This is a genomic window from Streptomyces sp. MI02-7b (assembly GCF_033793585.1).
Classification (GTDB): domain Bacteria; phylum Actinomycetota; class Actinomycetes; order Streptomycetales; family Streptomycetaceae; genus Actinacidiphila.
The window spans coordinates 169,231-211,863 of the sequence record NZ_JARAWX010000015.1 but is presented as its reverse complement, the minus strand read 5'-3'; the positions used below and the strand labels follow the sequence as shown (position 1 = coordinate 211,863).

40 protein-coding genes and 1 pseudogene are annotated in these 42,633 nt (G+C 72.1%); 18 read left to right on the top strand and 23 right to left on the bottom strand.

The features are described 5' to 3' along the window. Positions 1–95: 95 nt before the first annotated feature. The 3 genes from PV364_RS24850 to PV364_RS24840 form a co-directional block, all read right to left on the bottom strand. Positions 96–638: an EF-hand domain-containing protein gene (locus tag PV364_RS24850; RefSeq protein ID WP_319662479.1), complete on the bottom strand. Its 543-nt coding sequence runs from the start codon at positions 636–638 to the stop codon at positions 96–98. Between the two features lie 200 nt (positions 639–838). Further along, positions 839–1,408, bottom strand: coding sequence for a GNAT family N-acetyltransferase (locus PV364_RS24845; RefSeq protein ID WP_319662477.1), 570 nt, complete (start codon positions 1,406–1,408; stop codon positions 839–841). Positions 1,409–1,417: 9 nt separating this feature from the next. After that, positions 1,418–2,023, bottom strand: coding sequence for a DUF3293 domain-containing protein (locus PV364_RS24840; protein WP_319662475.1), 606 nt, complete (start codon positions 2,021–2,023; stop codon positions 1,418–1,420). Positions 2,024–2,519: 496 nt separating this feature from the next. On the opposite strand from PV364_RS24840, the gene PV364_RS24835 reads away from it, so the two are divergent. After that, the gene (locus PV364_RS24835) at positions 2,520–5,957 is read left to right on the top strand and encodes a CARDB domain-containing protein (protein ID WP_319662474.1); all 3,438 of its coding nucleotides are present in this window, start codon (positions 2,520–2,522) and stop codon (positions 5,955–5,957) included. 115 nt (positions 5,958–6,072) lie between these two features. After that, positions 6,073–6,423: a hypothetical protein gene (locus PV364_RS24830; protein WP_319662472.1), complete on the top strand. Its 351-nt coding sequence runs from the start codon at positions 6,073–6,075 to the stop codon at positions 6,421–6,423. A 91-nt stretch (positions 6,424–6,514) separates the two neighbouring features. On the opposite strand, the gene PV364_RS24825 is transcribed toward PV364_RS24830, so the two are convergent. The 4 genes from PV364_RS24825 to PV364_RS24810 all read right to left on the bottom strand — a co-directional run bounded on the left by PV364_RS24825 (position 6,515) and on the right by PV364_RS24810 (position 11,895). Beyond that, positions 6,515–7,714, bottom strand: a complete 1,200-nt coding sequence (locus PV364_RS24825; protein WP_319662470.1) for an acyl-CoA dehydrogenase family protein — start codon at positions 7,712–7,714, stop codon at positions 6,515–6,517. A gap of 133 nt (positions 7,715–7,847) precedes the next feature. After that, a complete protein-coding gene (locus PV364_RS24820; protein WP_319662468.1) occupies positions 7,848–9,266 on the bottom strand; it encodes a cellulose binding domain-containing protein in 1,419 nt (472 codons plus the stop codon). Positions 9,267–9,471: 205 nt separating this feature from the next. After that, positions 9,472–10,851: a glycosyltransferase family 2 protein gene (locus PV364_RS24815; protein WP_319662466.1), complete on the bottom strand. Its 1,380-nt coding sequence runs from the start codon at positions 10,849–10,851 to the stop codon at positions 9,472–9,474. 249 nt (positions 10,852–11,100) lie between these two features. Continuing rightward, positions 11,101–11,895: an alpha/beta hydrolase gene (locus PV364_RS24810; protein WP_319662465.1), complete on the bottom strand. Its 795-nt coding sequence runs from the start codon at positions 11,893–11,895 to the stop codon at positions 11,101–11,103. Positions 11,896–12,510: 615 nt separating this feature from the next. Here PV364_RS24810 and PV364_RS24805 point away from each other — a divergent pair. Next, positions 12,511–12,843 (top strand): hypothetical protein, encoded by a 333-nt coding sequence (locus PV364_RS24805; RefSeq protein ID WP_415924598.1) that lies wholly within the window; start codon positions 12,511–12,513, stop codon positions 12,841–12,843. 316 nt (positions 12,844–13,159) lie between these two features. Here the strand turns inward: PV364_RS24805 and PV364_RS24800 are convergent, their stop codons facing one another. Beyond that, positions 13,160–13,831, bottom strand: a complete 672-nt coding sequence (locus PV364_RS24800; RefSeq protein ID WP_319662463.1) for an HAD family hydrolase — start codon at positions 13,829–13,831, stop codon at positions 13,160–13,162. 604 nt (positions 13,832–14,435) lie between these two features. Here PV364_RS24800 and PV364_RS24795 point away from each other — a divergent pair. The 3 genes from PV364_RS24795 to PV364_RS24785 all read left to right on the top strand — a co-directional run bounded on the left by PV364_RS24795 (position 14,436) and on the right by PV364_RS24785 (position 17,066). Beyond that, positions 14,436–15,272 carry a Rieske 2Fe-2S domain-containing protein gene (locus tag PV364_RS24795; RefSeq protein WP_319662496.1) on the top strand — a complete coding sequence of 279 codons (837 nt, stop codon included), beginning with the start codon at positions 14,436–14,438 and terminating at the stop codon, positions 15,270–15,272. A gap of 138 nt (positions 15,273–15,410) precedes the next feature. Beyond that, complete coding sequence (locus tag PV364_RS24790; RefSeq protein WP_319662461.1) at positions 15,411–16,061, top strand: DsbA family oxidoreductase; 651 nt, start codon at positions 15,411–15,413, stop codon at positions 16,059–16,061. A gap of 648 nt (positions 16,062–16,709) precedes the next feature. Further along, positions 16,710–17,066: a DoxX family protein gene (locus PV364_RS24785; protein ID WP_319662495.1), complete on the top strand. Its 357-nt coding sequence runs from the start codon at positions 16,710–16,712 to the stop codon at positions 17,064–17,066. Between the two features lie 19 nt (positions 17,067–17,085). Here PV364_RS24785 and PV364_RS24780 read toward each other — a convergent pair whose 3' ends face one another. From PV364_RS24780 to PV364_RS24745, 8 genes are all read right to left on the bottom strand, one after another. After that, positions 17,086–18,165: a HAMP domain-containing sensor histidine kinase gene (locus tag PV364_RS24780; protein ID WP_319662459.1), complete on the bottom strand. Its 1,080-nt coding sequence runs from the start codon at positions 18,163–18,165 to the stop codon at positions 17,086–17,088. Then, a complete protein-coding gene (locus PV364_RS24775) occupies positions 18,158–18,853 on the bottom strand; it encodes a response regulator transcription factor (protein ID WP_319662458.1) in 696 nt (231 codons plus the stop codon). Before PV364_RS24775 ends, PV364_RS24780 begins: the two co-directional genes overlap by 8 nt. 80 nt (positions 18,854–18,933) lie before the next feature. Beyond that, complete coding sequence (locus PV364_RS24770) at positions 18,934–19,638, bottom strand: VanZ family protein (protein WP_319662457.1); 705 nt, start codon at positions 19,636–19,638, stop codon at positions 18,934–18,936. Between the two features lie 119 nt (positions 19,639–19,757). Then, positions 19,758–20,045: a DUF1905 domain-containing protein gene (locus tag PV364_RS24765; protein WP_319662456.1), complete on the bottom strand. Its 288-nt coding sequence runs from the start codon at positions 20,043–20,045 to the stop codon at positions 19,758–19,760. A gap of 99 nt (positions 20,046–20,144) precedes the next feature. Further along, positions 20,145–21,113, bottom strand: coding sequence for an esterase-like activity of phytase family protein (locus PV364_RS24760; RefSeq protein WP_319662455.1), 969 nt, complete (start codon positions 21,111–21,113; stop codon positions 20,145–20,147). Positions 21,114–21,302: 189 nt separating this feature from the next. Beyond that, positions 21,303–21,869 (bottom strand): hypothetical protein, encoded by a 567-nt coding sequence (locus PV364_RS24755; RefSeq protein WP_319662454.1) that lies wholly within the window; start codon positions 21,867–21,869, stop codon positions 21,303–21,305. Between the two features lie 72 nt (positions 21,870–21,941). Further along, positions 21,942–22,223 (bottom strand): hypothetical protein, encoded by a 282-nt coding sequence (locus PV364_RS24750; protein WP_319662453.1) that lies wholly within the window; start codon positions 22,221–22,223, stop codon positions 21,942–21,944. A 230-nt stretch (positions 22,224–22,453) separates the two neighbouring features. Beyond that, positions 22,454–22,789 (bottom strand): hypothetical protein, encoded by a 336-nt coding sequence (locus PV364_RS24745; protein ID WP_319662452.1) that lies wholly within the window; start codon positions 22,787–22,789, stop codon positions 22,454–22,456. Between the two features lie 184 nt (positions 22,790–22,973). Here PV364_RS24745 and PV364_RS24740 point away from each other — a divergent pair, with 184 nt between their 5' ends. The 7 genes from PV364_RS24740 (at position 22,974) to PV364_RS24710 (ending at position 31,994) form a co-directional block, all read left to right on the top strand. Then, positions 22,974–23,477: a hypothetical protein gene (locus tag PV364_RS24740; protein WP_415924597.1), complete on the top strand. Its 504-nt coding sequence runs from the start codon at positions 22,974–22,976 to the stop codon at positions 23,475–23,477. After that, positions 23,447–24,868, top strand: a complete 1,422-nt coding sequence (locus PV364_RS24735) for a hypothetical protein (RefSeq protein ID WP_319662450.1) — start codon at positions 23,447–23,449, stop codon at positions 24,866–24,868. The genes PV364_RS24740 and PV364_RS24735 overlap by 31 nt, the downstream gene beginning before the upstream one ends. Then, positions 24,865–26,298, top strand: coding sequence for a VWA domain-containing protein (locus tag PV364_RS24730; RefSeq protein WP_319662449.1), 1,434 nt, complete (start codon positions 24,865–24,867; stop codon positions 26,296–26,298). Before PV364_RS24735 ends, PV364_RS24730 begins: the two co-directional genes overlap by 4 nt. Before the next feature lie 18 nt (positions 26,299–26,316). After that, entirely contained in the window at positions 26,317–27,429 is a 1,113-nt protein-coding gene (locus PV364_RS24725; RefSeq protein WP_319662448.1) for an AAA family ATPase, read from the top strand. Beyond that, positions 27,426–30,218, top strand: coding sequence for a DUF5682 family protein (locus tag PV364_RS24720; RefSeq protein WP_319662446.1), 2,793 nt, complete (start codon positions 27,426–27,428; stop codon positions 30,216–30,218). Before PV364_RS24725 ends, PV364_RS24720 begins: the two co-directional genes overlap by 4 nt. Before the next feature lie 127 nt (positions 30,219–30,345). Then, complete coding sequence (locus tag PV364_RS24715) at positions 30,346–31,452, top strand: DNA alkylation repair protein (protein WP_319662445.1); 1,107 nt, start codon at positions 30,346–30,348, stop codon at positions 31,450–31,452. 131 nt (positions 31,453–31,583) lie between these two features. Further along, a complete protein-coding gene (locus PV364_RS24710) occupies positions 31,584–31,994 on the top strand; it encodes a DUF732 domain-containing protein (protein ID WP_319662444.1) in 411 nt (136 codons plus the stop codon). A 10-nt stretch (positions 31,995–32,004) separates the two neighbouring features. Here the strand turns inward: PV364_RS24710 and PV364_RS24705 are convergent, their stop codons facing one another. The 3 genes from PV364_RS24705 to PV364_RS24695 are packed head-to-tail and all read right to left on the bottom strand — an operon-like array spanning position 32,005 to position 34,824. Beyond that, the gene (locus tag PV364_RS24705) at positions 32,005–32,718 is read right to left on the bottom strand and encodes an NADPH-dependent F420 reductase (protein ID WP_319662443.1); all 714 of its coding nucleotides are present in this window, start codon (positions 32,716–32,718) and stop codon (positions 32,005–32,007) included. A gap of 32 nt (positions 32,719–32,750) precedes the next feature. Next, complete coding sequence (locus PV364_RS24700) at positions 32,751–33,782, bottom strand: LLM class flavin-dependent oxidoreductase (protein WP_319662442.1); 1,032 nt, start codon at positions 33,780–33,782, stop codon at positions 32,751–32,753. Then, positions 33,775–34,824, bottom strand: a complete 1,050-nt coding sequence (locus tag PV364_RS24695) for an LLM class flavin-dependent oxidoreductase (RefSeq protein WP_319662441.1) — start codon at positions 34,822–34,824, stop codon at positions 33,775–33,777. The genes PV364_RS24700 and PV364_RS24695 overlap by 8 nt, the downstream gene beginning before the upstream one ends. 106 nt (positions 34,825–34,930) lie before the next feature. On the opposite strand from PV364_RS24695, the gene PV364_RS24690 reads away from it, so the two are divergent. The 3 genes and pseudogenes from PV364_RS24690 to PV364_RS24680 all read left to right on the top strand — a co-directional run bounded on the left by PV364_RS24690 (position 34,931) and on the right by PV364_RS24680 (position 36,515). Further along, the gene (locus PV364_RS24690; protein WP_319662440.1) at positions 34,931–35,401 is read left to right on the top strand and encodes a MarR family winged helix-turn-helix transcriptional regulator; all 471 of its coding nucleotides are present in this window, start codon (positions 34,931–34,933) and stop codon (positions 35,399–35,401) included. A gap of 146 nt (positions 35,402–35,547) precedes the next feature. After that, positions 35,548–35,625: pseudogene (locus tag PV364_RS24685) on the top strand (hypothetical protein); the annotation flags it as partial. 83 nt (positions 35,626–35,708) lie between these two features. After that, positions 35,709–36,515 (top strand): hypothetical protein, encoded by an 807-nt coding sequence (locus PV364_RS24680; protein ID WP_319662498.1) that lies wholly within the window; start codon positions 35,709–35,711, stop codon positions 36,513–36,515. Between the two features lie 308 nt (positions 36,516–36,823). Here PV364_RS24680 and PV364_RS24675 read toward each other — a convergent pair whose 3' ends face one another. Both PV364_RS24675 and PV364_RS24670 read right to left on the bottom strand, forming a co-directional pair. Continuing rightward, on the bottom strand, positions 36,824–37,558 hold the full coding sequence (locus PV364_RS24675; RefSeq protein WP_319662439.1) for a hypothetical protein: 735 nt from the start codon (positions 37,556–37,558) through the stop codon (positions 36,824–36,826). A 241-nt stretch (positions 37,559–37,799) separates the two neighbouring features. Continuing rightward, complete coding sequence (locus tag PV364_RS24670) at positions 37,800–38,258, bottom strand: helix-turn-helix domain-containing protein (protein WP_319662438.1); 459 nt, start codon at positions 38,256–38,258, stop codon at positions 37,800–37,802. A gap of 111 nt (positions 38,259–38,369) precedes the next feature. On the opposite strand from PV364_RS24670, the gene PV364_RS24665 reads away from it, so the two are divergent. Together PV364_RS24665 and PV364_RS24660 are read left to right on the top strand one after the other, a co-directional pair. Next, complete coding sequence (locus PV364_RS24665; protein WP_319662437.1) at positions 38,370–39,110, top strand: DsbA family protein; 741 nt, start codon at positions 38,370–38,372, stop codon at positions 39,108–39,110. Between the two features lie 85 nt (positions 39,111–39,195). Beyond that, positions 39,196–39,867 carry an FMN-dependent NADH-azoreductase gene (locus tag PV364_RS24660; protein ID WP_319662436.1) on the top strand — a complete coding sequence of 224 codons (672 nt, stop codon included), beginning with the start codon at positions 39,196–39,198 and terminating at the stop codon, positions 39,865–39,867. Positions 39,868–39,882: 15 nt separating this feature from the next. Here the strand turns inward: PV364_RS24660 and PV364_RS24655 are convergent, their stop codons facing one another. Together PV364_RS24655 and PV364_RS24650 are read right to left on the bottom strand one after the other, a co-directional pair. Next, positions 39,883–41,526: an aromatic amino acid ammonia-lyase gene (locus PV364_RS24655; protein WP_319662435.1), complete on the bottom strand. Its 1,644-nt coding sequence runs from the start codon at positions 41,524–41,526 to the stop codon at positions 39,883–39,885. A 10-nt stretch (positions 41,527–41,536) separates the two neighbouring features. After that, positions 41,537–42,502: an ABC transporter substrate-binding protein gene (locus tag PV364_RS24650; RefSeq protein ID WP_319662433.1), complete on the bottom strand. Its 966-nt coding sequence runs from the start codon at positions 42,500–42,502 to the stop codon at positions 41,537–41,539. Between the last annotated feature and the right edge of the window lie 131 nt (positions 42,503–42,633).

The following is a 42,633-nucleotide window of genomic DNA, read 5'->3' as shown; positions in this document are numbered from 1 at the left end:
GCCCTGACCGCCGCGATCTGGCACAACCACCACACCGGCCAGCCCACCCTGCGCTCCCTGACCGCCTACGACCACTAACCCTTGGAATCGATCATCTAGGCGGCCGGAATCCGGCCGCAGAGCCAGTTGCCGGGCTCCACCGGGTCGTCGCTGATCCAGTACTGACGCCAGAGCAGCGCGAACTCCTCGCGGCTGAGGTGGCCGTCGCCGTTCAGGTCGAGCAGTTCGAAGATGCCCGTCATCTCCACGGGCCGCCCGCTCCAGGTCTCGACGAGCCTGCGGTGTTCCTCCGGGGAGATGCGGCCGTCGCCATTGGCGTCCACGGCGTCGAAGACGGTGTCCGCGGTGGCGGTGACGTCCGCGATCATCGCGGGCAACCTCTCGACGAGCGACAGCAGTTCCCCCATGTCGACGGCGCCGTCGCCGCCCGCGTCCCCGACTTCCAGGAGCGCTGCCCACCACCCCATCAGAAGCGTCTCCACCCGCTCCCGCAGCTCCGTGCCGGGGCCCACTCGCGGCAGCCGGCTCCAGCGGGCGACCAGCGCCCTGAAGTCCTCCTCGCGCAGATAGCCGTCGCTGTCCGCGTCGAACGCGTCGAACATCCCCTTGAGCTTGCGCTCCTGAAACGCACTGGCCACGAGCGGCCCCCTTCGACGCCGAACCGAACCATGCCCCGCCGGCGACCGCCCTCCGAAAGGGCGGCCACGACAAAACTCTAGGTCGCGGTGCGCCCCGGCCTCCACGAGCACATGTGCGCGAGGGATCACCCGCGGGCGGCCCGCTGCGCTCGCGGGCCGCTGAGCCGCGACGCCCCTGCGCGGGACCGGCCCGCCGGCCGTCACAGCGGCATCGAGAAGCGCCGGCACACGTGGACCCGGGTGAAGTCGTCGCGCATGTCCACGGCGTCGGCGAGTCGCGCGTGCGAGAAGGAGGCCATCGGGAGCAGGCCGGGGCGGCGTCCGCCGATGGCGCGGTCAGGCTCCCCGGTGTCGGCGGAGTGGCTGGCGTAGACGTGCAGGTAGTGGTCGCTCTCGGCGAAACCCATCGCCCGGTACCAGCGCAGGGTGTCCTCGTCATCCCGGGTCCATGCGTCCAGGGTCGAGGCACCGGCCCGGCGGGCCCGGTCGCGAGTCGGTTCGAGCAGCCTCCCCGCGAGCCCCCGGCGCCGGTGGTCGGGGTGGATGGCCACGGTGTTGATGGTCGCCGACTCGCCTTCGACGGTGGTGTCCATGATCCCCACGACGGAGCCGTCACCGTCCACCACGATCAGGTCGAGCCCGGGCACCGGGGACGGGGACTTCGAGGGCTGGACGTTGTCGAAGTAGGCCGTCCCCAGGAAGGACACGACCCGGCAGCGCAGCCAGGACGTCTCGTCGGCGGGGGTGTACTCGCGGACGGTGTAGGGCAAGCGTGTTCCTCACTCGCGGGATCGGCGAAGCACCGTGGACGCCCACGTCCTTCGCGCGGGCTGATCACCCGTGCCCCACATGCTGAACCACGGCGGCGCGAGTCCGCCACCGGATTTGAACGCTTTCGCCGGTCCGGTCAGGAGCGTCGCGTGCCAGTCGGCGGTGGCGGCGTCGTGCGCTGCGGGCGCGCAGGCCAGCAGCCGCCACGAGGCAGGCGACCAGGCGAAGACGGCGTCCTGACCGAAGCGCCGGCCCAGGGCGCGGGCCCGGGCGTCGGTCAGTCCGGTGACGGCCGCGCTGATCTCGCAGTGCGTGCCGGCCCGGTCACCGCCCACGGCGGGCCACCACGGCAGGCCGGCGGCGTGCAGAAGCGCCAAGAGGTCGTGCTGCGCCCGGAGGCCGGCCCGCGCCGGCGTCGCCCTGCCGGCGGGGTTGCAGGCGGTGATGATGTGGATCGTCCGTGCGCCGGGGAGCGGGTGGGGCAGACCCGTCAGGCCGTGCGGGACGGGGCCCGGCGCGACGCGGACGGTGTGGGTGGGAAAGGCGATGTCCACGACCGCGCGCAGGTAGAGCGGCCACCGCGCGGGCTGGTCGGCATGACGGACGGCAGACACAGGGGTCTCCTTCGAGAGGGAAGACCCCCTTACCTGCCGGCAGGGAGATCGATGCGGTCAGGCAGTGAACCGATCACTTGACGGCCGCTGATGCTCGCACGGGACGCACACGTAGTCCAGGGTGCGGGCCGCACTGCCGGGGAAGGTCCCGTGCCGATCAACACCTGCGATCTTACGTAAAGTTGCTCAATAATTTGCTCTCGTTGTGAAGCTCCGCGAGCGGGCGGCGTCCCACCGCCGCGGGTGCGAGAGGGATCGACCCCGTCCAACGGGCTCTTCGAGTGCCGACCGGTGAACGCAAGCGGAGAGCAGGCCGTGCAAGCGGCACTCGTCCGCAACTGCCGTGACATTACGAGCCGTTGACAAAGCGGAGACACACTAGAAACCTGATGACGCAGTTTCCGCAAGAAGTTGACTGACTCACTCAAGCGCCGTGCACGGCTGTTCCCTCCCGCCCTCCTGCCGCGTTCCCCCCTCCACGGAATAGAGGACCCCCATGCAATGGAGACCCCTTGGCCGACGGTCGCTGTCCGGCGCCGTTCTGGCCGGGCTCATGACGGTCGGGCTGTTACCGCTGCCCTTCGCCTCCGCCGCCCAGGCCGCCGGCCCGACCGCGCAGGCGGCGGCCGCCGACGTCAACCTCGCGCTCGGACGTCCTGCCACGGCCGGCGGCTCGCTCGGCGCGTACCCGGCAGGGAACACCACCGACGGCGCCCAGGCCTCCTACTGGGAGGGCCCTGCCGGTTCCTTCCCCCAGTGGGTCCAGGTCGACCTCGGCGCCACGCGTGCCGTCGACCGGGTCGTGCTCAAGCTGCCCTCCGGCTGGGAGACCCGGACCCAGACGCTCTCCCTGCAGGGCAGCACCGACGGCTCCGCGTTCGGCACGCTCTCCGGATCGGCCGGACGGGTGTTCAACCCCGCGCAGGCCAACACCGTCACCGTGGACCTGACGTCGCCCACCGACGCCCGGTACGTCCGCGTCAACGTCTCCGGCAACACCGGCTGGAACGCCGCGCAACTGTCGGAACTGGAGGTGTACGGCGAGGAGGGCGGCACCACCGATCCGCCGCCCACCGGCACCAACCTGGCCCGCAACAAGCCGGTCGAGGCCACCTCGTCGACGCAGACCTACGTCGCCGCCAACGCCACCGACGACTCGACCTCCACCTACTGGGAGGCGGCGGGCAACCCCGCGGACCTCACCGTCAAGCTGGGGGCCGCCGCCGACGTCACCGGCGTCGTGGTCAAGCTCAACCCGGACCCGGTGTGGGGCGCCAGGACCCAGGGCATCCAGGTGCTGGGCCGAGGGGCGTCCGACACCGGCTTCACCTCGTTGCGCGACCGCGCCGACTACGCCTTCAGCCCGGGCACCGGCAACGCGGTGACCATCCCGGTCAGCGGCCGCTGGGCCGACGTGCGGCTCCGGTTCTTCTCCAACTCCGGCGCGCCCGGCGGGCAGGTCGCCGAGTTCCAGGTCGTCGGCACCGCCGCACCCGCGCCGGATCTGACCGTCACGAGCCTGGACTGGACACCGGCCGCGCCGTCCGAGCGGGACGCGGTCACCGTGAACGCCGGTGTCCGCAACGCCGGCACCGCGCGTTCGGCCGCGACGACGGTGGACGTCAGCGTGGAGGGGACGGTCGCCGGCAGCGCCGCCGTGCCCGCCCTCGACCCGGGTGCCTCCGCCACCGTCGCCGTGTCCACCGGGACCCGCGCGGCCGGCAGCTACGCGGTCGCCGCGGTGGTCGATCCCCGCAACACGGTCGCCGAACTGGACGACACCAACAACAGCCGGAACGCGGCGAGCCGGCTGGTCGTCAGCCAGGCCCCCGGCCCCGACCTCGAGGTCAGCGCGATCACCACGAGCCCGGCGAACCCGGCCGTGGGCTCGCCCGTGTCGTTCACCGTCGCCGTGCACAACCGCGGCACGACCGCCGCGGCGGCCGGTTCCGTGACCCGGCTGCAGGCCGGCACCACCACGCTGAGCGGCACGACCGGACAGGTCGCGGCCGGTGCCACGGTCAACGTGGCGATCAGCGGCACGTGGACGGCGACCTCCGGCGGCGCCACCCTCACCGCCACCGCGGACGCCACCGGTGTGGTCACCGAGACCAACGAGAACAACAACGTGCTCACCAAGTCGCTCGTGGTCGGACGCGGCGCCGCCGTGCCGTACACCGAGTACGAGGCGGAGGACGGCCGCTACACGGGCACCCTGCTCACGGCGGACGCCAAGCGGACGTTCGGGCACACCAACTTCGCCACCGAGTCCTCGGGCCGCAGGTCCGTCCGGCTCGACTCCGGTGGCCAGTACGTCGAGTTCACCTCGACCACCTCCACCAACTCGATCGTGGTGCGCAACTCCATCCCCGACGCCTCGGCCGGCGGCGGAGCGGACGCCACCATCAGCCTGTACGCCGACGGCACGTTCGTGCAGAAGCTGAACCTGTCCTCCAAGCACAGCTGGCTGTACGGAAGCACCGACGACCCGGAGGGGCTCACCAACCGGCCCGGCGGCGACGCGCGGCGGCTCTTCGACGAGGCGCACGCGCTGCTGTCGCGGACGTACCCGCAGGGCACGACGTTCCGCCTGCAGCGTGACGCGGGCGACTCGGCGGCCTACTACATCATCGACCTGATCGACCTGGAGCAGGTCGCTCCGCCGGCGGCCAAGCCGGCGAACTGCACCTCGATCACCGAGTACGGGGCGGTGCCCGACGACGGGCTCGACGACACCGACGCCATCCAGCGAGCGGTCACCGCCGACCAGAACGGCCAGATCTCCTGCGTGTGGATCCCGGCGGGGCAGTGGCGCCAGGAGCAGAAGATCCTCACCGACGACCCGCTGAACCGGGGCCAGTACAACCAGGTCGGCATCCGGGACGTCACCATCCGCGGCGCGGGCATGTGGCACTCCCAGCTCTACACCCTCACCCCGCCGCAGAACGCCGGCGGCATCAACCACCCGCACGAGGGCAACTTCGGCTTCGACATCGACGACAACACCCAGATCTCCGACATCGCCATCTTCGGCTCCGGCACCATCCGGGGCGGCGACGGCAACGCCGAGGGCGGCGTGGGCCTCAACGGGCGCTTCGGCAAGAACACGAAGATCACCAACGTGTGGATCGAGCACGCCAACGTCGGCGTCTGGGTCGGTCGCGACTACTCCAACATCCCGGAACTGTGGGGCCCCGCCGACGGGCTGGAGTTCACCGGTGTCCGGGTCCGCGACACCTACGCCGACGGCATCAACCTCGCCAACGGCTCGCGCAACTCGACCGTCTACAACTCCTCGTTCCGCAACACCGGCGACGACTCCCTGGCGGTGTGGGCGAGCAAGTACGTGAAGGACACCTCGGTCGACGTCGGCCACGACAACCACTTCCGCAACAACACCGTCCAGCTGCCCTGGCGGGCCAACGGCATCGCCGTGTACGGCGGGTACGGCAACACCATCGAGAACAACATCGTCTCCGACACGATGAACTACCCGGGCATCATGCTCGCCACCGACCACGACCCGATCCCGTTCTCGGGCCAGACCACCATCTCGGGGAACGCCCTGTACCGGACCGGCGGCGCGTTCTGGGGCGAGGCGCAGGAGTTCGGCGCCATCACGCTCTTCGCCCAGGGCACGGACATCCCGGGCGTGACCATCCAGGACACCGAGATCCACGACTCCACCTACGACGGCATCCAGTTCAAGACGGGCGGCGGCTCGATGCCCGGCGTCAAGGTCACCGACGTCCGCATCGACAACTCCGTGGGCGGCTCCGGCATCCTCGCGATGAGCGGCGCCCGCGGCAGCGCCACCCTGACCAACGTCACGATCACCAACTCGGCGCAGGGCAGCGTGCTCATCGAGCCCGGCTCCCAGTTCACCATCACCGGCGCTCCGGCCGGTCTGACCGCCCGGCGCAAGGCCGACTGATCCCGGACAGGGTCCCCGGCTCCCGTACGGGAGCCGGGGACCCCATCCGTCCACCCTGGATCTGTTGCCGAACAGGCCGCTTCCCTACAGTTGTTGGCCGGCGAGCGGGGGGCGGATGAAGCTCTGGGGTAGCCGTACGAAGAGACAGCCGGCACCGGACGAGGACGCCGCCACGGCGGCCCGGCTGGTCGAGACCTGGTTCGGCGAGCTCGGACCCGAAGCGGCGGCGGAGCCCGCGCGGCGATGGCGGGAGACGGGCCGTCTCGATCCTGGTGACGCACGCCGGCTCGCGGCCTGGTACCGGGAACGCGCCCGCCTCCACCTGCTCGGCGCACGGGACGGCGAGGGGCCGTTGATACGGCCCGGATCGCCCGAGGACGCCGAGAGAACCCGTGACGAGGCCCTGTCGGTGACCCGCGACGTCCTCGCGCTCGGCCGATGGCTGAGGGCGCGGGGCCACGAGTAGACGCACGGCCGAGTCCGTGACCGCTCGGCGGGAGCGGTCACGGACTCCGCTCGGGCACCGGCCCGGTCCCTCGCGGGCGTTCGACGTAGCGTCAGAACAGGCCGAGGCCGGGCTCCATGCCCAGACGGACGCGGCCCGCCGCCTCCATGGGGAGCGCGGAGTGGTTGGCGTGCTGGAGGGCGGCCATGCCGTCGCGGAAGAGGCGCTCCAGCCGGTTGCCGCGGTAGAGCGAGGTGGAACTGGCCAGCTCGTACAGCGTCACCAGCGTCCGGCGGCTCACCTGCGCGGCGTGCGTCATGGCGGCGCGCAGGGCCGCCCGCTGTTCGAGCGTGGGGGTGTCGCCGCGCTCGGCCGCGTCCTGCAGTGTCTGCGCGGCGGAGGTCAGCAGCAGTCGTGCGGCCTGGAGTGCCGCCTCGGAGTCGGCCAGGACGTACTGGGTGCGCGGGGACTCGGCCAACGTCGCGCCCGTGGAGTTCCTCTTGGTCAGGACGAGCGCGACCGTCTCGTCGAGGGCCGCCTGCGCGATGCCGAGGACGATCGCCGTGCAGCCGGGCAGCACCAGCGAGGGGAGGAAGCCCCGGTACAGCGGTTCGTCGATCCTGAGGGGCGCGTCCAGGGGCGCGTCCAGGGGCGCGAGGAAGTCGGCGGGGACGAAGGCGTCCTCGACCACAACGTCGTTGCTGCCGGTGCCGCGCATGCCGCTGACGTCCCAGGTCTCCTTCACCGACCACTGGTCCCGGCCCAGGACGCACAGCTGTACGTCGGGCGTGCCCGCGGCGGTCATGCGCGGCGCGCCGTCCTCCAGCACGACGACGACCGCCACCAGCCACTCCGCCGCGTTGATCCCGCTGACGATCCTCCAGTGGCCGGAGACCCGGTAGCCGCCCTCGGCGGGAACGGCGGTCCCGGGCATCCCGGAGTTGGCGAAGGCGGGCTCGTGCTCCCGGCCCCAGATCCGTTCCGTCGCGGACTCGTCCAGCAGCGCCCCCACGAAGCCGAAGTTGGCGTTCCACACCAGCCACGCCACGGAGGCGTCGATGCGGCCGAACCCCTCGTACACCTTCAGCACCGTGGTCAGCGGCGTCTGCGATCCGCCGAGTGCCCTGGGAGTGAGCAGGCGGAACGCGCCCGCGTCGCGGAGCGCCCCGTACAGCTCCGTGGGAACGTCGGCACGGCGGTCGGCCTCCTCGCTCGCGGCCTCGATGGCGGGCCGCAGCAGGCCGGGAAGGGCGAGCGGGTCGACGGCCGACGAGCCGGACGCGGTCTCGGAGGTCTCGTGGGTCTCGGACATGGAGTCTCCTTGTGTGGCCCGGGCGCGGTGTGCCGGGCGCCCGGTGGTGCGGTGTCGCCGACAGGACGCGGGAGGCGCGGAGAAGTTCGATGCCCACCGAGTGGTCCGCGTCACATCCTGCCGAGGGACCGGCTCAGGACGTCCCGAGGGTGTTCACGTAGCTCGTGCCGCTGCCGGCGAGGCCGCTCACGGCCTTCTCCACCTCCTGCAGGGACTGGGCCCGCTCGGCGTTGTGGTAGAACCAGGCGACCTGCATGTCCCACGTGCGTTTCCCGCCGAACGGCAGGTCCACGAACCAGGTGTTGAAGTTCACGGACATGTTCTCGGTCGGGTAGTACCCGCCGCTGGTGCGGAACAGGACCTTCCCGTCGAGGCTGTAGGTGACGACCCCGTGTGCGGCGGTGGTCACCATCGTGTGCCATCCGTCGAGGCTGGAGTTCGTGGCGCGGGTGACCCGGTCGCCCTCCACCGCGCTGCGCCAGGTCGTCGTGTCGAGCCTCGGCCCCGGGGCGCCCCAGCCGCCGTTGGGCTGGTACTCGTTGTCGAGCTCGCTGTACCGGGCGCGGTGGTGAGGCGAGATCATGTAGAAGCTCTCGTTGACGTGGTCGCCGTTGGCACCGCTCGTGGGGCGGTCCGTGAAGTGGATCCGGGCGGCGAAGGTCCCCGTCACGAACGTCATGCCGGTGGTGTGCACCTCGGCCTGGGTGGTGTTCTGCCTCGTCCCGTCGGTCGCGGCCCGCAGTTGCAGGACCTGGCCGCCCGGCGCGTCCTTGTCCGCGGGGAAGCTGACGCCGTCGGCCGACCAGGTGTTCCGGATCCCGGGGCCGCCCTCGCTGGTGCGGACCAGCCAGCCGTGCGCGTGCAGCGCCGGGTCGCGGGGGCCGCTGTAGTGGAAGTCGTCGAAGAGGATCCCGGACGGAGGCGCGGGCCGGACGGCGGGGGCGGCGGAGCGGCGGGCGGACGCGGACGAGCGCGCGGAAGGGGACGAGGAGGCGGAGGCGGCGCCGTCGCCGCCGGGTTCGTCGCCCCAGACATGCCTGCCGTCCAGGTAACCGGTCACCAGCTTCGACGCCTGGAAGGTGTCGTGGGTGGGGCTGAAGGACCGGTCGTTGCTCTGGTTCAGCTTCCCGCCGTCCGGGCGGTACAGCTGCAGCCCGATGGCGCCGCTCTTCGCCCCCGGGGCCAGCGCGCCCGCGGCCTTGGTGAAAGTGATCTCCAGGTAGTGGTCGGCTGTGGGGGTGGGGGCGTCCATCGCGACGGACTTCCCGACGACGGCGGAGCAGCCCGTGGAAGCCTGGACGCAGTTGAACGCGTACGGGGAGGGGCCGTCCGCCGTGTAGTAGTACCGCAAGGCCACGTCGCCCAGGCTCACCCGCCGGCCGGAGGTGTTGAGGACCTCCAGCCACGGCCGTGCCGCCGCGGCGGTCGCCGGCGCGCCCGCCTTGTACCGGACGGTCAGCTCGGGGGGCGGCTGGTGCGCGTCACTCCACACGGGGCGCAGCGCCGTGCCGGCCGCGGCCAGGACGACCACCAGCAGCAGGAGCTTCGCCATTCCCCACGCACGCCGGCGCGGACTGCGCCGGCCGGAATCCCCAGGACGGACCGGACGCGTCGGACGGGTGGGACGGCCGGGGCGGCCTGGACCGGTGGAGGGGCGGGCAGAACCCACGGAGGCTCCTAGCTCGGTGGAGGGGCGGTGCCGAGGACATGCGGCGCGTTCCTCGGTCTCGGTCGCCGGCGGCGGGCACGGGTACGCCCTAGGAGGCGCCTCCCGGCGCGGGCACGGTCCAGGAGTCCTCGGCGTTGGTCCGCCGCTGCTCCGGGAGGACGGCCTGGGGCGCCGGGTTCGGGGCGGTCAGATCCGGGGCGTCGGCTCCGACGCCGCCGACCTCGATCTTGGCGCGGGTGCCCCAGTTGGTGCTGCGCAGGGTGGCCAGCGACCACAGCCGGAGCGGCAGCAGCAGCCCGAGGTTGAGCAGCGCGTACAGCGGGGCGGCGAGGAAGGTCAGTACGCGGTCGACGATGCCCACCTGCGCGGCGCCGCGCAGGTAATGGACGGAGCGGACCCAGGCCATGACGCACATGTAGGCGACGTAGCCGGCCAGCAGCGTCCAGCCGTGCGGGTTCATGAGGATCGCGACGAGCGCGGCGAACAGCGCGGCGGTGAAGGCCACCCAGCTGGTGAGTTCGACGAGGTTGAGCCACCAGTACATGCGCCGCAGCCGGAACTTGCCGAGCAGCAGGAAGCCCTCGCGGATGAACGACTTGCCCCAGCGGATCTGCTGCCGGACGTAGTGGCCGAGGCGTTCGGGGACGTCGGTGTAGCCGACGGCGGAGGGCTGGATGAGGGACAGGCCCTCGGTGAGGCAGTAGTACGTCAGGCGCCTGTCGTCGCCGAAGGTGGCGGGGCGTCGCAGGAACCGCTGGTCGAGGAAGTCGTCGAGGTGCTTCCTGACGACCCACCCGCGGTACATCGCCAGCGACCCGCAGGCGCACAGCACCGAGCCGAGGCGCGAGTACGCCACCCGCTCACCGAGGAAGGCGTTGACGTAGCGCATGTCGATGAGGCGGGTGAGCAGGTTCGTGCCGCGGTTGTGCGCGAGCACCAGTCCCGTGACGCACTGCACACGGCGCTTGGAGAAGGGCTCGGCGAGCTCGGCGACGGCGTGCTGGTCGAGCACGGTGTCGGAGTCGACGCACAGGTACACGTCCGCGTGCGGTTCCTGCCGGAAGCCCGCGGCGAGGCCGTGGCGCTTGCCGCGGTTGCCGGGGAAGCGGATGAAGTCGAGGCGCACCCCGGCACGCTGGAACCGGGGTCGCATCTCCTCCACGAGGGCGCCGGCCGAGTGGTCGGCGGAGCAGTCGTCGACGACGGTCAGGGAGTGCGGCGGGAGGGTCTGCGCGAGGATCGACTCCAGGCAGCGGCGGAGCATCTCGGGGGCCTCGTTGTAGGCGGTGACCACACCGTGGATGCGAAGGCGGCCGGCCGGCTCGTTGAACGTCAGTTCCGGACGGCGGCGCCGGCGGATGGACAGCAGCAGCTTGAGGGCGAGGAGGGAACCGACGGCCACTCCGTACCAGTGCAAATGACCGAGGGACCACGAGGTGTGGTCCCAGGAACCCGCGAGATTGCGCATGAAGAGCGAAGACCTCCCTGCGAACACTCCCACCTCCCGGACCGAGTCGATGGCGAACACATGTACTTCGCACGAAGGTAACTCGCGTCAAGGAGCCATGAAAGGTGCATCCGCGATTAATTCCCCTCTCGGGATGTCAATTGGGCACCTATGGAAGCCTTGTGAGCCAAGCGGACAAGGGGTGTGAAAGTCCTCACATCGACCGTGCGGTTGTCCGGCGTTGCGTCGTCGCGCGGATGCGCCTCGCCATCAGGAATGGGCGAGCGCCCAGTCGAGGGCGTGATCGGCGATCTCCTGCCAGTTGTCCTGGACGGGCATCAGGTGGGACCGGCCGGGGAACACCGTGACCTCGGTGGTGGCGCCGTCGGCCCGGTAGCGCTCGGCGTTGGACCGCTGCACCTGGGGCGGCATGAGGTGGTCGTGCTCGCCGGAACAGAAGAGCAGGGGCGCCCGGCCGAGGTTGCGGTAGTCGACGTAGGTGCCGGTGTGCCCGGGGTGGAGGGTGGCCAAGGCGCTGCCCCACACGATGCTGCCCGGTGCGGGGACGTGGTGGCGCTCGTAGGCCGTGCGGGCCTGGCCCTCGGAAAAGGTGTTGGTGAGGGCGTGGCGCCACTGGGCGTAGTCGAAACCGACGGCGCGGTGGCGGTCGGCCGGGTTCTCCGGTACGGGGAAGAACGGCCGGACCCGGGACAGCGGTGAGACGGCCACGCCCTCGGTGGGTGCGGAGTTGATCGCCACTCCCGCGGCGCCGAACCCGCGGTCGAGAAGGATCTGGGTGAAGGCGCCTCCGGCCGAGTGCCCCATGATGACCGGCGGCCGGTCCAGATCGGCGATGACCTTCTCCAGGGCGGAGACGACGGCGGGGACGGTCACGGTCTCGACGGCGGCCGGGTCGGCGTTCAGGGCCTCGACCCCCGCCTCGAAGCCGGGGTACGCCGGTGCGATGACGCGGAAGCCCTTGTCCTCGTAGTGGGCGATCCAGTTCTCCCAGGCCCGCGGCGTCACCCAGAAGCCGTGGACGAGAACGACGGTGTCGGGTTGCATCAGGGTGCTCCTCAGCGGGTGGGCCGATGGCCGGTCGAACTCAGGACCGGTGGGCGCCCGGGAATGTGACACAGGCGTCAGTGGCCATGCGCCGCGGCGACGCGCTGACCGACGGTGACCCGGCCCGCACGCCTCGTGGCCGGCGGGCGCCGGCCGGACGGCGACCGGTCCGGTGGCGGTGCCGCGGCCGTGCCCGGGACCGCGGTCCGTGCAGCTTTTCCGGCCTGTTCGTACAGCTGGGAGGCGTGACGGGAGCGCCGGGCGGATGGACCACCGGCCGGCCGCGGGCACGCGAGGCCCCTGCGGTCTCCTCCGGACCATGGACGGCCCTTGGCAATTCTTGCCACAAGGCAGAACCGGCAGCCATGGACCGTTCATCGTCAGGTCGGGCCCCCGACCCCGGACGGTGCGGAATGGTGGGGGAGCGCACCCTGGCCGGCTACCGCAAGCAGCGCGGTATCGACTTCCTGGTGGTGTTCTTCCACCACTGTGCCTACTCCACCACCAACAACCACGCCTCCGACGGCGGTGTGCAGGCGGAGTGGGTGCCGATCTTCGAGAAGCACCAGGTCGACCTACCGACGCGATCCGCGAGGGCGCGGTGTCGCACCAGGTGTGGATCGGCGACACCACACGCCCCGCCACCGACGGCACGGTCCACGTCACCGCGGCGGCGCGGGCCGCAGCCTGTACAGCTTCCCGGTCGCGGACAGCTACGAGGGCCACGAGAGCGAGATCGACCAGGTCACCACCTGGCACTCGGCCAAGGGCGGCGGCCAGGTCGTGGACACCGTGCACTGGTCGCGGGTCCGCTGCACCGGCTACTCGTTCCTCTCCGTGGACGTCGAGCCGGCCCGCTCCGGGCACGAGGCGAAGCTGAACGTCTCCGCGATCGCCGAGACGGGGCAGCGCATCGACCACTTCACGGTGGCCCGCCGCGCCAAGTGACCTGTGCGGTCGGGGGCGGCCGCGTCGTGGGGACCCACGGCGCGGCCGCCCCGTTCCGTTCTGCCCCGTGGCGCTCTGCTCACCGCGAGGGGTCCGAAGCGCCTGCGGGCGCATCGGCGCGGCGGCGGCGACAGCTGTCGCACCACGGGCAGGTGCGACTGGGGCGGCACGCGCGGACGGCCACGACGAACCGGTCGGGGCGCACGACCCAGCCGTCGTCGAGGCCCACCTCCACGGGACCCTCGATCAGGATCGACCGTCGGCGGTGAGCGCCACCGCGTCGGGGACGGTTCACCGTTCGCCCTGTGGTGGGCGGTCAACGCCACAGGGGGTCGCTGTCGAGACGGGCCAGCATGGACCGGGGGTCCCGGTGCACGGCGGCCGCGCCCGCCGCCTCCAGTTCCGCACGGCCGATGCCGCCGGAGAGCAGCGCCACGCAGGGCACGCCCAGCTTGCCGGCGGCCTCGACGTCCCAGACCGTGTCGCCCACGAAGACCGCCCTGCCAGCCGTCACCCCGGCCCGTTCGAGGGCCCGGGCCACCAGATCGGGAGCCGGTTTGCTCGCGGAGACGTCGTCCTTGCTGGTGGCGTCCGCGATCACGTCGTCGGCGTCGAGGGCGGCACGCATCACCGCGAGCTCCTTGCTGTCGGCCGAGGTGGCCAGGACGACCCGGAAGCCCCGTGCCGCCACGGCGCGCAGCAGGTCCGCGGCGCCGTCCAGCGGCGCGAGCGCCGGGCCCCAGGTGCCGTACAGAGCCTTGTGGGCCGCGCTGATCCCCTCGTCACCGCTGCGGTCGCGGGCCTTGCCCAGCAGACGGTCCAGGAGGTGGTCGGACCCCATGCCGATGCAGTGGTGGATCTCCGCCGTCGGCACGGTGTGCCCGGCCTGCCGGAACGCCTCCCACCACGCGACGACGTGGAGGTAGTTCGTGTCGACGAGAGTGCCGTCCACGTCGAACAGCGCGGCACGCCCATGGTCGTCGCTCATGGTGCCCGCTCCTTCCGCTCGGATGCCTGGGTCACTCCAGCGGCTACCCGACGGGACGCAGGACAGACAGCCGGGGCCCGGACCGCTGGTCCCGCATGGAGCGCCGGGCCCTGGGCAGGCGTCCCCGTGGCCCGACCCGGCGGAGGGAGGGGAGGCGCGTCATGACCCACGCCCCCGACCCGAGGAACGAACCCGCGGCCCCTGGCGTGCGCGGGCCGCTGTCCGCGACCGTCCTGGACGCCCCGACCGCGTGGCCGCCCCGCTGCCCGGGTGCCGGGGTCGGGCGGGCGCATCCCCACGGCGAGGAACTGCACCGGGCCCGACCCTCCGCGTCTCGGCGGCGGGGGTCCCGCGTGCCCGGTGCTTCGGAGACCGCCCGGCACGCGGACAGCCGCCGCGCGACCCCGCGCTCGGGGCGCGCCCGCCGGACTGCTCGAACAAGCCTGGAGGACCACCTGCTGAGCGCATGGCGCAGCGGACGCACGTCCCTGCGAGACCCGACACCGGGCCCGCCCCGGACCACAGAGGAAGGCCGCTCCCTATGAGGCCGACGACGCTGACGACGACAACGCAGAGCACCCCGGGCGGTGTGCTCCCGCGTGCGATGGACACCCTCGAGGAGGGGACGTGGCTGGACGGCCCGGCCGGGATCGTCCGCAAGGCCGTACGGGCCCTTCCCCTGGGCCGGGGCCGGGACGCGCTGCGCGGCCTGTGGCTCGGCCATCCGCTGCACCCGGTCCTGGTGCAGGTGCCGATCGGCGCCTGGACCTCGGCCGGCATCCTCGACCTGCTCCCGGGCGAGAGCCGCGCCGCCCGCCGGCTGGTGGCGGTGGGCCTGGTCTCCGCCGGGCCCGCGGCTCTGGCCGGATGGGTGGACTGGGCGGAGCAGCGTCCCCGGCAGGCCCGCGTGGGCCTGGTGCACGCGGTGGTCAACCTCGCCGCCGTCACGGCGTACGCCGGCTCGTTGACGGCCCGGATCAAGGGACGCCCCTTCCTCGGCAAGGCACTGGGCTTCGGCGGCATGGCCATCGCCACCATGGGCGGTGTGCTCGGCGGCCATCTCGCGTACCGGCAGGGCGCCGGCGTCAACCACGCGGAATCGGTGTCCGTACTGGTCGAGCCCGGCTGGCACCGCATCGGGGTGCCGGAGGAGTTCCCGGTCGGCGAGCCGGTGCGGCGCATGGCCGACGAGGTGGCGGTCGTCGTGGTCCACGAGGACGACGGCAGGCTCTACGCCCTGGCCGACCGCTGCAGCCACATGGACGGCCCGCTGCACGAGGGCAAGGTCCTCGCGGGGTGCATCGAATGCCCCTGGCACGGCAGCCAGTTCCAGCTCTCGGACGGCATGAACGTCCAGGGCCCCGCGACGGCGCCGCAGCCCCGGTTCGACTGCCGGATATCCCCGGACGGGCAGGTGGAGGTACGCATCGCGCAGAGCTGAGGCGCCCCCCGCTCCGCGGTCGCGCGGGTGCGGCTCTGCGGTCGCCCCCGGTAGGCGGCGACGTTCTCCGCTTGGAGCTAGTCGATCGGTCGTCTATTTTGTAGTGGACCGAACGTCTATGAGTGGAGACACTGACACATGCGCGTCGAGATCTGGACCGACATCGCCTGCCCCTGGTGCTACATCGGCAGCGCCCGCTTCGAGCGAGCCCTGGCCGCCTTCGAGCACCGGGACGAGGTCGAGGTGGTGCACCGCTCGTTCGAGCTCAATCCGGAAGCCGAGAACCGCGCGACACCCATCATCGACGCGGTGGCGGCCCGGTACGGGCGCAGCCGCGAGCAGCAGGTCGCGCGGGAGGAGCAGGCCGCGTCCGAGGCGCGCGCCGAGGGGCTCGGCTTCCGGATCGGCGGCCGTGTGGACGGCAACACCTTCGACCTCCACCGCCTCCTGCACTTCGCCAAGGCCCGCGGCCGCCAGGCCGAGCTGCGGGACCTCGCCTTCAAGGTCAACTTCGCCGACGAGCGCTCGGTGTACGACAGCGAGACCCTGGTGGCACTCGCCGCCGAGGTGGGACTGGACGCGGCAGAGGCGCGCGCCGTGCTCGGCGACCCCGGCGCGTACGCCGAGGACGTCCGGTCCGACGAGCGGCGCGCGGCCGAACTCGGCGCGGGAGGTGTGCCGTTCTTCGTCCTCGACCGGAAGTACGGCGTCACGGGACTGCAGCCGGTGGAGCTGTTCGCCCGGGCGCTGGAGCAGGCGTGGGAGGACCGGACGGCGACCCGGGTCTGATTCACCGCGCCAGGGGACGCGTAGCCGGACGAGCCCAGTTGGCGCAGAGGGACACATGCGTGCCGCCGGCGGGCTGCGCGGGCGGGGGCACCCCCCATGGTGCCGGGAGCCTCGGCGAGCGGCCGGAGCAGCGGCGGCCCGGCCTCGTCGGCGGCGCCGGTGAAGATCCGTTCCTACTGGCCGAGAGCGTGGCGCCGAAGTCCTGGTCCGCCGCGGCCGACTTCGTCAGCTGAGCGCGCCGGCGTCCGGTCACGTGGGTCGGCCCGGAGTACGCCGAGGCGGACGCCGAACCCCGGCTGCGGGCGTTCTCGACCGCGCCCGTGGTCGACGGCGTCCCGGCCACGTCCGGCAGCCTGGCCGGGTTCACCGCGCCGCTCGACGTCGTGGACGGCAACTGGGTCGTCCCGCGCGCATCTCCGCCCCCTCGCAGCCCCACGCCCGGCCGGTGTTCGCGTCCGCCGAGCCGAGCCGAGCCGAGGCGAGCCGAGGCGAGGCGAGGCGACGGCTACCGGGCGTCCGGGATCAGTGGCACACTCGGTTGCCCGTCGATACCCCCCGTCGAGTGCCGCTGAGTCGTCGTGCCCGGAGAACGGCGTCCGCAACGGAGGCCCAGCGGCAGTGTCCCCGTTCCCACAGAAGCGGAGTGTCGTGTTCGCGGCCTACGTCACGGTCACCGTTCTCGGCGCGGTCTTCAACGGTGCCGCTGCCGTCACCTACTTGATCGGCCATGAGTACCCCAAGGCCCAGGCGGACATGAAGGGGCTGCCCCGTCCGTGGGTTCCGGTGCTGGGCACGCTGCTCGCACTGGGCGCCGTGGGGCTGGCGGCCGGACTCGCCGTGCCGCTGCTGGGCACCCTCGCCGCATCCGGCCTCGTGCTGTACTTCATCGGCGCGATCGCCGCCCACCTGCGGGTGGGCTCCCGTGACATCGTCGGCGCTGTCGTGTTCCTCGCCACCGCGGCCGCCGCCCTGACCCTGGGCCTGGTCCACCACGGCCCCTGGTAGTCCGTCCCACCCGCGCCGCCTACGGCGTGCCGGGAAGCCGCACCGTGACGAGGAGACCGCCGGCCGGGCGCGGGGCGAGGTGGAGGCTCCCGCCGTGGGCGCGGACGATGCTGCGCACAATGGCCAGCCCGAGGCCCACGCCGGCGTGCTCGCCGGTGCGGACGCGCTGCGTTCCGCGCTGGAAGGGCTCGGTGAGGGTCGGTACGAGTTCCGGAGGGAGGCGGCGGCCGGTGTTCTCGACCCGCAGCACGCTCGCGTCGCCGTGCGCCTCGGTGCGGACCGTCACGCTGCCGCCCTCTGGAAGGTTGTGCACGATGGCGTTCTGGACGAGGTTCGTCACCATCTGCAGCAGGAGCTCCGCGGAGCCGCTGGTCCGGGCGGCCCCGCCGGTGACGTCGAGCGTGATGCGGCGTTGTTCGGCGAGGGGAAGCAGCGTCTCGGCGGCTTCTTCTGCGGTGAGGGAGAGATCGACGCCCTCGCGGGCGAAGGTGCCGCGGTCGCCGCGGCTGAGCAGCAGAAGGGCTTCCGTGAGGTCGATCGCCCGCGTGTTGACCGCGTGCAGGCGTTCGATGAGTTCGCCCCGGTCGCGCGTGGGGTCCTTGCGGGCGACGTCGAGGAGCGTGCGCGAGATCGCCAGCGGGGTGCGCAGTTCGTGGGAGGCGTTCGCCGCGAACCTCCGCTGCTCGGCGACGTGGGACTCGAGTTGTTCCAGCATCGAGTCGAACGCGTCGGACAGTTCACGGAATTCGTCCTGCCGGCCCTTCATGCGGATCCGGTGGGACAGCGACCCGGTCCCGGCCGTCCGTGCCGCATCCGTGATCCGTGTGAGGGGTGCGAGCATCCGGCCGGCGAGGAGCCAGCCTCCGAGCAGGCCGAAGACGAGCAGGAAGGCCATCGCCACGGCCGCGGCGGGGGCGAAGGTGTGCACGAGGAGGTAGCGATTGGGGGAGACCCCGAGCAGGCCCTGTGAGTTGTCGGGTACGTAGCGCAGCAGGAACATCCACACCACGGCCAGCAGGAGGGCGCCGGCGACGGCGAGGAACCCGGCGTAGCTCAGCGCGAGTTTCAGCCGGGCACTGATCCCTGGGCGTCTAGGCATGCGCACTGCCGGGACGGGCGGACTCCGAGCCGGTGCCGATCCGGTAGCCGACGCCGGGCACCGTCGCGATGATCCACGGTTCGCCGAGCCGTTTGCGCAGCGCTGAGACGGTGATGCGCACGGCGTTGGTGAGGGGGTCGGCGTTCTCGTCCCAGGCCCGCGCCAGCAGTTCCTCGGCGCTGACGACCCCGCCCTCGGCGGCGACGAGGACTTCCAGCACGGCGAACTGCTTGCGGGTCAGCGCGACGTGGCGTCCGTCGCGGAAGACCTCCCGGCGGAAGGGGTCGAGCCGAAGGCCCGCGATCTCGCGGACCGGGGGCCGGGCGTGCGCGCGTCTGCGGTCGAGCGCCCTCAGCCGCAGGACGAGCTCGCGCAGCTCGAACGGTTTGGTGAGGTAGTCGTCGGCGCCGAGCCCGAACCCGGAGGCCTTGTCGTCGATCCGGTCGGCAGCGGTGAGCATGAGGATCGGGATGCCGCTGCCGGAGGCGACGATGTGCCGGGCGACCTCGTCGCCGGAGGGGCCGGGAATGTCGCGGTCGAGGACCGCGAGGTCGTAGGAGTTGACGCTGAGCAGTTCCAGGGCGGAGTCGCCGTCGCCGGCGATGTCGGCGGCGATCGCCTCCAGCCGCAGGCCGTCACGGACGGCCTCGGCCAGGTAGGGCTCGTCCTCCACGATCAGTACGCGCATGTCCGAAGCCTAAGCAGCACGCGATATCGCCGACGTATGCAACGACGTGGGCAACGACCCGTGCACGCCGGACGTGCGCCTCAGCCGACCGGTTCGGGCACCGGGCGGAGCCCGTCCGACGGCGCTTCCGCCGTCGTGCGCCACCAGCGGCGCGACGCCAGTCCGGCCAATACGGCGCCGGCGGCGTTGACCAGTACGTCGTCCACGGAGGACACCCGGTCCAGCCGCAGGACGTACTGCGCGGTCTCGACCAGGGCCGAGCAGCCCGCCCCGAGCGCCAGGATCCGCGGCAGGGACCTCATCGCCCGGAACCGCAGCGGGGCGAAGAACCCCAGCGACGCGAACACCAGCAGATTGCCGGCGATCCCGAGCGCCCCCATCGTGACCAGGTCCCGCAGCGGCACCAGGCTCACCCGTTCGGGGACGGCGCCGGCCCCGCCGCCCGGCATCATGGTCAGCCACAGGAACGGCACCGTCCCGTGGACCATGCCCACCTCGGCCAGCGACGTCCGCCACGCCGAGGTGACCCCGGCGGCACGCCGGCAGCTCGCCAGAGCCCACACCACCAGCAGCGACAACGGCACCGTGACCAGCGTCATGAGCACCACACCGTTGAACGTGTCGAAGCAGCCGTGCCACCGCCCGGCCATGCACATCGGAGCGGACATCATGAGCGGCCGCCGCACGACGAACGCGGCGGTCGCCACGCCGAGGACCGCCAGGCCGAGGAGCACGATCCCGGGTACGCGGCGGGGCGGTGCCGACAAGGATGTGTCATGGTTCATGGCACCCATTGGACCCGGGGGGCGGTTGCGGTGGCGTATGCGGTTTTCGATACGCCCGCGATACACGGACGCCCCGGCCGATGCCCTCCGGCATCTGACGCCCGGTCACGGAACGCCCTTCAGAGGCGAACGGTCATCCCCACGGTCACCTCGTCGCCTGCCGCAAGGCCCTGCGGCACGCGGACCGCGTTCTTGAGGGGCAGGAGGTAACCACCGTCCTTGGGGAAGAGCGAGGTCGTGAAGGTGACCTCACCGATACGCGCCTCGACCGGGATCACCCCCCAGCCGTAGGAGGCCATCGCGGCCACCTCGCGGATGTGCGTGCACTCGTCGTCCGGCACGACGGCGAAGAAGTACGGTGACGGCCCGCGCCACTCGATCACACGGCCGGCGAAGAGGAGTTCCACGACTCAGTCCCGTTCCTGCGGAGGGCCAGATCGCCCCAGGTTACTTCCGGACCGCACACCGAAGGGGCGCCGCCGGGGAGACCGCGAAGCCCGCCGGCCCTAGAGCTCTGGCAGACGGACGGTGAGCCCGTACAACCGGGTGATCTGCTTCTCGCTCTGGTTGTCGTCCGTCACCATGAGCAGCTTCAGACGGCCGTCCTGGGTGCGGCCGGTGACGGTCATTCCCTCGATGTTGCCCAGCAGCGGGTTGGCCTGCGGCTGCGGGTTGGTGGCGCCCAGCGAGGGACAGTTCACCATGTCGACCAGCAGGGTCCGGCTCATGAGCCGGACGCCGTCCTGGCGCGTCAGGTTCTCGACGCCGCCCACGTCGCCGGCACCGCGGGGGTCGGCGAGACAGAGCCGGATGATGTTGCCGACGCGCCGGTCGAATCCCCGCTCCACCACCAGGAGCCTGCCGTCGCCCGTCGCGCTGATGTCCGATATGGCCAGACCCGCGTCGCACTCGTAGCCGTACTGCGCGCCGATCCGGAACTCCTCGTCGAGTCCGGCGCGCTCCCAGGTCTGGAAGCGCACGAGGCGGCGGTCGTCCCCCCGCAACGAGCCTTCCATCGAGGCCACCAGAGTGAGACCGCCGGGCAGCAGCGCGAGACCTTCGAACGTCTCGTTGACCCTGGCGCGACCCGCCGGAGCGACCCTGAGGCTGTCGGGCGCCGGCAGCATGCGGACGAACGTCCCCTGCCGCGTGTAGCGCCGGATGTCCGACCGCTCGGAAGCGACCAGGAGCGAGCCGTCGTGGTCGAAGACCAGGGCCTCGAAGTCCGCTTCCTGCCCGTGCTCGTCCAGCAGCCTCATGACACCCACGGGCTCGCGCGTCGCGGCGTCCAGGGTGAAGAGCGTCGAGCGGTCCGAAAGGGCGGCGATGCGCCCATCGGGGTCGAGTGCCAGGGCCGACAGGTTCCCGACGAACACCCCTTGGAAGTACGTCTTGTCGAGGGTGTCCGAGAACCAGTCCACCACCACCTGGGCCGAGGTGGCGTTCGACCCCGCGACATCGGTAACAGTGTCCACACTCAACCCTTCGTACACGACCGACAAACGCCCTGGGTAGATCTACCAGATCCGCCTCGCGGGCCTGGCATCGGCCCCGGCGCCAACCCGCCTGCAGGCCCTGGCCCAGGGCCACTTGAAGCGCAGCGTCGGGGCTTCGCGCCGAGCGCTGAGGGCTGCTCGGGAGTCCGGCGGCCTACAGTTCCTTCCTCAGCCGTTCCCAGATGTGGCGGTCCAGGCAGTCGTGGGGGCCATGCGGGAGAGCTCGGAGCCGTCGTGCCCGAAGGCCACGATGAGGGGACGCCTTGGCCGGGCGGAGTACGGCGACGTGCGGGCGACGATCAGTCTGCGCTGTGCAGGAGCTTCGATCCGGCGGTCGCCGACGAGGACATGGCTGACCTCTGGTCCCACATGGACTTTGACGCAGCTGATCCACGGGCCGATGGGGAGGGAGTCCAGGCGGCGGGTGCGGCTGAGCGCGCCGGAGCCGTCACGGACCTCGATCACGTCCCCGTCGGCGGGTTCGTCCAGGGGGCCGATGCCGCCGCCCACGTGCTGCCACCGCCCGCCGTGCCACTCCAGGACCGCGGTGCGCTCGCGTGCCCGGCGGGACTCAGGACGCCACACGATCCAGACCACCCCGGCTCCGGCAGACGAGTCGACATCGACCGACACCACGGTCAGCACCGTTGTCGCACCCGCCGGCGGCTGCGGCTCGGCCCCTTCCAGCGCGCGCCGCACCACGCCCGGCAGCAGGACGTCCACGTACCGGCCCACCCACAGGTCCTGTCCCCACGGCCGGATACGCCCGCGGTACCCGGTCCACCAGGGCCCGGTGCCGCTCCCGCGTCAGCGCCGGGAGCGGCGTGCGGGCCGGCCGTCGCGCGGGAGGGGCAGCCGCCATCCGTACTGCAGGGCCAGGGCGACGCAGCGGGCGTCACGCCGGTTGTATCCGGTGGACTGCCGTATGTGGTCGACGGCGTCGTTCCAGCGGCGGGCGTGGATGAGACCGCGGGCGGTGTCCTGGACAGGGGAGGGCACGGGCAGCCGCAGCGCCCGCACGATGTCCGGGTCCCAGCCCTGCCTGCGTGCCGTCCACGCGTGCCAGATCGCTGCGATCGACCAGGTCATGGCGGTCCCCCGGGTGGTCTCATCGACGGATCAGGTGTGGTGATCATACGGAGATCGTGTGATGGACCTCGGGGCGGGTCGCCCTCGCGACGGGGGAGGACCTGTCCGAAGCGGCGTGCCGTGACCCTTCCGTGAAGCGGTCGGCCTCAGTGCGTCGCGCGCACGGGGCGGGAGGGCGCTGCCGGCCGTCGGCTCGGACCCGCGGCGGACGACGGCCGCCGCTCACCGGATCACGTCGAGGAGCGGGCGATCTGCTCCCGGGAGAGCCGTATCGGTTCCCCCGTGGAGTCGTCGAACCGGCGCCTGACCAGCACGCTGAAACCGAGCTTGCGCAGCGCCGTCTCGGCGGCGTTCGTGTTGCCCGGTTCCCGGCCGCCCAGGGCGTTGCGCACGAGGGTGAGCGCGGGGAGATTCCTCCCGCCGACCGCCACCAGTACGTCGTACTTCTGATCCTCCGGCGTGTCCAACGCGGCGACCGCGACGTCTGCGAGGGTGAGCACGGCCTCCCCGCCGTCCTTCAACCCGACCCGGGTCTCCGTGGTCGTGGCCCTGTGCTCGGGTGCCATGTCGCGTCCCCTCCCGGATCCTGCCGGCCCGTCCACCGCCGACAGTCCCGCAGGCTACACGCCCCCTGTGACACGTCATCCGGGGCCGAACCTCCGCGACCGGCGTTGTCAGTGATCGGAAGTAGGTTCAGTCGCGTCCCGCCGATCCGGCGTGGATTCCCCCTCGGTGCACAGGAGATGGGCGTTGTCAGATCGGGAGAGGTCGAGCACGGCACGGGTGACGGCACCCGCGCGGCCGCGCAAGCTCGCCAAGGTTCCGTTCGTCGAGCTGGCCGACGGGCGCTTGCAGGGCGTGGTGTCCAGCGGCTCGGACGTCGAGCGGGTGTACGTCTCGTCGGTCAGGGCCGGGACCTATGCGTACGCCTGCAGTACCAACAACAACCGGCCCTGCGGGGGAGCGCGGGGAGGGTTCTGCAATCACATCCGGGCCCTGATCGGCGAGGCGGTCCTGCAATACGGCGCCGACCGTGTCGCCCGCTACCTGCGGGTCGAGCCGACGGCGGGGGAGCCGAGCGCGCAGACCGTCACCGACGACATGAGCGGCACGCGCCCGGCCCAGGGGGACACCCAGGCGGCCGCGCTCGTCTTCAGCCGGTTCCTGCGCCACCTGGCCTACCTCGAACTCGCCCCCACCACCGTGCCGTTGCCGGAGATGCAGTGGTTCCCGCCGACCAGGGCGGTGGCGTGATGCGTGCCGACCTGCTCCGCGAGACCGTCGCCGGGCTCGAAGAGGCCCTGGCGGCCGTCGACGCATTCGACCAGGTCCTCGGCGGCGGCCTGCTCCGCCCCCAGCCCGCCCAGGCCGCCGGCCTGACGGAACTGGCCGACGCCGTCGCGGGAACACCGCTGGCCGCCAGGGTCGCCGAGGCGGCCGAGAAGGCGGCAGGCGGAGTCGCGGGCGACGACCACTTCGTCGCTCTCGCCGCGGCACGCACCGCGCTGCTGGGCTCCGTCCACGACGCGCTGACGGCCCGCGCCGCGGAGGCGACCGGGCGGTCCCGCGGCGAGGAGCCGGTTCCGGCCGCGGTCGGAGGGCAGCAGGCGGCGAACCTGCTCGCCGCCGCCCGCTCCTGGCTGTGCGACCTGGCGCGCTCGGGGTGGCGGGGCATCGACCACGACGTGGTCTCCGGGGCGGCCCAAGTGGTCTCGGCGATGCTCCCGGACCCGGCCCTGCGCCGCCTCGCGACGCTGCTCGACGGGTTCTCCGCCGAGCTCGCCGCCTCCTGCCCCGGCGCGGCCCTGGACCGCGTCCCGGTCCGCCGTTGGGCCGACCTGTGGTCGCGCGGGATATTGCTGACCGTGCCGGGGGCGGCCGACGCACCCGCGACCGGGACGGCCACCGGACGCCTCCTGCCCCTCGGCGTCGACCTGCACGAACACGACACCGCCGTACAGGCCCAGGTCCACGCGGTGTTCGAGCCGGCGGACGGTACCGCCGCCCGCCTGGTGCGAGCGAGCGTGTCGGTGCCGAAACCCGACACGGTCGTCGGGGCCGGCATCTGGCAGCTGCTCCGTCCCCACATGTCGCTGCTCGCCGCTGTCGGCGAAGGCCGGTCGATGGACCTCGCCGGCATGCCGGTCACGGCCGGGGGCGACCTGCTCTGGAGCGACCGGCACGCGAACCCCGGCGAGCCCGCCGACGCCTTCGCCACGGCCCGGGTCGCCCTGCCCACCGCCGTCGACACGGCGACCGCACCCCTGGACCGCCATCCGGCGCGCATCGCCGTACCCGTGTTCCTGGAGGGCTACGCCGCCCGGAAGGACGACGACATGGTGGTGTTCACCGTCGCGGGGCAGCCTCTCGCCGTCGACACCGACCGCATTCCGGCCGCCGGACCCCTCACCCCCGAGGCCGTCGCCGCGTCGGGCGCGTGCATCGGGCTGCTCCGCTGGGACGCCGGGACGTATCGCGTGCAGCCTCTCGCCGTGGAGGCGACCGTACGGAACAAAGCGGTCGCGCTCCACGCCGGAGGGTGGGCCGGGGGTACGGCCGACAAGGCGGGCGCCAAGGCCGAGAAGGCGGCCACCGACGCCGTGGCCGTACTGCGGGAACGCGCCGGAAGGCTGCTGCGGAAATGACCGAGCACACCACCGGGGGGTCCACCACGGACGAGGCCGCGCGGCACCTCGACGACGCCGCCCACGACAACCGCCGCCAGGTCCTGTACTGGCGACTCCTGGCCCGGCTCTTCGACCAGGAGGAGCAGGCCGCGCTGGAGTCGGCGAGCCTCGCCGTCGTCGAGGACATCGGCCTGCCGTCCGCGCTCCTGGACCCGCAGGCCTCCGTCGACGCGGTCGTGCAGCGCCACCCTGAACTGGCCGCCGAGTTCGACGGTCTGATGTCGCCCGAGACCGCCCCGGTCATCGACGTCCTCGCCGACGCGGACGCGGACGCCGACGGACGCGACCGTGCCGCCGAGGTGCGGCGTGCGGCGCTGGTGTCCAAGGTGCTGCTCAACGTCTTCGCCACCGGCTCCGGCACGGTCACCGCCGGACAGCTGGCGCGGTGGCAGGCCGACGCCGGCTGGCTGGAGCGGGCGCTCGGCTGCCGCCCCGGCGAGCTGCGCGGCGGCCGCGGAGGCACGGGCACGCAGACCGATCCGGGCCGGCTGATCCCGGCGATCGGCCCGGAACTCGGCGCGATCGAGGCCGACCTCGTCAAGCGGATGCAACTGCGCGAGGTGCTGGCCGACCCCCGGCTCGCCGCCCGGCTCACTCCGAGCATGTCGCTCATCGAGCAGTTGCTGCGCGACAAGAACAACCTCTCCGGCGTGGCCCTGGCCAACGCCAAGGCCCTGATCCGCCGCTTCGTCGACGAGGTCGCGGAAGTGCTGCGCACGCAGGTGGAGAAGGCCACGGTCGGCGCTGTCGACCGCTCGGTTCCGCCCAAGCGGGTGTTCCGCAACCTCGACCTCGACCGCACGATCTGGAAGAACCTCACCAACTGGAGCCCGGAGGAGGAACGGCTGTACGTCGACCGCCTCTACTACCGACGCACGGCGCGGAAGACCACGCCCCAGCGGCTGATCGTCGTGGTGGACCAGTCCGGCTCGATGGTCGACTCCATGGTCAACTGCACCATTCTGGCGTCGATCTTCGCCGGGCTGCCGAAGGTGGACGTCCACCTGATCGCGTACGACACCCGCGCCCTCGATCTCACCCCCTGGGTCGGCGACCCGTTCGAGGTGCTGCTGCGGACCAGCCTCGGGGGCGGCAACGACGGCCCGGTCGCGATGGCGATGGCCCTGCCGAAGATCGTCGAACCGCGGAACACCGTGATGGTGTGGATCTCGGACTTCTACGAGTTCAGCCGTTCCCAGCCGTTGTTCGAGGGCATCGAGGCGGTCCACCGCGCCGGAGTGAGGTTCATCCCGGTCGGGTCGGTCACCAGTTCCGGCCGCCAGGAGGTCAACCCGTGGTTCCGGGAGCGCTTCAAGGCCCTGGGCACGCCGGTGGTCTCCGGCCACATCCGCAAGCTCGTCCATGAACTCAAGACGTTCCTCGCCTAGAAAGGCTCCTCTCTCCTCATGTCCGACCTGTTGCGCGCCCCCGCCGAGACCAAGTACGCCGAGGAACTGGACTGGCTGGAGTCCGTCGACGACGGCCCCAAGCCGTTCTCGTGGCGCCTGTCGCCCAAGATGGTCCGTCTGTTCATCCTGGGCTCGGAGCGTTCCGACGGCCTGGACCGCGAGATCGCGCAGAAGTGGTTCGGTGACCGCAGCTTCGTCGAGCGCTCCATCGTCACGCTCGCCTCCGACCGCGGCCTGCTGCTCATCGGCGACCCCGGCACCGGCAAGAGCTGGCTGGCCGAGCTGCTGTCCGCCGCGATCTGCCGGAACTCCACCCTGGTCGTCCAGGGGACCGCCGGAACCACCGAGGACCACATCAAGTACTCGTGGAACGTGTCCATGGTCATCGCCAAGGGCCAGTCGCGGGAGTCGATGATCCCCTCCCCGATCATGACGGCGATGGAGACCGGCGCGATCGGCCGGTTCGAGGAACTCACCCGCTCCACCAGCGACGTCCAGGACGCGCTGATCTCGATTCTCTCCGAGAAGTACATCTCGGTCCCCGAACTGGACAGCGACAACATCGTCTTCGCCAAGCCCGGATTCTCCGTCATCGCCACCGCCAACAGCCGTGACCGGGGCGTCAACGACCTGTCCTCCGCGCTCAAGCGTCGTTTCAACTTCGTCCGCATCCCCGTGGTGACGAACAAGAAGAGCGAGGCGGAGATCGTCCGCTTCCGCACCGAGGAACTGCTGCGCCGCCACCGGATCGAGCTGGACGTGCCGCCTACGCTGCTCGACGTGCTGCTGCAGAGCTTCGCCGACCTGCGCGCCTCGGCGGCCGCGGCCGGCAGCGACGACGAGAAGCTGGAGTCCGCGCTGTCCACCGCGGAGCAGATCGGCGTGCTCGAGGACTCGATCCTGCACAGCAACTTCTTCGGCGAGCGCGCCTTGACCGCCCGCACCCTCGCCTCCTCGCTCGTCGGGTCGCTCGCCCGGCGCGCACCCGAGGACCTGGCCATCCTCAACAAGTACCTGCACGGTGTCGTCGAGCCGCGCAGCAGGGAAGCGGGCGGTTCCTGGCCGGAGTTCCTGGAGGGCGGCCGCGACGCGATCGCCACCCTGTCATGACCGGCACGCACGAGGGCACCTTCGAAGCGCTGCGCAGCCAGTTGCAGGAGGCCGCCGCGACCTTCGCCGACGGGCCCGACACCCTGGAGGGCATCCTCCTGGGCATCGTCGACGACGTCGACCGCGCGGTGCGCGAGCCGCTGGAGATCTTCCCCGTCTGCCATCACTCGCCCGCCTCGGCGATCGCGATGGCGCGCCGCCTGCGGGAGAAGCAGCCGAAGGTCGTGTACCTGGAGCTGTGCGAGGACATGGCGCCGCTGCTGACCGAACTGCGCAACTGCAGGCTCCCGGTGGCGGTCCAGGCGTTCGCCACCGAGGTCGACGGCTTCCCGGCCGACTGGGCTCCGCTGTCGGTGGTCGCGCCGATCACCGAGGCGTCGGCCGAGTACCAGGCCATCGCCTACGCCCTGGACACCCCGGGCGTGGAGCTGGTGCTCGTCGACCGCTCCTCCGACCACGTCTTCCAGTGGGACGCACCGGCGGAGCAGTCCGACGCGCCCGGTGACCCGGACGCGCCGCCCGCCGAGGAGGAGGCCGCGCTGCACGGCGACGCGGTCGGTGTGGAGATCGGCGACCTGCGGCCGCGCTTCGCCGAACTGGAGGAGCACCTGTTGCGCCGCGGCCGGGTGCGGCACTGGTCGGAGTGGTGGCACCAGTACGTGGAGCTGCCGCTCGGCGACAGTGACCACGACACCTATCGGCAGGTCATGCTCCTGATAGGAAGCCTCTTCCGGCGGCTGGCCCCCGGCGACCCCCGGCGGGTACGCGTGGACGAGGACCGGGAGCGCCACATGTGGACCAGGATGCGCGAGCACCTGGCCGCGACCGGCACCGACCCGGCGGACTGCCTCTATGTCTGCGGAGCCTTCCACGCGGCGAGCCGGGTCGAGGAGTTCGGTGTGGACGGCGCCGACACCTTCGAGATCGGCCCGCGCAGCGCCACCAAGTGGCTGCACGGCCTGATCCCGTCCAGCCACGCGGCGATCGAGACGCAGTTCGGCCTCGCGGCGGGCTCGGTGTCGATCGCCGCGACGCAGTGGACGAAGAACCTCAAGCGGACGCGCGTCACGCCGTACCGTCTGACGGGACAGGAGGGCGCGAAGAAGTCCGCGACCGCCAAGACCCCACCCCCCGTACCGCAGGCACCGGCCGCCGACCAGCTGACCGGCTTCCTCCAGCGCCCGCCGGTCCTGGACCGGCTGGACGAGGCCGAACTGCTCGGCTGGTCGGTGGAGATCGTGCGCGCGGCCCGACGGAACGGCTACCTGGCGTCCACCGCCGACGCGATCGCCGTGTTCGAGACGTCGATCCTGCTGGCCGGGATGCGCGACCGTGCCAGGCCCACGCCGTACGACTTCCAGGACGCGGCGGTCACCTGCATCGAGAAGGACTCCGTGCCCGGCCGGCGCGACGTGCGCCGGCTCGTGGAGATCATGATGGGCGGCGACCGGATCGGCCAGGTCGGCTACGACGCGCTGCCGCCTTTGGCCCGGGACGTGCACGACCGGCTCGCGCCCCTGAACCTGAGGCTCCAGCAGCGCGGTGTGCAGCGGGCACTGCTCGACATCGCCGGGCGGCCGGAACTGGCGCAGTGCTCCGACGTGCTGTGGATGCTGCGCCACCTCCTGCCGCCGGGCACCGCGCGGCCGATCATGGGCGAGCGCACGCTCGGCGAGCGGCCGATCCAGGAGTCCTGGGACCTGGCCCTGGGCACCCACCAGCGTGCGCTCATCGAGCTCGGCTACGAGGGCGTCAGTATCGAGCAGGTCCTGGAGCAGCGCCTGCGCCGCACCGCGTACGGCCCGCAGGCCACCGCGGCGACCGTCCTGGAAGCCGTCGAGGACGCGACGCTGTACCTGCGCAGCCGCCGCATCGCCGACGAACTGGGCAACCACGCGCTGGACGTGCTGTCGTCCGAACGCGGTGTCGACGGCGCGCCCGAAGTGCTGCGCCGGGTACGACGGCTGCTCTCGTACTACCGCACCAGCGAGCCGGTGCTGCCACCGTGGATCGAGTCCTTCACCAAGACCGGATACGCCCACTACTGCACCCTGCTGCCGACGGCGTTCACCGACGAGGACGCCACGGTCGGCCAGGTGGCGGCGATGCTCGGTTTCCTGTTCGGCATGGAGAGCCTGGCGCTGTCGCTCGGCTGCGACCGGACGCAACTCGAGCTGGCGGTCGCCCAGTCGCATCCGCGGGATCCGTCGAAGACGGCCCTGCTGTGGGCGGCCCAGGTACAGCTGGGAGACCTCTCCCGCGCGGACCTTCGGGCCCGGTGCGACGAACTGCTGGGCAACCCCTTGGTGGTGCCCGCCTACCCGCGCTACCTCGGCGGCTTCCTCCACAGTCTGGAGCCCGTTCCCAGCCTCGCCGGCTTCGTCGTGGAGGCGGTGTCCAACGCGTTCGGACGCCTTCCGGACCCGGTGCTGCTGCCGTGGCTGCCCGTCCTGATCGCCCACCTGCGAGCGAGCGGCGCCGAGGCGGCCCCGCTGCTGATCCGCGAGGCCGGACGGACCTTCCCGGGCCGGCTGGAAGCGCTGGACGCGTGGGTGCCGCCGTGGCGCGCGCAGCCCGAGCCGGAGGCCGTGCACGGGGCGCTGCCCGCGAGCGGCACCCGGGCCGGCTCGCTGCTCGCCGCCCACCCCGCCACGTGCGACGCGGTGGCGGACCTCCTCGGCTGCGACGGGACGTGGCTGACGGCGGATCCCGGCTCGCCGGGCGCGGTGCTGGTCACACGGCATCCCGAAACGGCCGAGGCCCTGGGGGCGCTGCTGGGCGGCGCCTGAGTGCGGCGGGAAGAGGGCCCGCGGCGAGTGACTGCTATTATCGAAGTCGTGCGGCCGTGCCTCCGGCCGCGTGACGCCTACGCCCCGCCCGCGCATCCGGGCGGGAGAAACCGAAAGGACCGCCTCGGTGCCCCTCGCGGAAGAACTGCTGGGCCATACCGCCGCGGCGGGACTCGGCGCCTGCCTGGAAAGGGCCAACGGGCCGCGGGGCGCGGACGCGGTGCGCGCCGCCGCGGCACGACTCGACGGACTGGCCCTGCGCGAACGCAGCGACCTGCTGCGCGACGCCCTGCTGGTGGATCTGCCCGGTGGTTACCCTCCCGTGGAGGCGGTCGTCCGCGCCGCGCTCCGGGACCCGGAATTCACCGGATGGATGATCTGGCCCGTCACGGAAGCCGTTGTCTCCCGCGCCCTGGAGGCAGTGGAGCCAGACGCCTTCGAGTCCGCCCTGGCACTGCTCGCCGACCTCACTCCCCGGTTGACGGCCGAATTCGCGATCCGGCGGGTGCTCGTCGCGGACCTCGACCGCGCTCTCGCGGTCGTGGAGCCATGGGTGCGCCACCCGGACGAGCACGTCCGGCGTCTTGCCACGGAAGGGACCCGTCCCAGGCTGCCCTGGGCGATCCGCGTCCCGGAGATCCTCGGCCGGCCCCAGGCGACCCTGCGCATCCTGGACGCCCTCTACCGCGACCCCTCCGCATACGTCCGGCGCTCGGTCGCCAACCACGTCAACGACATCAGCCACGCCGACCCCGACCTCGCCGTCGACGTGGTCACGCGCTGGGCGGCCGCCCCCGACGAGCACACCCCCCGCTTGATCCGGCACGCCCTGCGCACCGCGGTCAAGAAGGGCCACCCGGGCGCCCTGGCCCTGCTGGGATTCGAACCCGCCACCGATGTCGCCCTCACCGGCCCCGAACTGGCCGCGGGGCGGGTGACGGTCGGTGAGGAGCTGACCTTCACCTTCCACCTGGAGAACACGGGCGGGGCCCCGGCCAAGTTGGCGATCGACTACGTCATCCACTACCAGAAGGCCAACGGGCGTACCGCGCCCAAGGTGTTCAAGCTGACGACCAGGACCCTGGAGGCGGGGGAGCGGCTGTCCATCAGCCGTCGGCACTCCTTCAAACGGATCAGCACCCGTGTCCTCCACCCCGGAAGTCATGTGCTGGAACTGCAGATCAACGGTGTGGCCCAGGGGAAGGCCGGGTTCGATCTGGTGGTCCCCGCGTGAGGAAAGGGCCGAGGGGAGCGCTCCGCACGGCGTGATCACGCCGCCGGCCCGTGTCCTCCATTCGGTTGAGCGGCCCGGCGACGTGGCCGGGTGGGCCGACATCGAGGGCGGCGATCGGTGAGTGTAGGGCGATGAGAATCCTCCGCCAGGCCGCCGCGGTCACCCTGTTGATCACCGTCTGCGCGTGCGCCGCGAGCACCACGCGTACCGAGCCGACAACGTCCGGGACCACGGTGTCCGAGGACGTCCTCGCGGAGGCGGTGGCCGACGGTGACGTCCCGTCGTACCTCGGCCCCGCGCATCGCGATGCCTACCTCCGGGCCATCGGCGACATCGATCCCGCGCTGGACGCGGGAGGCATGGACCCGGCCGTCTGGGCGGGCCGGGACATCTGCGTCCTCCTCGCGGCGGACGTCGCCCACGACACCGTGATCGCCCGGACCGCCGATCGTTTCAGCAACTCGGGCCACGAGGTGGCCACGACGGAGGCACGGCGGATCGTCCGCGCGGCGCAGAAGTTCATCTGCCCCGACCTGCACTGACCGGCGGGCGCTACCCGACCGGGTCCGCGGTGGAAGCGGCGGTCCTGGCCCGGGCGACGGCGCGGCCGCGCTCGGTCTCCGGGAAGCGGACGAGCATGGCCGTGAGTTCGTCGCTGTCGACGTTGGCGCCGAACGGCTCGGTGCCCGGTTCGAGGCGGACGCCCCGGGCGAGCGGGCCGGCGACGACGGGGTCGAAGCCGAGCGCGTCGACGAGGCCGGCGACCTCGGCCAGGTCGCCGGGACTGTCGCCCGCGATGGCGATGGCCTTGCGCCCGGGTGCACCGGTGGCGCGGGCCCCGTCCTCCAGGTCGTGGTACCCCATGTGGTTGAAGGCCTTCACCACGCGCGACCCGGGCAGGAACGCCTGGACGGTCTCGCTCGACGAGGTGCGGGGGTCCGTCAGGTCGTCGCGGATGCCGTCGACCTCCCACCAGTAGTTCATCGCGTCGATCACGAGCTTGCCCCGCAGCGCCTCGACCGGAATGCTGCGGTACTTGCCCAGCGGCAGCGCGAGGATCGTGACATCGGAGCGGGCCGCGGCCTCGGCGGCGGTGACCGCGACGGCGCCCGGGGTGAGGACCTCCACCGTCAGCGCGATGGCCGACGGGTCGCCCGAGCCCGCGATCAGCACCCGGTGACCGGCGGCCAGGGCCAGCCGGCCCAGCACGGTCCCGACCTTCCCCGCGCCCAGGATGCCGATCGTGCGCACGCTCTCGGCGTTCATGACGTCTCCGTTCTCTGCGGTGCGTGCGGGCCTCAGCCCGCGAGGATGTCGCGGACCATGGGGATCACCTTCGTGCCGTAGAGCTCCACGGCACGCATGCGGGCTCCGGCCGGCTGCGGGCCCACGGTGTAGATGAGGTCGAACCGGCCGACCCCGAGGTCGCCGACGGCCCCGGCGATCTTACGGGCCACGGTCTCGGGCGACCCGACATACATGGACCCGTGCTCGACCTCGGCGTCGAACTCCTCGCGGCGGACCGGGGGCCAGCCGCGCAGCTTGCCGATGCGGTCGCGCATCACCTTGTAGCCGGGCCAGAACCCCTCCCGTGCCTCCTCGTCGGTGTCCGCGACGAAGCCGGGGGAATGCATCCCCACCGGGTGGGCGGTCGTGCCGAACTGCTCCGCCGCGCGCCGGTACAGGTCGATGTAGGGCGCGAAGCGTGTGGGGGAGCCGCCGATGATGGCGAGCATCAGCGGGAAGCCGTAGCGCGCGGTGCGGACGACCGACTGGGGCGAGCCGCCGACGCCGACCCAGGTGCTCAGTCGGCCCGACTCGGTCTTGGGGAAGACGTCCGCGTCCTTCAGCGGTGCCCGCGTCGTTCCGCTCCAGGTCACCGGCTTCTCGTCCAGGAGCTTCGCGAAGAGCTCGATCTTCTCCTCGAACAGCACGTCGTAGTCGCTGAGGTCGTATCCGAACAGCGGGAAGGACTCGGTGAAGGACCCGCGGCCGAGGATCACCTCGGCCCGGCCGCCGGAGAGCGCGTCCACCGTCGCGAAGCGCTGGAAGACCCGGACGGGGTCGTCGGAGCTGAGGACGGTCACGCCGGAGGCGAGCTTGATCCGCTCGGTGCGCGTGGCGATGCCGGCGAGCACCGTCTCCGGGGTCGACACCGAGTACTCGGGGCGGTGGTGCTCGCCGAGCGCGATGGCGTCGACGCCGAGCTGGTCCGCCGCGACCGCCTCGTCGAGGACCTGCCGGATGGAGGCGGCGTGGGAGACGGGGGCACCGGTGTCGTCCACCGGTACGTCGCCGAACGTGTCGAGGCCGAACACGATGTCAGACATCAGCGGATTCCTTCGTGAGCAGTTCGCGTACCAGGGGGGCCACTTCGCGGCCCAGGAGCTCGATCGTGCGGGCGCGGGCCCGGCGGGGCAGGTGGAGGATGTCGTACTTCAGGTCGAAGCGGCTCAGGTGGAGGTCACGGGCCGTCCGGGCGATCTTTCGGGCCACGGTCCCGGGTGAGCCGACGTACAGCGCGCCGTCGCGGATCTCCGCCTCGTAGCGCTCCCGCGTGGGCTTGTAGAACCCGCGTTCCTCCGCCAGTGCGGTCACGACCGGCTCCCAGTACCGCCACCAGGTGTCGGCCGCCTCCTCGTCGGTGTCCGCGACCAGGCCCAGCGAGTGCTGGCCGATGGGCAGGGCGGGGTGCCCGAACTGCGTCAGTGCCCGCTGGTAGAGGTCCACGTGGCCGGCGAAGCGCTGCGGGCGGCCCCCGATGATGGCCAGCATCAGCGGCAGGCCGTACCGGGCGGCGCGGATCGTGGAGTTGGGGCTGCCGCCCACGCCGATCCAGGTGGGGATGCCGCCGCCGCGCATCCGGGGCAGCAGGCGCTGGTCGGCCAGCGGTGACCGGACGGTGCCGGACCAGGTCACGCTCTCCTCCCGCTGCAGGCGCATGAACAGGTCCAGGTTCTCGTCGAAGAGCCTGTCGTAGTCGGCGACGTCGTGGCCGAACAGGGCGAAGGACTCGGTGACCGAGGCCCGCCCGAGGACCAGTTGGGCCCTGCCGTCCGAGACGGCGTCCAGGGTGGAGAACGCGTGGTAGAGCCGCACCGGGTCGTTGGTGCTGAGCACGGTCACCGAGGTGCCGAGCCTGATGCGCTCGGTGGCGGTGGCCATCGCGGACAGCAGCACGGGGGTGGCGGTGTCGACATGTCCTGGGCGGTAGTGCTCGCCGACGCTGAAGACGTCGAGTCCCGCCGCCTCGGCCAGGGTGGCCTCCTCGACGAGCAGCCGGACGGTCTCGGCGTCGCTGAGCACGCGACCGCCGTCCGTGGCTACCTCCCCGAACGAGTTCAGACCCAGTTCGAACGCAGGGGCCGTCATGGTCCTCTCCTCCCCGCCCCCGCAACGATCGCGCGCTCGGCGGCCAAGTGATTGACGTGTCAAGCATGCATCGATATGATTGACATGTCAAACAGAGGGGTCGGTCATGGAACGGCGGCACGGGCGTTTGCCCACCACTGAGGAACTGCGGATCTGGCGCGACTTCGTGGAGACGACCGAGCGGCTCCGCTCGGAGCTGGCATCACGTCTCCAGGGCGATTCCGGACTGTCCCCCGGGGACTACTCGGTGCTCCTGGCGCTGCAGGAGGCGGAGGGGCACCGCCTGCGCTCCTCGGAGCTCGCGGCGGCCGTCGGCTGGGAACGCAGCCGGCTGTCGCACCACCTCGGACGGATGGAACGCCGCGGGCTGGTCCGGCGCGTGGAGTGCGTCACCGACAACCGGGGTGCGGAGGTGCTGCTCACCGACGAGGGCGCCCAGGGATTCCGGCGGGCCACGCTGCCGCACCTCAGGGCCGTCCGGGAACTGTTCGTCGACGCCCTCACGGTGGAGCAGTTGACCGTCGCGGGTGAGATCGCCGCGGCCCTGCGTGCCCGGCTGGACCCCGGCGCCTCCTGAGCCGGGCGGGGCGTGCCCGGGTGCGGTGGCCGCAGCGGTGATCATTTTGCCGTTGGGCCGCGCATTCAGGTGATTTCGGCGCACCTGCAGATTTTCGATTACTTGGTATCTGTCTCCGTGAAGACGGTAAGAGCCGGCGGCGGCCGGTGGACCTCACGGCCGATGTGGTCGTCCTCGGGGCCGGGCCGGCCGGGCTCGTGCTCGGCAACATCCTCGTGGACCGGGGGATCGACTGCGTCGTTCTGGAGCGGGCCGAGCGCACGCACGTGCAGGCGCGCGCACGCGCCGGTTCCTGGCCGTCACCACCGTGCGGATCCTGCGGCAGCACGGTCTCGCCGAGGGGCTGCGCCGGCGCGGGCAGATCCACAGCCGCCTGCGCGCGACGGTCGACTTCGTCAAGGAACAGGACACCGCCACGCTGCTCCCGCTCCTGCTTCCCGGGCTCGACGGCCCCGAGTTGCGGGCCCTGGTGGAGCGCTGCGACTTCTCGCACGCGGCGTTGCTGGTCTTCCCGCCCGGTGAGGCGGCGCTGGAGGCCACGCTCGCCGACTGCGGGCTCGTCGCGGACGAGCCGCCGCGGCCGAGCGTCGTGGTGCGCGAACGTCTGGCCGTGCGGCACCACCGGTCGTCGGCGGAGCTCGACGTCGCCGTCCTGGGCCCCGCGGTCGCGTGCCGGGACGGGGCGCGGCGCGTGGTCGAGGTGTTCGCGCTGACCGTGCCGCCGGGCTCCGACCTCGGCACGGTCAGCCGCGCACGAGCGGGAGCGGCAGCACGAGGCGCATGCCGCCTCCGAGGCCGAGGCACCGGACCCGTTGGTGCTGCGCGGCCTGTGCGCCGCCTTCGGACAGTACGGCGCCGTCCCCGACGGCGGCGGCTGCAACCCGCACGAACGGCACGGTGTTCTCCTTCACCGCGCCCGCCGAGTCCAAGGCCGAGTACCGGCGCGTGGAGCTGTACGTGCCCGGCGACCACCGCGACGTGCTCGCCGCCCACCTCGACGAGCACCGCAGGCGGCAGCCGGCTGCCCCTGGACGGCAGTGTGCTCCACGTCCGCAGGACCGCTCAGGAGCCGGCGTCGCATGGCATGCCGGCAGCAGGACCCGGGCGAGGATGACGGCTGCAAGGCGGCCTGCGCGGATCCGTCGCGGCGGGGCGGGTATCCGCCCGCCCCGGTGTCGACAACGCTCGTGATCAACACATCCAAGCCTGTCGTCGCATTCCCACCCGGCTACTGCTGGGAGGTGCCCCCACCCCGCGGCCACCGGCACGGCGCTCTCCGGCCTTCGGCCCGGGGGAGTTGCCGAACCGGCCGAGCGGTCCACTCCGAGGACGACTCTCCGCCTGGCGATCCCCCGCACCTGGGGGCACTGGAGGAACCGCGTGGCCGCCTCCGGGCGGCCGGCGCCCATGTGACGACGGGGCCTAGCGTGGAGGGCGCCGGCCGGTGAGTCGCTGCCACCGGTCCTGGGCAGTCTCGAGCCTGGTGAGCGCTTCGTCCAAAGCCCTGTCGCGGCTCTGGCGGGCGGTCACCGCGCTGAGATGACGCCGGGCCCGGTCGGCGGGCCGGGTGTCGGCCCGGGCCTCCTTGAGTGCGTCCTCGGCCTTCTTGACCGAGGCGGCGCGTTCCGCGAGGAACCGGTTCTCCTTGGCGACCTGGTTCTCGATGCGCACGCTGAAGCGGCGCACGCTGTCCTCGCTGTGCTCGCCGGTCGCGTAGGACTCCCAGTGCACGCCGTCCGGACGCCTGAGGTAGATGTGGTGGCCCATCGGGCTGTGCTCGAACTGCACCTGCACACCGCCCAGCGGCAGCACCTTCGCCCCCGGCCCGGATATCACCACCACGTGCTCGTGCAGGGACAGGTGGCCCAGCGCCGAGAGCAAGGCGCCGTTGCCCGACGTGCGCAGTCCCCTCAGCCGACGTTCGGCGGCGCTGATCCGGCTCCGGTAGGACTGCTCGGCCTGTGCCACCCGGCCCTCCGCGACGGCCAGTTCCCGCCGGGCCCTGCCCCGCAACTCCCGAACGGCCCGCCGCTCGCGGTCCAGGCCGTGCCGGTCCGTGTCGTGCCTGCCGGAGAACGCGTAGCTCCAGCCCCCGGGATAGCGGTGCAGCCGCCACGCCGTGCCCGCGAGGAGGAGTACCGAGACGGCCAAGATCACGCGAACGATGCCCACATGCCCACCCCTCCCAGTGACTGCCGCCCGGTGCCGGTGAGCCCGGGCGACGGAACCAGCCGAAGGTGCCGACGCTGACGAATATCTGTAGATATGCCCGGTCAGGTTGGCGGGGAAGCGTGAGGGTTGTGTGATATTGCGTCGTGAGTCAACGCATGTGCCTCAAGGGGGCGTCCATGACGGCCGACGGGCATCTCAAACCTCGATCGACCGGCCTGGTGAGGCGTCAGCCGGCCGCGTCGACGTCCGGTGGCTGCGCGTTCCGCGCGTCGTAGTCGCCCTGGTGGTGGCGGATCTCCGCGTGCCTGTCGGCCGACCAGGCCGCCAGTTCCAGCACGGTGGACAGCAGTGACGTGCCGAGCCCGGTCAGGGAGTACTCGACGCGGGGCGGGACTTCGGCGTACGCCGTGCGGTCGACGAGTCCGCTGCGCTGGAGCTGCTTGAGCGTGAGGGTGAGCATCCGCTGGGAGATGCCGGGGATGGCGTGCGCGAGGTCGGAGTAGCGCACGGATCCGTCGGAGAGGGTCCCGATGATCAGCACACTCCACTTGTCGCCGACCAGGTCGAGCACCTCGCGGATGAAATCGGCGTCCTTGTCGTCCCAGCGCGCGCAGGGACCCGGTACGCGCCGCACGTTCGCCCGTACATTCGTGCGCCCCTGCCGGAGCTCGCCGCCGGCGCTCACGTCAGCCGCCTCCCTCGTGTTCCACGCACATGGATGTGCCTTTTGTATCGCTTGTCATCCTAATCCACAGTGGGGCTACGAACAGATAGTGAGTTTCGGGAGGAGCCCACCATGAAGATCGAGTTCTGGTCGGACATCATCTGCCCGTACTGCGGCCTGATGGACAACCGGCTGCGACTGGCGCTGGGGCGTTTCGAGCACGCCGACGAGGTCCAGGTCGTCCACCGCTCGTTCCAGGTCCACCCCGACCTGCCCCGGCAGGGCGTCGCCCAGCGGCAGCTGCTCCGGATGCACGACATCCCCGCGCAGGACGGAGAGCGGATGTTCGCGTCGATCGAGGGCGCGGCCCACGCGGAGGGGCTGGATCCCTACCACGCGGTGGACCGGACGCTGGGTCCGACCGACTACGCCCACGAGCTCCTCGCCCTCGCCACCGACAAGGGCCGCGGCGGCGAGGTGTGGACCGCGATGTTCCGTGCCCACTTCGGGGCACGGCGCGAGCTGTGGACCAAGGAGCAGGTGCTCGACTTCGCCGCCGGGGCCGGCCTGGACCGCGAGGAGGCGGCGCAGGCGCTGAACCAACGGCGCTACCGGGGCCGGGTCGCCGCCGACCAGCGCGAAGCCGAGCGCCTGGGAGCCCACGGGACGCCCTTCATGGTCATCGACGGACGCTACGCCGTCCCCGGCGCCGTCGGCACCGACGCGCTGCTGTCGGCGATGGCCCAGGCGTGGGAGGCAGCCCACCTTGTGCCGCGGCCGCTGCAGATCCTCGGCACGACCGATGAGAACGACGCGACCGACGCGGCCTGCGGCCCGGACGGCTGCGCCGTGCCCCCGCATCCCGCGCCCTGACGCCACGAACCACCCGTGCCCGCTCGCCGGCGTCCGGCGAGCGGGTCACCCACCGGACACCCACCCGCACGAAAGAGCCACCACCATGTCCTACCTGCTGCGCATCGACGCCTCCGCCTCCGGCGACGCCTCCGTGTCCCGCCGGGTCGCCGACTCCTTCACCGCCGCCTGGGGCGGCGACATCGTCCGCCGCGACCTCGCGCTCGATCCCGTCGGCCACCTGGACGCGGCCGGCATCACGGCCCGTACCACCCCCGCCCACGAGCACAGCCCTGAGCAGAAGGCCGCCGCACTGCTCCAGGACGAGCTGGTCGAGGAATTTCTCGGAGCGCAGGCGTACCTCTTCGCCGTGCCGCTCTACAACTACTCCATGCCGTCGGTCTTCAAGGCCTGGCTGGACCAGATCATGATCGTGGGCAGGACCATCGGCACGGCCGGCCGCGCCCCGAGCGCCGGGCGCCCTGCCGTCGTCGTCTCCGCCCGGGGAGGCGGCTACGGCCCCGGCGCACCCCAGCACGGCAAGGACTTCCTGGTCCCCGCGTTGCGGACGATGCTCGGCGACCCGAACCTGATGTCCCTGGACGTCCGCCCGATCACGCCCGAACTCACCTATGCCTCCACCGTGGAGTCGCTTCGGCACCTGCTCCCGCAGCACCGTGCCTCCCTGGAGGAGGCGCACGCGCAGGCCCGCCGCCAGGCGGCGGAGATCACCGCCGTCGTGGCCGCCGGGCGGTCCGGCCTCACCGGTGCCCGATGACCGTCGGGGCCGCCCTCAGAGATCCGCCAGCACCGGCAGCAGCTCCGCGGCGGCCGCCACGTCCGCCGTCAGCGGACGGTCCTCGGTGCCGGCCGGAAGGACAGCGGCGGGGACGGTGAACACCGGCACGGGCGGCGGTGACGGGTGCAGCCGCAACGCCCGCACCGCGGTCACGAGTTCGCAGGCCAGCACGGTGGTGTACGCGTCGACGGCGCGCAGCGACTGGCGGGCCGCCTGGGAGGCGAAGCTGGCTGCCTCCTCCAGGCCGTGGGAGAGCACCGCGTGGCCGGCCGACGCGGGCGTGGCGCAGGAGCGCAGTTCCGCCAGGGCCGAGTTGGCGGTGTACTCCAGGATCATCGCGCCCGAACTGCTCGCCGGGCCCGTGGCCAGGAACCCGGGCAGACCGGTCAGGTCGCTGCGGCCGAGGGCGGTCAGCCGGGCGGCGGACAGCTGGGCCGTCTGCAGGACGGCGAGGTTCAGCCCGTCCAGGGCGAGACCGAGCGGGGCGGCGTAGAAGGCCCCGTGATGATGGGCCGCCGTGCCGTCGGCGGAGATCAGAGGGTTCTCCGACGGGCAGTTGATCTCGACTTCCACGATCCGGCGCAGGGCACCCGCGGCGTCCAGGGCGGGGCCGTGTGCCTGCGGGAAGGAACGGAAACCGAACGGGTCCTGGATCCTGCGGCCCGCTCCGTACGGCCGGCCGGGCACGCCGAGCAGCCTGCGCACCTCCGCGGCGGCATGGGCGACTCCCGGATAGGGGCGCAGGGCGTGCACCTCGGGGGCGTACGCCTCCAGTGAGCCGGAGACACCCGCGAGCGACAGGGCGGCGACCGCGTGCGTGGCCCGCAGCAGCACCTCGAGGTGGTGGCAGGCGAGGGCGGCCAGGCCCAGGGTGAGCGCGTTGCTGCTGAGCAGCGCGAGCGCGTCGCCGGGTTGCGGCACCACGGGTGCGGGCAGCGGGGACGACGGACCGGCGGGAGCGGCGTCCGCCGTCGGTCCCGGCTCCGTCCCCGGCACTGCGCCGCGCCGCTGCACGGGGAACCCGGGCGGCAGGAAGCCGGCCTCCGTCGGCGGGGGACCACCGTCGTGACCGACCGGTGGCCCGGACCGCTCCGGGCGGTCGGTCAGCCAGGGGCGTTCGCCGATCAGGGTGAGGCCCGTCTGGGCGAGGGCGGTGAGGTCGCCGGTGCCGAGACCGCCGTACTCGCTGACCGCCGGATGGACGCCGAGGCGCAGGGCGTCGGTGAGGGCGGTGACGAAGGCGGGCTGGATACCGGATCCGCCCGCGAGGAGCTGGTTGGCGCGCACCGCGAGCATCGCCCTGACCTGGCGGGCCGGCAGCAGCGTGCCGGCGCCGCCGGCGTGGCTGCGCAGGAGGCGCAGACCGTGCTCGGCCTCGTCCTGCGCGGCGACCGGCACCGAGCGGTGCGCGCCCACGCCCGTCCCGCGGCCGTACAGGCGTCCCGCGCCGGCGAGCCGGGCGGCAGCCTGCCAGGAGTGCCGGGCCCGGTCGAGAGCCTCGGGCGGCACGGCCGGCGCGGCGGCCGCGTCGGCCAGCCGCACCACGTCCGGAACGGTGAGGCCACGCCCGTCCAGCTCGACGCCGGCGCCCTCGGGATCCGGTGGCACCCGCGTCGAGCCGTTCAGGGTCGTGTCCATGTGCGGTGGGTCAGCCGAGGCCGACGGACTTCAGCCAGGCCTGGGCCACGTCCAGCGGGTCCTTGCTCTGCGACTGCACCTGGGTGTCCAGGTCGAGCAGGGCCTTTGTGTCGAGCTTGGCGGAGACCGCGTTCAGCGCGTCGATGCCCTTCTGGTCCAGCCCGGACTTGTAGACGAGCGGCTGCACGTTCTCGAACCCGAAGAGGTTCTTCGGGTCCTGCAGGACCACGAACTTCTCCTTGGCGATGGTCGGGTCCGTGGTGAAGATGTCCGCCACCTGCACGGTGTTCTTCGTCAGCGCCGCCGCGGTCAGCGGGCCGCCCGCGTCCAGCGCCTTGAAGGACTTGAAGTCCAGTCCGTACACGTCCTTCAGGCCCACCAGGCCCTGCTGCCGGGTCTGGAACTCGGGGGAGGCCCCGATGGCCAGGTCCTTGGCGATGTCCTTCAGGTCCGCGATCGAGGACGCCGCGGTGAGCTTGTACTTCGCGGCCGTCGCCGCGTTCACCGTGACCGAGTCCTTGTCCTGCGCCGGAGCCGGGTCCAGCAGCGTCAGCTTGGGGTCCAGCTTGGCGCCGATGGCGGCCGTGGTCTCCTCGACCGTCTTGGGCGTGGCGTCCTTGTCGAGGTAGGCCAGCAGCGCGCCGTTGTACTCCGGCAGGACGGTGATGGAGCCGTTCTTCAGCAGGCCGTAGGTGGTCTCACGGCTGCCGATGTTGGGCTTGTAGGTGACGTTGATGCCCTTGGCCTTCAGGGCCTCGCCATAGATGTCGGCCAGCAGGATGCTCTCGGCGAAGTTGTTGGAGCCGACGACGACGTTGTTGCCGCTGGCCTTGCCTTCCGAGAGCGGGTTGTCGGACTTGTCGTCGGAGGACGACGAACACCCGGCGACGAGGGCCGCGGCGGTGGCGGCGAGTGCGACGGCGGCCACGCCGCGGTTTCTCGTGCTTGACCTGGTGCTCTTCGCGTTAGAAGTCACAATTCCCGTTCCGGACTCTGAGGTTGGTGGAGGCTGGGTCGTGGCAGGGCGTGCGGCGTGCGGGCACACGTACGATCCTGATCCAATCCAGCCGGTTCCCAGTCAGTCAAGAGCATTCGGATCGCCGATTG

Bases quoted from the DNA above. Each gene is read 5' to 3' on its own strand.
- PV364_RS24795 (WP_319662496.1), top strand. From the start codon at position 14,436: ATGGACACCCTCGAGGAGGGGACGTGGCTGGACGGCCCGGCCGGGATC.
- PV364_RS24745 (WP_319662452.1), bottom strand. From the start codon at position 22,789: ATGGCACCCGAGCACAGGGCCACGACCACGGAGACCCGGGTCGGGTTG.
- PV364_RS24660 (WP_319662436.1), top strand. From the start codon at position 39,196: ATGTCCTACCTGCTGCGCATCGACGCCTCCGCCTCCGGCGACGCCTCC.
- PV364_RS24800 (WP_319662463.1), bottom strand. From the start codon at position 13,831: ATGAGCGACGACCATGGGCGTGCCGCGCTGTTCGACGTGGACGGCACT.
- PV364_RS24690 (WP_319662440.1), top strand. From the start codon at position 34,931: ATGGAACGGCGGCACGGGCGTTTGCCCACCACTGAGGAACTGCGGATC.
- PV364_RS24820 (WP_319662468.1), bottom strand. From the start codon at position 9,266: ATGGCGAAGCTCCTGCTGCTGGTGGTCGTCCTGGCCGCGGCCGGCACG.
- PV364_RS24665 (WP_319662437.1), top strand. From the start codon at position 38,370: ATGAAGATCGAGTTCTGGTCGGACATCATCTGCCCGTACTGCGGCCTG.
- PV364_RS24775 (WP_319662458.1), bottom strand. From the start codon at position 18,853: ATGCGCGTACTGATCGTGGAGGACGAGCCCTACCTGGCCGAGGCCGTC.
- PV364_RS24830 (WP_319662472.1), top strand. From the start codon at position 6,073: ATGAAGCTCTGGGGTAGCCGTACGAAGAGACAGCCGGCACCGGACGAG.
- PV364_RS24655 (WP_319662435.1), bottom strand. From the start codon at position 41,526: ATGGACACGACCCTGAACGGCTCGACGCGGGTGCCACCGGATCCCGAG.
- PV364_RS24810 (WP_319662465.1), bottom strand. From the start codon at position 11,895: ATGCAACCCGACACCGTCGTTCTCGTCCACGGCTTCTGGGTGACGCCG.
- PV364_RS24710 (WP_319662444.1), top strand. From the start codon at position 31,584: ATGAGAATCCTCCGCCAGGCCGCCGCGGTCACCCTGTTGATCACCGTC.
- PV364_RS24750 (WP_319662453.1), bottom strand. From the start codon at position 22,223: ATGACCTGGTCGATCGCAGCGATCTGGCACGCGTGGACGGCACGCAGG.
- PV364_RS24695 (WP_319662441.1), bottom strand. From the start codon at position 34,824: ATGACGGCCCCTGCGTTCGAACTGGGTCTGAACTCGTTCGGGGAGGTA.
- PV364_RS24825 (WP_319662470.1), bottom strand. From the start codon at position 7,714: ATGTCCGAGACCCACGAGACCTCCGAGACCGCGTCCGGCTCGTCGGCC.
- PV364_RS24835 (WP_319662474.1), top strand. From the start codon at position 2,520: ATGCAATGGAGACCCCTTGGCCGACGGTCGCTGTCCGGCGCCGTTCTG.
- PV364_RS24720 (WP_319662446.1), top strand. From the start codon at position 27,426: ATGACCGGCACGCACGAGGGCACCTTCGAAGCGCTGCGCAGCCAGTTG.
- PV364_RS24730 (WP_319662449.1), top strand. From the start codon at position 24,865: ATGACCGAGCACACCACCGGGGGGTCCACCACGGACGAGGCCGCGCGG.
- PV364_RS24700 (WP_319662442.1), bottom strand. From the start codon at position 33,782: ATGTCTGACATCGTGTTCGGCCTCGACACGTTCGGCGACGTACCGGTG.
- PV364_RS24790 (WP_319662461.1), top strand. From the start codon at position 15,411: ATGCGCGTCGAGATCTGGACCGACATCGCCTGCCCCTGGTGCTACATC.
- PV364_RS24705 (WP_319662443.1), bottom strand. From the start codon at position 32,718: ATGAACGCCGAGAGCGTGCGCACGATCGGCATCCTGGGCGCGGGGAAG.
- PV364_RS24770 (WP_319662457.1), bottom strand. From the start codon at position 19,638: ATGAACCATGACACATCCTTGTCGGCACCGCCCCGCCGCGTACCCGGG.
- PV364_RS24780 (WP_319662459.1), bottom strand. From the start codon at position 18,165: ATGCCTAGACGCCCAGGGATCAGTGCCCGGCTGAAACTCGCGCTGAGC.
- PV364_RS24815 (WP_319662466.1), bottom strand. From the start codon at position 10,851: ATGCGCAATCTCGCGGGTTCCTGGGACCACACCTCGTGGTCCCTCGGT.
- PV364_RS24725 (WP_319662448.1), top strand. From the start codon at position 26,317: ATGTCCGACCTGTTGCGCGCCCCCGCCGAGACCAAGTACGCCGAGGAA.